The organism is Mesobacterium hydrothermale (assembly GCF_035818635.1).
In the GTDB taxonomy this organism is placed as follows: domain Bacteria; phylum Pseudomonadota; class Alphaproteobacteria; order Rhodobacterales; family Rhodobacteraceae; genus Mesobacterium_A; species Mesobacterium_A hydrothermale.
This window is the reverse complement of the sequence record NZ_JAYLLH010000016.1, coordinates 57520-99902: the sequence shown is the minus strand read 5'-3', so window position 1 is coordinate 99902 and position 42383 is coordinate 57520. Positions and strand designations below refer to the sequence as shown.

The 42383-nt window shown below is 62.6% G+C and carries 44 protein-coding genes and 1 tRNA gene (1 of these 45 running past the window's edge); 22 read left to right on the top strand and 23 right to left on the bottom strand.

The features are described from left to right. Positions 1 to 80 precede the first annotated feature (80 nt). Both VK792_RS12300 and VK792_RS12295 read right to left on the bottom strand, forming a co-directional pair. Positions 81 to 479: a c-type cytochrome gene (locus VK792_RS12300; RefSeq protein WP_326297803.1), complete on the bottom strand. Its 399-nt coding sequence runs from the start codon at positions 477 to 479 to the stop codon at positions 81 to 83. A gap of 177 nt (positions 480 to 656) precedes the next feature. Then, positions 657 to 2234, bottom strand: a complete 1578-nt coding sequence (locus VK792_RS12295) for a lysine--tRNA ligase (protein ID WP_326297802.1) — start codon at positions 2232 to 2234, stop codon at positions 657 to 659. Between the two features lie 123 nt (positions 2235 to 2357). Here VK792_RS12295 and VK792_RS12290 point away from each other — a divergent pair, with 123 nt between their 5' ends. Beyond that, positions 2358 to 2783 (top strand): tellurite resistance TerB family protein, encoded by a 426-nt coding sequence (locus VK792_RS12290; RefSeq protein ID WP_326297801.1) that lies wholly within the window; start codon positions 2358 to 2360, stop codon positions 2781 to 2783. 176 nt (positions 2784 to 2959) lie between these two features. Next, positions 2960 to 3388 (top strand): L,D-transpeptidase, encoded by a 429-nt coding sequence (locus tag VK792_RS12285; protein WP_326297800.1) that lies wholly within the window; start codon positions 2960 to 2962, stop codon positions 3386 to 3388. An 88-nt stretch (positions 3389 to 3476) separates the two neighbouring features. Here the strand turns inward: VK792_RS12285 and dacB are convergent, their stop codons facing one another. Continuing rightward, positions 3477 to 4967, bottom strand: a complete 1491-nt coding sequence (gene dacB / locus VK792_RS12280; RefSeq protein WP_326297799.1) for a D-alanyl-D-alanine carboxypeptidase/D-alanyl-D-alanine endopeptidase — start codon at positions 4965 to 4967, stop codon at positions 3477 to 3479. Between the two features lie 85 nt (positions 4968 to 5052). Between dacB and VK792_RS12275 the strand changes: the two genes are divergently transcribed. After that, positions 5053 to 5901, top strand: a complete 849-nt coding sequence (locus VK792_RS12275) for a DMT family transporter (RefSeq protein WP_326297798.1) — start codon at positions 5053 to 5055, stop codon at positions 5899 to 5901. Here VK792_RS12275 and VK792_RS12270 read toward each other — a convergent pair. From VK792_RS12270 to VK792_RS12245, 6 genes are all read right to left on the bottom strand, one after another. Further along, entirely contained in the window at positions 5863 to 6432 is a 570-nt protein-coding gene (locus VK792_RS12270) for a nicotinate-nucleotide adenylyltransferase (protein WP_326297797.1), read from the bottom strand. The genes VK792_RS12275 and VK792_RS12270 overlap by 39 nt on opposite strands. Positions 6433 to 6458: 26 nt before the next feature. Next, the gene (locus VK792_RS12265) at positions 6459 to 6653 is read right to left on the bottom strand and encodes a DNA gyrase inhibitor YacG (protein WP_326297796.1); all 195 of its coding nucleotides are present in this window, start codon (positions 6651 to 6653) and stop codon (positions 6459 to 6461) included. Beyond that, positions 6650 to 7675: a ribonuclease E/G gene (locus VK792_RS12260; protein ID WP_326297795.1), complete on the bottom strand. Its 1026-nt coding sequence runs from the start codon at positions 7673 to 7675 to the stop codon at positions 6650 to 6652. Before VK792_RS12260 ends, VK792_RS12265 begins: the two co-directional genes overlap by 4 nt. Further along, positions 7672 to 8262 carry a Maf family protein gene (locus tag VK792_RS12255; protein WP_326297794.1) on the bottom strand — a complete coding sequence of 197 codons (591 nt, stop codon included), beginning with the start codon at positions 8260 to 8262 and terminating at the stop codon, positions 7672 to 7674. Before VK792_RS12255 ends, VK792_RS12260 begins: the two co-directional genes overlap by 4 nt. Before the next feature lie 138 nt (positions 8263 to 8400). Beyond that, entirely contained in the window at positions 8401 to 8619 is a 219-nt protein-coding gene (gene infA / locus VK792_RS12250; protein ID WP_005978431.1) for a translation initiation factor IF-1, read from the bottom strand. 84 nt (positions 8620 to 8703) lie between these two features. Further along, positions 8704 to 9588 (bottom strand): carbon-nitrogen hydrolase family protein, encoded by an 885-nt coding sequence (locus tag VK792_RS12245; RefSeq protein ID WP_326297793.1) that lies wholly within the window; start codon positions 9586 to 9588, stop codon positions 8704 to 8706. Positions 9589 to 9685: 97 nt separating this feature from the next. Between VK792_RS12245 and VK792_RS12240 the strand changes: the two genes are divergently transcribed. Beyond that, positions 9686 to 10036 carry a hypothetical protein gene (locus VK792_RS12240; RefSeq protein WP_326297792.1) on the top strand — a complete coding sequence of 117 codons (351 nt, stop codon included), beginning with the start codon at positions 9686 to 9688 and terminating at the stop codon, positions 10034 to 10036. Next, positions 10033 to 10656: a DedA family protein gene (locus VK792_RS12235; protein WP_326297791.1), complete on the top strand. Its 624-nt coding sequence runs from the start codon at positions 10033 to 10035 to the stop codon at positions 10654 to 10656. Before VK792_RS12240 ends, VK792_RS12235 begins: the two co-directional genes overlap by 4 nt. Positions 10657 to 10658: 2 nt before the next feature. Here the strand turns inward: VK792_RS12235 and VK792_RS12230 are convergent, their stop codons facing one another. The 5 genes from VK792_RS12230 to hisD form a co-directional block, all read right to left on the bottom strand. Continuing rightward, positions 10659 to 11240, bottom strand: a complete 582-nt coding sequence (locus VK792_RS12230; protein WP_326297790.1) for a GNAT family N-acetyltransferase — start codon at positions 11238 to 11240, stop codon at positions 10659 to 10661. Beyond that, entirely contained in the window at positions 11240 to 11635 is a 396-nt protein-coding gene (locus VK792_RS12225) for a ketosteroid isomerase-related protein (RefSeq protein WP_326297789.1), read from the bottom strand. Before VK792_RS12225 ends, VK792_RS12230 begins: the two co-directional genes overlap by 1 nt. After that, complete coding sequence (locus VK792_RS12220; RefSeq protein WP_435404851.1) at positions 11632 to 12018, bottom strand: arsenate-mycothiol transferase ArsC; 387 nt, start codon at positions 12016 to 12018, stop codon at positions 11632 to 11634. The genes VK792_RS12225 and VK792_RS12220 overlap by 4 nt, the downstream gene beginning before the upstream one ends. Positions 12019 to 12086: 68 nt before the next feature. Then, the gene (locus tag VK792_RS12215) at positions 12087 to 12566 is read right to left on the bottom strand and encodes a UPF0262 family protein (protein ID WP_326297787.1); all 480 of its coding nucleotides are present in this window, start codon (positions 12564 to 12566) and stop codon (positions 12087 to 12089) included. A gap of 71 nt (positions 12567 to 12637) precedes the next feature. Then, positions 12638 to 13942, bottom strand: coding sequence for a histidinol dehydrogenase (hisD, locus tag VK792_RS12210; RefSeq protein ID WP_326297786.1), 1305 nt, complete (start codon positions 13940 to 13942; stop codon positions 12638 to 12640). Between the two features lie 249 nt (positions 13943 to 14191). Between hisD and VK792_RS12205 the strand changes: the two genes are divergently transcribed. Then, entirely contained in the window at positions 14192 to 17404 is a 3213-nt protein-coding gene (locus VK792_RS12205; RefSeq protein WP_326297785.1) for a 4Fe-4S dicluster domain-containing protein, read from the top strand. Between the two features lie 85 nt (positions 17405 to 17489). Here VK792_RS12205 and VK792_RS12200 read toward each other — a convergent pair whose 3' ends face one another. Both VK792_RS12200 and murA read right to left on the bottom strand, forming a co-directional pair. Continuing rightward, positions 17490 to 17972 (bottom strand): DUF2948 family protein, encoded by a 483-nt coding sequence (locus tag VK792_RS12200; protein WP_326297784.1) that lies wholly within the window; start codon positions 17970 to 17972, stop codon positions 17490 to 17492. After that, complete coding sequence (gene murA / locus VK792_RS12195; protein ID WP_326297783.1) at positions 17969 to 19237, bottom strand: UDP-N-acetylglucosamine 1-carboxyvinyltransferase; 1269 nt, start codon at positions 19235 to 19237, stop codon at positions 17969 to 17971. Before murA ends, VK792_RS12200 begins: the two co-directional genes overlap by 4 nt. A 265-nt stretch (positions 19238 to 19502) precedes the next feature. Between murA and VK792_RS12190 the strand changes: the two genes are divergently transcribed. The 7 genes from VK792_RS12190 (at position 19503) to ptsP (ending at position 26538) form a co-directional block, all read left to right on the top strand. Further along, positions 19503 to 19577: transfer RNA gene (locus tag VK792_RS12190), tRNA-Thr, on the top strand. An 83-nt stretch (positions 19578 to 19660) separates the two neighbouring features. Next, entirely contained in the window at positions 19661 to 20875 is a 1215-nt protein-coding gene (locus VK792_RS12185) for a 3-deoxy-D-manno-octulosonic acid transferase (RefSeq protein WP_326297782.1), read from the top strand. A 121-nt stretch (positions 20876 to 20996) separates the two neighbouring features. Further along, positions 20997 to 21470 carry an NUDIX hydrolase gene (locus tag VK792_RS12180; protein WP_326297781.1) on the top strand — a complete coding sequence of 158 codons (474 nt, stop codon included), beginning with the start codon at positions 20997 to 20999 and terminating at the stop codon, positions 21468 to 21470. A gap of 62 nt (positions 21471 to 21532) precedes the next feature. Next, positions 21533 to 21961, top strand: a complete 429-nt coding sequence (locus tag VK792_RS12175; protein WP_326297780.1) for a DUF1178 family protein — start codon at positions 21533 to 21535, stop codon at positions 21959 to 21961. Positions 21962 to 21971: 10 nt separating this feature from the next. Then, positions 21972 to 22616 (top strand): SDR family oxidoreductase, encoded by a 645-nt coding sequence (locus VK792_RS12170; protein WP_326297779.1) that lies wholly within the window; start codon positions 21972 to 21974, stop codon positions 22614 to 22616. 128 nt (positions 22617 to 22744) lie between these two features. Continuing rightward, positions 22745 to 23980: an aspartate kinase gene (locus tag VK792_RS12165; RefSeq protein WP_326297778.1), complete on the top strand. Its 1236-nt coding sequence runs from the start codon at positions 22745 to 22747 to the stop codon at positions 23978 to 23980. A gap of 320 nt (positions 23981 to 24300) precedes the next feature. Further along, the gene (ptsP, locus tag VK792_RS12160; protein WP_326297777.1) at positions 24301 to 26538 is read left to right on the top strand and encodes a phosphoenolpyruvate--protein phosphotransferase; all 2238 of its coding nucleotides are present in this window, start codon (positions 24301 to 24303) and stop codon (positions 26536 to 26538) included. A gap of 190 nt (positions 26539 to 26728) precedes the next feature. On the opposite strand, the gene VK792_RS12155 is transcribed toward ptsP, so the two are convergent. Beyond that, positions 26729 to 27535 carry an EcsC family protein gene (locus VK792_RS12155; protein WP_326297776.1) on the bottom strand — a complete coding sequence of 269 codons (807 nt, stop codon included), beginning with the start codon at positions 27533 to 27535 and terminating at the stop codon, positions 26729 to 26731. A gap of 31 nt (positions 27536 to 27566) precedes the next feature. After that, the gene (locus VK792_RS12150) at positions 27567 to 28061 is read right to left on the bottom strand and encodes a GNAT family N-acetyltransferase (protein ID WP_326297775.1); all 495 of its coding nucleotides are present in this window, start codon (positions 28059 to 28061) and stop codon (positions 27567 to 27569) included. 76 nt (positions 28062 to 28137) lie between these two features. Here VK792_RS12150 and VK792_RS12145 point away from each other — a divergent pair, with 76 nt between their 5' ends. Further along, positions 28138 to 28746: a flavin reductase family protein gene (locus tag VK792_RS12145; RefSeq protein WP_326297774.1), complete on the top strand. Its 609-nt coding sequence runs from the start codon at positions 28138 to 28140 to the stop codon at positions 28744 to 28746. Positions 28747 to 28835: 89 nt separating this feature from the next. Here the strand turns inward: VK792_RS12145 and VK792_RS12140 are convergent, their stop codons facing one another. Next, complete coding sequence (locus VK792_RS12140; protein ID WP_326297773.1) at positions 28836 to 30464, bottom strand: SulP family inorganic anion transporter; 1629 nt, start codon at positions 30462 to 30464, stop codon at positions 28836 to 28838. Between the two features lie 267 nt (positions 30465 to 30731). On the opposite strand from VK792_RS12140, the gene VK792_RS12135 reads away from it, so the two are divergent. The 6 genes from VK792_RS12135 to VK792_RS12110 all read left to right on the top strand — a co-directional run bounded on the left by VK792_RS12135 (position 30732) and on the right by VK792_RS12110 (position 37257). Next, complete coding sequence (locus tag VK792_RS12135; protein ID WP_326297772.1) at positions 30732 to 31613, top strand: S-methyl-5'-thioadenosine phosphorylase; 882 nt, start codon at positions 30732 to 30734, stop codon at positions 31611 to 31613. An 11-nt stretch (positions 31614 to 31624) separates the two neighbouring features. Next, positions 31625 to 32248 carry a LysE family translocator gene (locus VK792_RS12130; protein WP_326297771.1) on the top strand — a complete coding sequence of 208 codons (624 nt, stop codon included), beginning with the start codon at positions 31625 to 31627 and terminating at the stop codon, positions 32246 to 32248. Between the two features lie 16 nt (positions 32249 to 32264). Beyond that, positions 32265 to 32804, top strand: a complete 540-nt coding sequence (locus VK792_RS12125) for an adenine phosphoribosyltransferase (protein WP_326297770.1) — start codon at positions 32265 to 32267, stop codon at positions 32802 to 32804. 226 nt (positions 32805 to 33030) lie between these two features. Continuing rightward, entirely contained in the window at positions 33031 to 35607 is a 2577-nt protein-coding gene (gene topA / locus VK792_RS12120; protein ID WP_326297769.1) for a type I DNA topoisomerase, read from the top strand. 316 nt (positions 35608 to 35923) lie between these two features. After that, positions 35924 to 36628, top strand: a complete 705-nt coding sequence (locus tag VK792_RS12115) for a CoA transferase subunit A (protein ID WP_326297806.1) — start codon at positions 35924 to 35926, stop codon at positions 36626 to 36628. After that, positions 36628 to 37257 (top strand): 3-oxoacid CoA-transferase subunit B, encoded by a 630-nt coding sequence (locus VK792_RS12110; protein WP_326297768.1) that lies wholly within the window; start codon positions 36628 to 36630, stop codon positions 37255 to 37257. The genes VK792_RS12115 and VK792_RS12110 overlap by 1 nt, the downstream gene beginning before the upstream one ends. Before the next feature lie 176 nt (positions 37258 to 37433). Here VK792_RS12110 and dprA read toward each other — a convergent pair whose 3' ends face one another. From dprA to tldD, 4 genes are all read right to left on the bottom strand, one after another. Next, positions 37434 to 38585 (bottom strand): DNA-processing protein DprA, encoded by a 1152-nt coding sequence (gene dprA, locus VK792_RS12105; RefSeq protein WP_326297767.1) that lies wholly within the window; start codon positions 38583 to 38585, stop codon positions 37434 to 37436. Positions 38586 to 38719: 134 nt separating this feature from the next. Beyond that, positions 38720 to 39076: a hypothetical protein gene (locus VK792_RS12100; RefSeq protein ID WP_326297766.1), complete on the bottom strand. Its 357-nt coding sequence runs from the start codon at positions 39074 to 39076 to the stop codon at positions 38720 to 38722. Between the two features lie 123 nt (positions 39077 to 39199). After that, positions 39200 to 39604: a hypothetical protein gene (locus VK792_RS12095; protein ID WP_326297765.1), complete on the bottom strand. Its 405-nt coding sequence runs from the start codon at positions 39602 to 39604 to the stop codon at positions 39200 to 39202. Continuing rightward, complete coding sequence (gene tldD, locus VK792_RS12090; protein ID WP_326297764.1) at positions 39601 to 41022, bottom strand: metalloprotease TldD; 1422 nt, start codon at positions 41020 to 41022, stop codon at positions 39601 to 39603. Before tldD ends, VK792_RS12095 begins: the two co-directional genes overlap by 4 nt. Positions 41023 to 41222: 200 nt before the next feature. Between tldD and coxB the strand changes: the two genes are divergently transcribed. Both coxB and cyoE read left to right on the top strand, forming a co-directional pair. After that, positions 41223 to 42065: a cytochrome c oxidase subunit II gene (coxB, locus tag VK792_RS12085; RefSeq protein ID WP_326297763.1), complete on the top strand. Its 843-nt coding sequence runs from the start codon at positions 41223 to 41225 to the stop codon at positions 42063 to 42065. Between the two features lie 63 nt (positions 42066 to 42128). Further along, on the top strand, positions 42129 to 42383 hold the 5' end (the start) of the coding sequence (gene cyoE, locus VK792_RS12080; RefSeq protein WP_326297762.1) for a heme o synthase. 699 nt of this gene lie beyond the right edge of the window; 255 of the gene's 954 nt are visible here — the first part of the coding sequence; its start codon is at positions 42129 to 42131; its stop codon lies beyond the right edge, outside the window.

Here is a 42383-nt window from a genome sequence, read left to right as displayed (position 1 = left end):
TTTGGCGGGCAGACCCCAACGACATCATCGCCGCAAGAAATCGAGGGTTCCAAATGTTGGATTCAATCCACTAGACCCGGTCAGCCGTCGTCTTGCAGGCTTTGCAGGTAAACAACCAGATCGCGCACCGGGCGCGACGTCAGAATCGGCTGGCCACTGGCAGTTTTCATTGGCACGTCGAACATGCCTTCGAAGAAGTCACCGTAAACCGGCATGGGTGACCCGTGGCTGACCAGCGGGTCACGCCCGTCGATCCGCTTCACCACCCGGAACAGGGGAAATTCGCCACCATTCTGCGCAGCCAGTTCCCGCAGGTTCACCGGCTGAACCGTCAGAACCCCGGCCATCGGCCCGTCGCCGCGTGCTTCGATCCCATGGCAGGTGGCGCAGTGCTTGCGGTACAAGGCCGCGCCATCTTCGATATCCTGCGCCAGAACTGGCGAGGCGATGATCAGTGTCAGGGCAAGTGCCAACCGCATGGCGATCCTCCAAGCTTTGCATCCCCCGTTTATTATCGTGGCACGAGGCAACACTTGAGTCCATGACAGGGATCAAGCGGCCCAGAGTGGCGTTAATCCCCGGTAAGGACGGTAAAATAAGGAAAGGCGGGGCAATCGCAGCCCCGCCCATCCTGGCGTCATGATTGGGAACCGGCGTCAGCCCGCCAGATCGCCCGCCAGCGCCTTGTCGATCAGCGCCACGGTTTCCTCGACCCCGTACAATGCGATGAACCCGCCGAACCGCGGGCCCTGGCTGGCACCCAGCAGCACCTCGTAGATTGCCTTGAACCAGTCGCGCAACGGGTCGAAACGGTCGCGGCCACAGGCATAGACCACCGATTGCAGCGCCTCGTCGGTGCGTTCGCCTTCATAAGCGGCCAACTGGTCACGCAGGTCGGTCAGCGCCTCGCGCTCCAGCTCGGTGGGCAGTCGATAGGTCTTGGCTGGCGCCACGAAATCTTCGTAGTATTTGACCGCGAACCCGGCGGCCGCATCCAGATCTTTGTGGGTTTCCGGCGTCGCGTCGGGCGCATATCGGCGGATGAAGCCCCAAAGTGTTTCCTTGTCATGGGCCGAGGCGACAGAAGCCAGGTTCAGCAACATGGCAAAGGGCACCACCATGGTCGACACCGGCACATCGCCAGAATGGATGTGATAGACCGGGTTGTTGACCTGCGCCTTGACGTCTTGGGTGTGATAGGCCTTCAGCTGCTGATGATATTCGTCCACCGCCTTCGGGATCACGTCCCACCACAGCCGCTTGGCGGTCTTGGGCTTCTGGAACATGAAATAGGACAGCGATTCCGTGCTGGCGTAGGTCAGCCATTCGTCGATCGACAGACCATTGCCCTTGGATTTGGAAATCTTCTGGCCCTGATCGTCGAGGAACAGTTCATAGGTAAAATGTTCGGGTGCAGGCGCACCCAGGATCTCGCAGATCCGGTCATAGATCGGCGTATTGGTGGAATGGTCCTTGCCGTACATCTCGAAATCGACACCAAGAGCCGCCCAACGGGCACCGAAATCCGGCTTCCACTGCAATTTCACGTTGCCGCCAGTGACCGGCAGGGTCCATTCACGGCCATCTTCGTCGTCAAAGGTGATGGTGCCGTCGGTGGCGTTCACCTCTTTCATCGGGACATAAAGGACCCGGTCGGTTTCCGGATGGATCGGCAAGAAGATCGAATAGGTCTGCTGGCGTTCTTCGCGCAGGGATTTCAGCATCACCTTCATCAGGTCGTCATAGCGTTCGCAGGCGCGCAGCAACACCTCGTCGAACTGACCCGACTTGTAGAACTCTGTCGCCGAATAGAACTCGTACTCGAACCCGAAAGTATCGAGGAAACGGCGCAACATGGCGTTATTGTGATGGCCGAAGCTTTCGTATTCTTCGAACGGATCCGGCACGCTGGTCAGCGGCTTCTGGATGTTTGCATGCAGCAATTCCTGGTTCGGCACGTTTTCCGGAACCTTCCGCATCCCGTCCAGATCGTCGGAAAAACAGATCAGTCGGGTCGGAATGTCGGAAATCACGTGGAACGCGTGACGGATCATCGTTGTGCGCGCAACCTCGCCAAAGGTTCCGATGTGCGGCAAGCCCGAGGGGCCGTAACCGGTTTCGAACAGGACATAGCCCTTTTCCGGCGGCGCTTTTTCATAGCGTTTCGCGATACGACGTGCTTCTTCGAAAGGCCAGGCTTTAGAAGCGAGGGCGGCATCGCGCAGCTCGGACATCGGGCAAACTCCTATTGATCCCACGGGCCCCTTGCCCGTCGGTCATGTCGGCGCTTCCTATTGCGGGGCGGACGCGGGGTCAATATTCTGCGGTGCAACGAAGCAGACAAAGGACGCCCAGACATGAGCGACGCCAACACCCATCCTCTAAGCCCGCAAGATTGCCTGGTCGGGCTGATGATTGCCGTTTCGGCATCGGATGAGGATATCCGCACCGCTGAACTGGTCAAGATCCAGTCCGCTGTGAACCACCTTCCGGTTTTCGCCACTTATGATGCAGACCGAATGAACGTGGTGGCCCAGGTGATTTTCGATCTTTTCGAACAGGAAGACGGGCTTGACGCCCTGTTTGGCCTGATCCGTGACAACCTGCCAGAGCAGCTTTTCGAAACCGCATACGCGCTGGCCTGCGACGTGGCCGCCGCCGACGGTACCCTGAACGAGGCTGAACTGCGCCTGCTGGAAGAAGTCCGGCACGAGTTGAACATCGACCGCCTGCACGCCGCAGCCATCGAGCGCGGTGCACGGGCGCGACATATGACGCTCTGAGCCCGTTCACAACTTGGAAACAACCCGCGCGGGCGTCAGAACTGTTGCCGCCCGCGAAACAATTCCACGCACGAGGTCAGGAATCCCGGACTGACGCTCCGTTAACGTTTTGGCTTATCTGGAAGACAGGCAACACCTGCCGGATTTTTCAAAACGTGTTTTCGGAGGGTCATTCGATGAACCGCTTTACCTTTACCCTGCTTGGCGCCGCACTGTTGTGCCTGCTGCCCATTCTTGGTGCCGCGGCTCCTTTGGTGGCCAAGGTGGACATTTCCACCCAGACCATGACGGTGTACGAAAACGGCATGGCGACGTATCAGTGGCCGGTCTCCACCGCACGCCGCGGCAAGTATACCCCGCGCGGCCAGTGGACGGCCAAGTGGTTGTCGAAGAACCACAAATCCAGCCGTTACAACAACGCGCCGATGCCCTATTCGATTTTCTTCAACGGCAACTATGCGATCCACGGCACCAACCAGATCAGCCGCCTTGGCACGCCAGCGTCGGCGGGCTGCGTGCGTCTGCACCCTGAACATGCCGCGGTGCTGTTCGCCAAGACCCGTCAGGTCGGGTTGGAAAACATGCGCGTGGTGATCCAGAACTGATCCAGTTCGAAACCCGCGGAACAGGGGCGGCCCACGCGGGTCGCCTTTGCATGCCAGGTCGCTGAACGCCTCACCAAGGGCGGCAGGCTCAGCTGCCGTACAGCACCGACCAGCGGTCGATCAGATCCTGCTGCAACACCTTGGCGCGGGTGTTCCAGCCCTTAGCGCCGTCAGGGCGTTCACGTTCGGCCAGCGTAAGTTTGTTGCGCCGCGGGATGTCAGCGCAAAAAATCGCGAAAGCCATCTCTGTCCCGTCCGTGGCGTCGATGAACCCCGCCAGACCTGAAACGAAATTCAGCGTTCCGGTCTTCGCATGCACCTTGACCGGGTGATCCTTGATCACCTTGCGCTTCGCGTCACGCATCGGGATATCCTTGAGGATCGCCTTGATCCCCATCCTGCGATGCGCCGAAATCAGTGCCGTTGTCATGTCGGTCGCCGTCATGCGTGACGCATCGCCAAGGCCGGAATGATCGACCAACGCGACATCGTGCATGCCCAGCGTTTCTTTCGCCCAGCGATTCATCTCGTTGGCCGAGGCGCGCAGGGTGGCGGGCCGCCCCGTGCGCTTGATCGTTGCGGTCATGCCAACGGCTTCTGCAGTGATATTGGTGGAATATTTCAGCATATCGCGCAGCACGATGCGCAGCGGCTCGCTTTCGTGACGGGCAAGCTCTGCCCCGTCGGGCAGGGATTGGGCCAGTTTCGGCGCGGGCAACCGGAGTCCCTGCGCTCCGGCAAAGGTCTGGAACACTTCGCCTGCGTAAAGTTCGGGCTTGCGCACGGGCAGCCACCGGGCCCCGCCCTTACCCAGTGCGCCACTGGCAACGGTCCAGTCATCGCGCCCACCGGCGTCCTTGTAGGTATAGATCGGCACGTTGCGGCTGACGATTTCCATCCGCGCCATGCGCACGTCCGGTCGATATTTTTCCGACCGCGCGTCCAGTGTCACGTTCCAGCCGCTGCCTGCCTTGCGCCATTCGAAATGCACACGGTTGTAGTTCAGGTTCAGCCCTGACACCGCGGGGTTATAGCCGACGTGATCGGGTTGTTCCCGGTCGATCCCACGAACAAAGGGCAGTGCCCCGCCCCACACCAGGAACCGGCCCTTGACCCCGGTGACACCTGCCGCCTTCAGCCTGGCGGCCAAACCTGCCAGCGCGTCGGTGTCCAGCGTCGGATCGCCACCGCCCGCCAGAACAAGGTCCCCTTGAACAACGCCACCGCTGACGCCTCCGGTCGCGATCAGGCGGGTGACAAAATGATGCCCGGGCCCCAACACCGTGAGGGCATAGCACGCGGTCAGCGCCTTGGCGACAGACGCGGGCGGCAGGCCGGTCTGCGCCTCTCGCTGTTCCAGGACGAGCCCGGATTGCGCGTCCACCACGCTGAAAGCCACCTTGCCGCCAAGTTCTGCCTTTTCGACCAGCGCCTCGGCCCCGTTGACAGCTTTCTTGTGAAATCCCGCTCCCCGGGCTTCGGGCCGAAGCGACCGGTCAGGGGCATTCGCGCAGGCAGGCAGCGCCGCGAAACTGGCGGCAGAGGTCAGGAAAAAACGGCGGGAAATGCGATAGGTCATGAGGTGATGTAACCGCAGGGAACGTGTCCAGACAAGCGCCCGTTTGCCGCTTTTCCACACGCGAGCCGCGTGCTAGGCGCGGGGCATGGGGTTGGCTCTTATCATCATGTTCGTTGCCATGGCGTTTATCCCGGCGGGGGATGCGGCGGGCAAGCTGTTGACCGCGGAATTTGGTGTGGCACCGGTTTTCGTCGCCTGGGCCCGCTTTGCCGTGGGCGCGGCAGTAACGGTTCCGATCGCCCCGCGCGAAACCTGGCGGCTGTTGCGCGATTGGCGGGTCTGGGGGCGCGGACTGGCGCTGGCCGGTGGCATTCTGTCGATCCTGACGGCACTGTCGACCGCACCGCTGGCCAACGTCTTTGCCGCGCTTTTCATCGGCCCGATCATCAGCTTTGTCCTATCGGCGATCTTGCTGAAAGAACCAGTGACTGTGCTGCGATCGATTCTGGTAGCCTTGGGTTTTGCCGGCGTCCTTCTAGTGGTCCGGCCTGGCCTGAACATGGCTCCGGGCATGGGGTTCGCGGTGCTGGCAGGTTTCTTCTATGGTATCTATCTGACTGCATCGCGGGCGCTGTCGGGGCTGGGGCGACCCCGGTCGCTGCTGACCACGCAACTGATAGCCGGCACCGTCGCGCTTGCGCCGCTGGCGCTGGGATATGCCCCACCCGCGTTGACCTGGGGCATGGCGCTGGCGTTCGTGGCGTCTGGCCTGGCATCGATGCTGGGCAACCTGCTGCTGGTCGTCGCCTACAGCCGCGCATCGGCCACCGTTCTGGCACCGATGGTATATTTTCAGTTACTTGCCGCGACAGGCCTGGGCTGGCTGGTGTTCGGGGACCTTCCCGATGCGCTGACCTGGGCCGGTCTGGCGTTGATCGTGGTGGCCGGGGTTGCCTCAGCGCGGCTTGCCCAGCCGCGCACGGATCGCGGATGAACTAAGCCCGGACATCGGGATATTCACAAAGCACCACGCGGGAGGATCGCTCTGCGGCAACAGGTGCGCAGCACTGTCGGAAAGGCGTGCCCGGGACAACACCTGCGCAGCACGCGATAGCCGCGCCTGTGACCGGCTGCCGGGACGGGCCAGCACACCGATGGGCACGCGGGCCGCGATGTCCCGCCAGTCCTGCCAGCGGTGAAACTGGGCAAGATTGTCCCCGCCCATCAACCAGACAAAGCGTACACCGGGATAGAAACGCTGCAAGGCGCGAAGCGTCTGCGCGGTATAGCGTGTTCCGACCTGTGCCTCGAAATCCGAAATTGCAACACGAGGGTGATCCATCAGTGCGCGCGCTGCCGCCATCCGGTCCGCCAGCGGAGCCGGACCATGCGGTTTCAAGGGATTGCCGGGACTGACCAACCACCACACGCGATCCAGCCCAAACCGGCGCAGCGCCTCTTCGGTGATGCGGACATGGCCCGCGTGCGGCGGATCGAACGATCCGCCCAGCAGACCCACGGACATGCCTGGGCGCAGGTGCGCGCGGCGTATCAATTCGGCCGCTCTGGGCGTTCTTGCAAGGCGCGAAGAGTCTGTTCGATCGCCTCTTCGATGTCCTCGGGGTCGGTGGATGGCACAGAATATCCGGCCCCCAGCCACTTGCCCAGGTCGATATCCGCGCAGCGTTTCGAACAGAACGGGCGATAGTTCGTATCGGTCGCTTTTTGGCAGATCGGGCAGCTCATTTCAGCACCTCAGCCAGTGGAAAGCGGTCGCGCTTGCGATGCAATTCATAGTGGCCCAGAGGGGTCCAACCGACCATCGTCGTATCGACCCCATCGGCCTTGAGCGCGGCGCGCAGCGATCCCTCGACGACGCGGCGGTCCTTCTTGGGCATCGGGGCAAAATCGATCACGATCTGCCCGCCAAGCCCGCGCAGCCGCAATTGGCGCGGCAAATCGCGGGCGCAACCGATATTGGCCTTCAATCCTGCGGCGGGCGAAGTGTCGCCGCCGGTGTTCACATCCACTGCCACCAGTGCGCGGGTGGGTTCCACCCAGAACGACGCCCCGCCGTCCAGCGCCACCGCCGGATGCGACAACGCATCGACCGCGTCCAGAACGCCGTGGTTCTCGAACGCCATGTCGCTGCCATCGACCTCTGCCGGACCTGCCCATTCGCGCCAGGCCAGCAAGTGCGGCCCGTCGCCTTCGACCAGCATCTCGGCCTCTGTGCCCTCGGCGTCCTGCATCACCTGCCCGGCGAGTTCGTACATGGCGCCGATATCTTCGGCCAGTTCGTCATCCTCGGCGGCAATCGCAGAGGTGCGCAGGATCAACCCCATGTCATTCCCGCCCATGACCTCATGCGCGATTTCCAGCAGGCGGTCGCGGACGTCGTCATCCTTGACCGAACGCGAGACATTGATGCCGGGTGCGTCTGGGGTGACAATGGCATAGCGGCTCTTGAACAGGACCTTGGTGGTCACCGGGATTGCCTTGCCCGGTTCGGCAAAGCCCGTGACCTGCACCAGCAGCGGCTGGCCCGGCGACAACCCCTTGACCTGCCGCAGAAAGGCGCTGCCGTCAGGGGTGCGCAGGAACATGCCGCCCTGCCCTTTCATCGGGCGTTCTGCAATCGCGCGATAGATCGTGCCCGGGCGTGGTGCGTCGGTATCGACCAGCAGGTCGCTCAACCGTCCGTCCACGATCAGCGCGGCGGCCTCGGCCCCGTTCAACTGGCCCAGCGCAATGGTCCGTCCCTTCATTTTGTCCCCCGATAAAGCGGATAGCACGCCGCCTGCAAAAGGTTCGCCGTTTCCGCCAGCGGCAGGCCGACTACGGCGGTAAAACTGCCCGAGATCCACGGGATCAGCGCCCCCGCCGGCCCCTGAATGCCATAGCCCCCGGCCTTGCCGCGCCAGTCTTCGCTGGCAAGATAGGCTGTGATTTCAACGTCGGACAGGGATTTCATCTTCACCTGGGTGACCACATCACGTTCCCAGACCCGGTCACCCCGACGCACCGCAACCGCGGTAATGACCTTGTGACGACGCCCCGACATCAGGCGCAGGAACGCCTCTGCCTCGCCCGCATCCGCGGGCTTGCCCAGAATGCGGCGGCCCAGCGCGACGGTGGTGTCCGCCGACAGCACGATATCGTCCGGGTCGGACGGGATCGCCAGCGCCTTTTCCCGCGCCAGCCGCACGCAATAGGGGCGCGGCAGTTCGCCCTTGCGGGGGTCTTCGTCGATATCGGGCGGACGAATGTCATCGGCCACCACGCCCAACTGCGCCAACAGCTCTCGGCGGCGCGGGCTGCCAGAACCAAGGATCAGGCGGGGAATGTCTGTCATTGTCAGGTCCATTGCGGGTTTTGACAGGGGGTAGCCGCCCATCGGCCAAGCGCGCAAGGGGTTTGGCACCGAAAAGCGCCCCAAAACAACAACGCCGGGCGATCAGCCCGGCGCGGTCACGTCAAAGACGGTGGTGGGTCACTTGAAGCGATAGTTGATCCGACCCTTGGTCAGGTCATAAGGAGTCATCTCCACCTGAACCTTGTCGCCTGCCAGAACGCGAATACGGTTCTTGCGCATTTTTCCTGCCGTATGTGCAATGATTTCATGGCCGTTTTCCAGCTCGACCCGAAACGTCGCATTGGGCAGGAGTTCCTTCACGACACCGGGAAATTCGAGCGTATCTTCCTTGGCCATGGTCTCTCCTTTGCTACACACCCCGCCCAGTTTTGCGAGGCGCGCAAGTATATGCTCCAAAGGGAGCTGTTTTTCAAGCGGAAATCAGCGGACTTTCTGCACCGCGGCATCACAATTGCGCCCATTCTGGTCGTCCCAGTGACGCCGGTTCAGCACCACGCCGTCGCGGCGGACATGGTCGGTGGCCGCGGGATCGACCTCGGCATAGGTCCAGCCCGGTTGGTTCAAAACGCCTTCGGCCAGCACCCCCGTGGCCGGAAATCCGGTGTCCGGAGGACCGAAAACGCCGCCCATGCCGGTGTTCACGTCAACAGCGGGCGACCATGGGCACTCTCCCACGATGGACGACATGACCGACACGCACTGGTTTTCCAGCGCCCGCGCCATCGCGCCGATGCGCACCCGCCAATAGCCGGCCAAAGCTTCGGTGTTGGACGGCACCAGCAGGGTATCCGCCTGCGACAGGGCACGCCCCAAAAGCGGAAACTCGCTGTCATAGCAGATCAGGATGCCGAAGGTCCCCAACGCGGTGTCGAAGAGGCGGAGCGGACCGCCGGGGACGACATCCCATTCTTCGCGCTCGAAACGGGTCATGATCTGCTTGTCCTGTACCCCGACGCCGCCAGTTGGCGCAAACAACCGGGCACGGTTAACCGGGCGCGGGCCGATGGCGTCGTCGAACACAGGGCCGGACGCCGCAAGGATATGCACACCATATTTCGCTGCCAGATCAGAATGCAGCGCGTCGGCCTGCGGAATATGCTCTGACACAGCGTGCAGGGATCGTTCCAGATCACCCGCCGCCTCTGGCCCTGAAAGCGTCGCCAACTCCATCGCGCCGTATTCGGGAAACACCAACAGCTCGGCGCCCTGCCCGGCGGCCTCGGCCACCCAGTGATCCAGCTTTTCTGCATAGGCGGCCCAGTTCGGCAGGAAGTCCATCTTGTAGGCTGCGGTGGCGATTTTCATGGCACGTATCCTCGTTCCGGGCGAATTCCACGCGGCGCACTTTAGGCAGGGGCACGAACCCTGTATAGAGGCGGAAAGCCCGTCAGGATGCCCCCCCATGTCCTTTGCCTTGCCCGCCTTCTGGAAACGTCACAAGCCGTTGCTTCTGGCCTTTGTCCTTGCCGTCGCGACAACCGGCTTTTTCGCGGTGAAACTGGTGATTGCAACGGTGTATTGGTCCGATCCCGCGCACCGCGATCAACATATCGAGGGCTGGATGACCCCGGGATACATTGCGCATTCCTGGAACGTCCCGCCCGAGGTGATCGGAACCGAACTGGGCCTGCAACCCGGCGGCACCCCCAAACGGATCACCCTTGACGACATCGCACGCGAACGTGGGGTGGCCGTCGATACCTTGATCCAGCAGATCGAGGCCGCAATAGCCGCATCCCGGGGCAGGAATTGACCGATTGGCTGTTCACGCTTGTCCCGATCTATGGGGCGTGGATCATCGCGCTGGCGACATATCTGTCCTGCCTCGCGATCCCGATGCCGTCGTCGTTCCTGATGCTGGCAGGCGGTGCGTTTGTCGCCAGTGGTGACCTGGCCCTATCTTCTGTCGTCCTTGGCGCATTCGGCGGTGCGATACTGGGAGACCAGACGGGCTATGTCCTTGGTCGCAAGGGCGGCAACTTTTTGGCGCGGGGGGCAAAACGGGGCGGCAAGCGGCGGGCGCTGATCGTTCGGGCCCGCGCCTTCCTTGATCGCTGGGGCGTTCTTTCGGTGTTCCTGTCGCGCTGGCTGTTCAGCCCACTGGGGCCCTACATCAACTTTCTTGGCGGTGCTGGCGGGCTGCGCTGGTCAGGCTTCACGCTGGGCAGCCTCACCGGCGAATCGGTTTGGGTCGTGCTTTACGTCGGGCTGGGCTACACGTTTTCTGGGCAGATCGCGCAGGTGGCGGAATTCGCCGGCGACATCGCCGGGCTGTTGGCAGGGCTTGTCGTCACCTTTGGACTTGGCGCCATGTTGCTGCGTGCTGCGCGAAGACATGATCGGCGCGTCAAAGCCAAAAGCGAAACCGCCTGAGGTCAGAGCGCGCGCATCCAGAATTGCAGCGGTTTTTCGGTGCTTTCACCCTGATCTACGTCTTTCCACCGGAAATGCGCCACGACACCCGGCACCGGCGCATAGCCGCGCTTGCGCCAGAACGGGTCGAGCGCTGCATATCCCGCAGGACGCAGCGGGTGATCAACGGGGCGCTGCACGGCGCAAAACGCCGAATGGGTTCGACCCAAGCGGCGGGCATGCGCCTCCCTCAGGTCGAAAAACCGGTGCCCGATCCCCCGCCCGCGATAGTCAGGCAACAACACCGACTCGGCACAATAAAACACTTTGGAAAGGTCGATTTCCGTCCCGGAAAACGCCGCTGCAAAATCGTCGGCGTGATCCTCCATCGGGGTGCCGGTGGCCGCACCGACAAGCCGGTCGCCATCAAAAGCCCCGACCACCACCGCGTCGGCACTGTCGCGGTAGGTTTGCAGATACCCCCGCTCATAGTCGAAACTGCCGTCATAGAGGTAAGGCCAGTCCCGGAAGACCGCGATCCGCAACCTGGCCACCCCGTCAAGCGCCGCATCCAGTGCCGCGCCGGTCAGCACCTCGACCCGCATCAGGAAACCTGCCGGATCCAGTCCGCAAGGTTGTAATAGGTCACGACGCGGGAAATCTTGCCGTCCTTCAACGAAAAGAACGAACCCGCAGGCAGACGATAGGTCTGGCCCGTCGCTTCGGGCAAGCCCGCGTCGGTGGCTTTGTAGATGCCGTTGACGATGTATTCGGCGGCGCCCCGGGTTCCGTCCTCGTTCACGAAGATGACCATGTCGGTCAGTTCCTCGTCATAGCAATGATCCATATGGGCGCAGAAATCGGCGAATTTCACCCGGCCCACGCGGATCTGACCTTCGTTGACGTGGTGTTCGACATCCGAGGTCAGGCATTCGAGCATCCCGTCGATGTGCTTGGAATTGAACGCCTCGAAATAGCGCTGGATCGTGTCGCGGCTCATGCGTTGCCCCATTTTCTTTGAATATGCCCGGCGATCTGGTCGCGGGTCTGGCGATAGGAATTCAACTTGGCCTCACGCGTTTCTCCCAGGCTCGTGGGGTCGAGGATCGGCCAGTATTCGACGGTCAGGTGATAAAACCGCGTCAGTTCCAGCGCGGCACGCTGCGATGCGGGCGACAGTGCCACGATCAGGTCGAACCCTGACAGCGCCTCGCCCATTTCTTCCAGTTCCTCGAAACTGCGCGACCTATGGCGCGACAGTTCGACACCGACCTCGGCGCAGACCGCAATGGCGAACCCGTCGATTTCAAGGTCGTTGCGGACACCCACCGACTGCACATAGGCCTGCATGCCGAACATCTTCTTCATGATGCCCTCGGCCATGGGCGACCGCACCGCGTTGTGATCGCAGCAGAACAGCACCGATTGCGGCAGCTTGTCCGGCACCTTGCTCAGCCTCCGAAATGCAACACGCAGACCAGGGTGAACAGGCGCCGGGCGGTGTCGTCATCGACCTCGGCCTTGCCCTCCAGCCGTTCCTGCAGGATGCGCGCGCCTTCGTTGTGAATGCCACGTCGGGCCATATCTATGGTTTCGATCTGGCTGGGCGGCAGGTTCTTGACTGCATCGAAATAGGATTTGCAGATCATGAAATAGTCTTTGACCACCTGCCGGAACGGCGACAGCGACAGGTGGAATTCCGCGGCCTTTTCATAGTCTTCCGTCGTCACGTCAAAGACCAGCCGTTTTTCACGGATCGACAGGCCGACATTGTAGGGGCCATCCGGCACCTCGCGCCCATCGCGGGCGGGCAGGGAAAAGCTGTTGCTTTCCATCAGGTCGAACATCGCCACCCGGCGTTCCTGTTCGATTTCCGGCGTGGGCGGCGGCAGGTTAGCGTCGTCCAGTTCTATATGCGCAATACGGCTCATCAGGCTCGTCCTTCCCAGGATGCCCCTGCCTAGCCCGTCAGGCGGCACGGTGCAATCACGGATGCCGTCGCTCAATCCCGGTTGAGCCGGTCCAGACGCGCGGTCACGCTCAGCCCATGCGCCTCAAGCGATTCTGAACGCGCCAGAACCTCTGCCGCCGGACCGATCGCACGCAGCGCCTCGGGGGTCATTTTGGACAGCGTCGTGCGCTTGAGGAAATCCAGCACGTTCAGCCCCGACGAAAACCGCGCCGACCGCGCTGTCGGCAGCACGTGGTTCGGCCCCCCGACATAGTCACCGATCGCCTCGGGCGTCCATTGCCCAAGGAAAATCGCGCCCGCATGGGTGCACTTGTCGGCCAGCGCTTCAGGATCGGCCACACACAGTTCCAGGTGCTCGGGCGCGATCCGGTTCGACAGCGCCGCCGCCTCGTCCAGGTCGCGTACGGTGATCACGGCCCCGAAATCGCGCCAACTTGCCCCGGCAATCGCACGGCGTTCCAGCGTCTCAAGCCGCGTCCCGACCGCTTCGGTCACGGCCTGACCAAACCCTGTATCGGTGGTGATCAGCAGCGACTGCGCGCTTTCGTCATGCTCGGCCTGGCTCATCAGGTCCAGCGCGATCCAGTCGGGATCGTTGTCACCATCGGCAATCACCAGGATCTCGGACGGGCCCGCGATCATGTCGATGCCCACCTTGCCAAAAACCCGCCGCTTGGCCGCCGCGACAAAGGCATTGCCCGGCCCGGTGATCTTGTCGACCGGTGCGATTGTCTCGGTCCCATAGGCCAGCGCGGCAATCGCCTGCGCCCCGCCAATGCGATAGATCTCGTCCACACCCGACAGTCTTGCCGCCAGCAGAACCAGCGGGTTGACCACGCCATCAGGCGTCGGACAACAGATTGCCAACCGTTCGACGCCAGCCACCTTGGCCGGGATCGCATTCATCAGGACCGACGATGGATAAGACGCCAGCCCGCCCGGAACATAGAGCCCCGCCGCCGCAACGGCGGTCCAACGCCACCCCAGCGTGGCGCCTTCGGGATCGGTCCACATGTCGTCCGCAGGCATCTGGCGCACGTGATAGGCGCGGATCCGCTCGGCCGCCTGTTCCAGCGCCCGGCGTTCGTCCTCCGGGACGCGGGCGCATTGCGCGGCAATCTCCGCGTCGGAAAACCGCAGGGTTTCGGCGGTCAGTTCCAGCCGGTCGAACCGGGTCGTCAATTCCAGCACTGCCCGATCACCGCGCGCGCGCACATCCGCGATGATGCCGGCAACGATATCGTCAACGTCCGGACTGTCTTCGCGCTTGGCCCCCAGCAGCGCCCGGAACCGAGCCTCGAAATCCGCATCCTGCGTCGAAAGAAAGACCGGCATCGGTGCCTCCACTTCATCAAACTTGCCGCGCGACATAAGGCGATCCCGCGTCAAAGTCCACGTATCCCATGTCTTTGGTTTTCCAAATACCTCGGGGGTTTGGGGGCAGAGCCCCCAACCGGTCCTGTCCCGGCACAGCCGGGGCAGGACAAGACCTGCGCGGCCCCGCAGGGGGCGCACAACATGGGAAAACGACTTGCCAACGGGTGCAAGGGCTGGCCCACTGCGTGCGACCACAAAGGACACCCCATGCCCTCGCGCCTTTTTTCCGACCGCAACCGCCCGGTGCATCTCGGCCCCTATCCGCTGGAAAAACTCCGCCGCGTGGACCGGGCCGATCTGTCCGGCAGTCCGCCCTTCCGCCCGCTTGTCTTTTCCCGACCCGACAGACCGGAAAGCCTGGTCAACGCCATGGCCGATCACCAGGCGATGATGGACGCAATCCGTGACGGGCTGGTCAACCGGGCACGCTCTGCCATCCCCTCGCTGTCCCAGGCCCGCGCCCACCACCTGAAAGGTTTCGGCTATTTCTCAGACGCGACGATGATCGGAATCACCCGCCTGCCAGCGTCCGCGCGGCTGGCGGCTCCGGTGCGCAACCCCGGGATCGACCGGCTGGCCGAGGACCTGCGGACCAAGCAGACCAAGACGCTCGCGTCAGGCATCGACCTGATCATGGCCGACCTGAAAGAGTCGATGGAGGCCCCGCCAAGCTCCATCGACGGCCACAGCCACGCGATTGTCTTCCTCTATGAATTTCCCCGCGATCCCAAACCGGGGGAACCCGGGTTTGACTGGATCGAAGGGGCGCAGGCCCATCGCGCCTGTCTGCGCGCAACCGAAACCGCCGTGGTCATCGCCAATTACATCCGCCTGCTTGGCTGGGACGCCAAGGCGCATACAGCCACCTCGACCGATGTGGAGCTCAATCGCCTGACGGTGGCGGCGGGACTCGCGACCGTGGAAAGTGGTGTCTTGACCGCGCCTTGGGTCGGCAGCAGGTTCGGTGTCGCGGCGATTTCCACAACGCTCGACATGGCCTGCGACGCGCCGCTGGCGCCGCTGTCGGACCAACCGTGGAACCTGCTGCACGGCCCGGCGTGGTGGTTGGGCACCAACAGCGCCAAATCGGCCCGGACACAAGACCCGTTCGCCAACCGCCGCTACGTCGACGGGCCGCACCCGTTCGAAACCCTGAAACGGGTCGATACGCCCACCACCTTCATCGACGAACCCCGCGTGCCGCGCATTCCCAAGCGCACCGACATGTTCGCCCGCGCGCAATTCGGCGACATGGGCAAGCCGCTGCAAGAGGGGGCGAAGGGCGGCTATTACGTACGCAAGGCCCCAGCCTCTGCCGCGCAGCGGCGGGCGCTCGGGGCCTTCGTGCTGTTGCAGGACGGTTTGCCCGACAACGTCCCGCGCCCGACCGACGCCACGAAAAATGCCGCGAACATAAAGGCCGCCAGCTACTTCCTTGGGCTTGACGCGGTCGGAACGTCGCGCTGCCCGGCTTGGGCGTGGTACAGCCACGATGCCACCGGCGCGCCGATCGACCCGCCGCACGATCAGGCGATCAGCATGATCGTCGATCAGGGCTTTGAGACGATGGAAGGCGCAAGCGGCGACGACTGGATCAGCGTCGCGCAATCCATGCGCGCCTACCTGCGGTTTTCCCTGCTGGGCGGTGTCATCGCGAAACAGATCCGCAACCTTGGGTATTCCGCCAAAGCGCATTCCGTAATGGACGGCGAAGTGCTGCAACCTCCGCTTTTGCTGCTGTCGGGGTTGGGAGAGGTCAGTCGCATCGGCGAAGTCATCCTGAACCCGTTTCTCGGGCCTCGCCTGAAATCCGGCGTGGTGACCACCGACATGCCGCTTGCGCATGACAAGCCCATCGATTTCGGCCTGCAGGCGTTTTGCGAGGCATGCAACAAATGCGCGCGCGAATGCCCTTCGGGCGCGATCACCGCCGGGCCAAAACTGATGTTCAACGGCTACGAGATCTGGAAATCCGACAGTCAGAAATGCGCCACCTACCGGATCACCACCCCCGGCGGTGCCATGTGCGGGCGCTGCATGAAGACCTGTCCCTGGAACCTTGAAGGCCTGTTTGCCGAAGCGCCGTTCCGCTGGGCCGCGATGAACATGCCCGCCGCCGCGCCGCTCTTGGCGCGGCTTGACGATGCCGCCGGTCGTGGCGGTCTGAACCCGGTCAAGAAATGGTGGTGGGACATCGAACTGCAGGAAGATGGCAGTTACATCCCCACCGACAAACCGATCAACGCCCGCGGCCTGCAGCGTGATCTGGACCTGAAGTACGAGGATCAGACGCTCGCCGTCTATCCCGCCAACCTTGCGCCGCACCCGCACCCCTACCCTTTCCCGATGGACCGCGAGGCCGGGATCGAAGCCTACCAAGCAATGATTACGGCCGAGGAATATCAGCGCAGGCTGGCGGCGGGGGAAACCGACGGTCTGGCGCATCGCTATACCGCCGATGCCGAAAGCCCGGTGATCCGTCTGCGGTTGAACCGGGTCGAGGTCATGGCCGAAGGTGTGACCAAGTACGAATTCACCGATCCAGACGGGCGCGACCTGCCGGAATGGCAGGCCGGCGCACATCTGGACATCGTCGTGGCGCCGGAATACCTGCGGCAATACTCGATGTCAGGCGACCCCGCCGACCGGTCAAAATACCAGATCGCGGTACTGCGAGAAGACACGGGCCGTGGTGGCTCGGCCCTGCTGCACCGGATCTTTGCCGAGGGGCGTCGAGTTTTCGTGTCGCGGCCGATCAACCATTTCCCGTTGATCGAAGACGCACCCTTTTCCCTGCTGATGGGCGGGGGAATCGGCATCACCCCGATGATTGCCATGGCACATCGTCTGCACGCGCTGGGGCGCCCCTTTGCCTTGCACTATTCCGTACCCAGCCGCGCCAAGGCCGGTTTCCTGCACGACCTGCCCTCGATGCCGTGGGCCAATCGGGTCACCTTGCATGTCAGCGACGAAGGGACCCGCTGCGATCTGGCCCACGTGACGGGCGCGGCCCCGGACGGGACCCATGTCTATACCTGTGGTCCAGAGCGCTACATGCAATCCGTTCTGGACGCGGCAGAGGCCGCGGGCGTACCGGACGAGGCGCGGCATTTCGAGTATTTCTCAGTCCCCGAGATTCCGGACTATGAAAACCACCCGTTCACGCTGAACCTGGCCCGGTCCGGACGCGAGGTGGCCGTGGCCGCGGACGAATCCCCGACAGAGGCCCTGGCGCGCGCGGGGATTCATGTGGATGTGAAATGTTCCGACGGGATTTGCGGCGTGTGCCAGTGCGGGCTGATCTCGGGCGCCGTCGAACACCGCGATTTCGTCTTGTCCAGGGCCCAGCGCGAAAGCCGGATCATCCTGTGCCAATCGCGCGCGGCGGACCCGGGCGGGGTCGTGGAAATCGATCTTTGACACCCATCAGCCCGCAGAACGGCAGCGCGCGCTTCCGCCAGTCAGCGCCGTCAGCGCTGCACCGGGACCAGGTCGATGCATGCGCTCAGGTCCGGTCGTGATCTGGCAATTTGCCCGACGGTGCGACATAAGGCCGGGTCACGTCGCGCAACGAGACATCCAACGCCTCGACCGAGGCTCGGATGGCCCCATCGCCCGCCAGTGTCAGCACGATATGCCCGGTTCCGTCTTCGCCCGGCTCGAAATCGACCGACAACAGTGACAGCACCGTGTCACGATCGCGGCGATCGATTCCCTGGCTGGCCACCGACAGAACCTCGGACACAACTAACAGTGCTTGGACCCGCTCAACCGGACGCCCACGGCGCTGCGCGGCATCGACATCTTCCCAACGCAGCCGGTTGATCAACAGCGCCAGCCGTCGCTGGCTTCGTTGCCACCTGATCTCTGTCACAGGCAGAACCGCATCCTGCACCAATGCCGAAATCACCTGAAGATCTTCGGTGTCTTCGGCCCCCAGGTTCAAGGGACGATCGCCGCCGTCTTCGAAACGCGCGTCTTCGGTCACTGTTCCTTTACCCGCTCGATCTTGGCGCCGACCCCGCGCAGCTTTGTCACAACATGTTCATAGCCACGATCAAGGTGATACACCCGGCTGACCAGGGTCTCGCCCTCGGCCGCCAGACCTGCAAGGATCAGTGACACGCTGGCGCGCAGGTCGGTGGCCATCACCGGTGCGCCTTTCAGCTTTTCGACGCCGTGTACGGTCGCGGTGCCGCCATGCACCTCGACCCGGGCCCCCATGCGCATCAGTTCAGGCGCGTGCATGAAGCGGTTTTCGAAAATCTTTTCTTCCAGAACGCTGGTCCCGTCGGCGGTACACAACAGCGCCATCATCTGTGCCTGCAAGTCCGTCGGGAAACCGGGGAACGGTTCAGTGGTGACATCGACTGCTTTGACCCGCCCGTTCTTGCGCGACACTTTCAGGCCTTGTTCGGTTGCCTCGACTGCGATGCCTGCTGCGTCCAGCTTTTCGCAGAAGGCACCGACAAGGCTCATCCGTCCCCCCAACAGTTCGACCTCGCCACCGCAGATTGCGGGGACCAGCATGTAGGTGCCCAGTTCGATCCGGTCGGTGACGACCGGGTGGGTTGCGCCGGACAGCCGGTCAACCCCCTGCACCTCGATGCGAGAGGTCCCGTCGCCTTCGATCTGTGCGCCCATCTTGCGCAGACAGTCTGCCAGATCGACGATTTCCGGTTCGCGCGCAGCATTGTTGATGACCGTCGTGCCCTTGGCCAGCGTCGCCGCCATCAGCACGTTCTCGGTAGCGCCAACCGATGCAAAGGGGAAATCGATCACCGCCCCTTTCAGCCCGCCCGGCGCCTTGGCGTGAAGGTACCCGTCCTTCAGTTCAATCTCGGCGCCCAGCGCCTCGAGCCCGGTGATGTGAATGTCCATCGGGCGCGCACCGATGGCACAGCCGCCCGGCAACGACACCACCGCGTGGCCCAACCGCGCCAGCATCGGGCCCAGCACAAGGTTCGACGCCCGCATCTTGCGCACGATGTCGTAGTCGGCCACGTGGCTGGTCAGATCATGGCTCGACATGGTCAAGACCTGTCCACCCTGAAGCGACTGCACCTCGGCCCCAAGCGACTGCAGCAACTGGGTCATGGTCTTGATGTCCGACAGGCGCGGTGCATTCGACAGCGTCAGCGGTTCTTCGCTCAGCAAAGTTGCTGGCATGAGGGTAAGACAGGCGTTTTTTGCACCTGCGATGGGAATCGTCCCGCTGAGGGGTCCGTTTCCAGTGACGACGATCGAATCCATGCCTGCCTAGTCCTTTTCCGTGTCCGACCCGGTTTCACCCGGTTCCATGGCGCTGCGCGCCTTCGCTTGTGCTTTACGCCGGGCCAGATTGGCCTTCAACGCTGCTTTCAGCCGATCCTCGCGCGCGGCGGGGGGCTTTTTCCCAGGGTCTTTTTTCCGCTCCATAGGGCCTGTCTACAGTGGATGAAAAAAACCGTCCAGATTGCCCTTGCAACGCATTTCAATTGCCTCTAAAGACCCGCCCACGCCATGACGGCGCACCGGCGCTGCTGTAGCTCAGTGGTAGAGCACTCCCTTGGTAAGGGAGAGGTCGACAGTTCAATCCTGTCCAGCAGCACCATCTTTCTTTCGCATTCTGACGGCTTGCACGAAATGGGCTCAGCGCCTATCGCTGCCCGTGTTTTCTGCCAAACCGGTGTGCCCGTGCTGCTCTATCGTCTGCTGATTTCCATCCTCGCCGCGGTCGTTCTGACCCGCGCCGCCCTGCGTGCTGACGGGCGCGCGCTGCGGGACAGACTGGGGCGCAATGCACCACAAAGCGAAGGGGCCCATATCTGGCTGCATGCGGCCTCGAATGGTGAACTGGCTTCTGCCCGGCCGGTAATTGCGGCGTTGCGGGCCGCATATGCGCAAACACCGCTGCTGATCACCTGCAACAGCGAAAGCGGCGTGGCCCTGGCGCGCAGCTGGGGAATTGACCGGGTGTCCGCACATCTTGCGCCGCTTGATCTGTCCCGCGTATCGCGGCGAATGATGAAGCGTTGGAAGGTTCGCGCCTTCATTGCGATGGAATCAGAGCTTTGGCCGCATCGCATCCTGTCCTGCCAAGGCCCGGTTATCGTCCTGGGCGCACGAATGAGCGCGGGCACAGCGAAAAGCTGGGTTCGGCTTGACCGGCTGGCCCGCCGCGTTTTGGGGCGGGTTGTTTATGCCTCTGCACAGGATGCCGGATCGCGCCAACGGCTTGTCTCACTTGGGCTGCCCGAGGACCGGTTTGGACCTGACCTGAATCTCAAGGCGCTGTATCTGCCAAGCCCGATGCACGATCCGGCACTTGCCGCGGCCTTTGATCGCGCCGAAACCTGGCTGGCCGCCTCGACCCACGAAGGCGAAGAGGACATCCTCGCAAAGGCACATCAGCTGGCATTGCAAAAACGCCCGAATTTGCGCCTGATTCTGGCACCCCGCCACCCTGGGCGCGGCGACGAGGTTGCGGCCATCTTGACCCGTGCCGGCCTGTCCTTTTCCCGCCGCAGCAAGGGACAAAGCCCTGAGGGAGTATCCGTCTATCTGGCTGACACGCTTGGGGAAATGCCACTTTGGTACGATCTCGCCGGGGTCTGCTTCATAGCCGGGTCGCTGACGGATCGGGGCGGGCACACGCCGTTTGAACCCGCTGCCCACGGTCAGGCCATCCTGCATGGGCCGGACGTTGCCAATTTCGCTGACAGCTATGCCGCATTGCAGGCTGCCGGTGTCACGCGCCTGACACCAAGCGCCGATACGATCGCTCGGGCTCTGAACGATCTGGCCGATCCGGCGGTGCAAGCCAGCCTTGGCGCACAGGCCCGCGCTGTTCTGGCCGCGGACGTACCCGCTGAACAAGTGCTGCAAGAGATAATCGCGGCCCTGCGCTGACGCTCCGAGCGTTTATTTGGGGAAATGGGCGGAAATATCCGGTTTCGATTGGAAATCTTCGCTGCGCGCGGTATAAAAGACTCACCGAGCTGATATTTACAAAAAGACCGCATAAGAACCGATGAAAAGCGCCCCTCACCTTCTGCATGACCTGGACGGTTCCAATACCGAAATCGCGACGCAATACGCCGCGCTTTGCCTGCGTGTGCGCAAGAAGAAACTGCAGGTGCTGATGATCACCAGCCGCCGCAACAGGCGCTGGGTGCTGCCCAAAGGCTGGCCGATGGACGGCAAATCCGGCGCTGAAACCGCCGCGCAAGAAGCCTGGGAAGAGGCCGGTGTACGCGGCAAGTGCAGCAACGATAGCATCGGGATGTACACTTACATCAAGGAAGCCGAGAAAAAAGAAGAGGTCGACCAGCCCTGCGCGGTCATGGTCTATCCTCTCAAGGTCAAATCGCTGGCCGGCAAGCACCCGGAAAAGGGCCAGCGCGTCCGAAAATGGATGAGTTGCAAGAAAGCAGCCCGCAAGGTGTGGGAACCGGAGCTGGCTGAATTGCTGCGTGGTTTGAAACAGGACGTGCTAAAGCTTTGAATCAGCTTGATCCGGCTACCGGCGCGCATACATAATGCACCGCCGACGAGCGGAACGGATGAATGATTCAATACGCGCTGAAATGCACAGATGGACACCGGTTCGACAGCTGGTTCAAGTCCGCTGACGCCTTTGACAAGCTGCTTTCGGCCGGAATGGTCAACTGCGCAGTCTGTGGCACGACTCATGTCAGCAAGGCAATCATGGCGCCCCGCGTCAGCACCGGCGGCGCAGAAACCGCGCAGCCACAGACGCCCACCCCGGCGCCCGAGTTGCACAAACAGGTTTTGGCCGAGCTCAAGGCACATATAGAAAAAACATCGGATTATGTCGGTGACCGTTTTGTCCGCGAAGCGCGCGACATGCACGACGGGCTGATCCCAGAACGGCCCATCTATGGCGAGGCGCGGGTCGACGAGGCCCGCAAGCTGTTCGAGGACGGCGTGCCCGTGGCCCCCCTGCCCTTCGTGCCGGGCCGCAAAACAAACTGAGGAGAGTTCAATGCAGGTTCTGATCACCGGCGCAAACCGAGGCATTGGTGCGGCCATGGATGCCGGCTACCGCGCGCGCGGCGCGTCCGTTCTGGCGACCGCCCGGTCTGGAGCGGAATACTTGCCGCTGGATGTAACCGACCCGGCGTCGGTCACGGCGCTGGCGGAACGGCTGGAAAGCCAGCCGCTTGACCTCCTAGTCTGCAATGCCGGGGTCTATCTCGACAAGGGGCACACCCTTGCCGATGGCTATCCGCCCGAGATGTGGGCGCAAAGTTTTGCGGTCAACGTGACCGGCGTTTTCCTGACAATCCAGGCGCTTCTGCCCAACCTGCAAATGACCGCGGCACCCAAGATCGCGATCATCAGTTCGCAGATGGCCTCGGACGAGCGCGCGCCGGGCGGCAGCTATATCTACCGATCTTCAAAAGCAGCGGTCCTGAACCTGGGGCGCAACCTGGCTGTCGATCTCAAGGGGCTGGGAATCGCAGTTGGCATCTATCATCCCGGCTGGGTGCAGACCGATATGGGCGGCTCGGCCGCCGATATCACGGTGGACGAGGCCGCAAGCGGACTGATTGCCCGGTTCGACGATTTGTCTTTGGACACCACCGGCTGCTTCAAGACCTGGGACGGACGCGACCACCCGTTCTGATCCACAAAAACAGCACGCAAAAGCGACCGCAAGACCGCAGGCATTCCCCAACGCCTGCGGACAAAGTACTCTTGCGTGGCGGCCCGGCCCGGCGTATGTCCCGCGCGATCTGACAGGAAGGCTGGCCCATGCCCATTCTCGTGATGAAATTCGGCGGAACCTCGGTTGCCACGCTGGACCGTATCAAGCGGGCCGCGAAACGTGTCGGCGTCGAAGTGGCCAAGGGCTATGACGTCATTGTCATCGTGTCCGCCATGGCAGGCGAAACCAACAAGCTGGTCGGCTTTGTCGAAGAAACCTCTCCGCTTTACGATGCGCGCGAATACGATGCCATCGTCAGCTCGGGCGAAAACGTCACCGCTGGCCTGATGGCCCTGATGCTGCAGGAAATGGACGTGCCCGCGCGCAGTTGGCAGGGCTGGCAAGTGCCGGTCATGACCACCGATGCGCATGCCAGCGCCCGGATCGAGGACATTCCGCCCGCCAATATCCTGAAGAAATTCGAGGAAGGCATGAAGGTGGCCGTGGTCGCAGGCTTCCAGGGTGTCAGCCCCGAAGGCCGGATCACCACGCTGGGCCGGGGTGGCAGCGACACCACCGCCGTGGCTTTCGCCGCGGCCTTCAACGCCGAGCGTTGCGATATCTACACCGACGTGGACGGGGTCTATACCACCGACCCGCGGATCACCGACAAGGCCCGCAAGCTGGACAAGATCGCGTTCGAGGAAATGCTGGAACTGGCCAGCCTCGGCGCTAAGGTCCTGCAAACCCGGTCGGTCGAACTGGCCATGCGTTACAAGGTGAAGCTGCGCGTGCTCAGCAGTTTCGAGGAACAATCCGACGAAGCCGGAACGCTCGTCTGCGATGAGGAGGAAGTCATGGAAAACCGTCCCGTTTCGGGCATTGCCTACAGCCGCGACGAAGCCAAGATGACGCTGGTCAGCGTGGCCGACCGCCCGGGCATCGCCGCCGCCATCTTCGGACCGCTGTCCGAGGCCGGTGTGAATGTCGACATGATCATCCAGAACATCGCCGAAGAAGGTCGCACCGACATGACCTTTTCCTGCCCGATCAACCAGGTGATGCGCGCGGAAAAAGCGCTGAACGACGCCAAGGATCGTGGCGAGATCAACTTTCACGACCTGATCGCAGATACCAATGTCGCCAAGGTTTCAGCGGTCGGCATTGGCATGCGCAGCCAGTCGGGCGTTGCCGCAAAGATGTTCAAGACGTTGTCGGATGAAGGCGTCAACATCAAGGTCATCGCCACCTCTGAAATCAAGATCTCTGTCCTGATTGACCGCAAGTATATGGAACTTGCGGTTCAGGCACTGCACGATGCGTTCGAGCTGGAAAAAGCCTAATCTTCCCAATCGCCTGACCGGAGAGACCGGGCACCTGCTCTGCCCGATTTGGTCCCGGTACACTGCGACCCGATGCCGGCGGCCGCTTTGGTCTGCCCGCATTTTCATTTTTTCAGGCCGAGCAGTTTCTGCCCGGAAAAGTCGCAAATTCACAACACCTTTACGCACGAAACGTGCGTTTCAGAAACTAAATTCGCAATATTCTTGCCTTAATTTCTCGTCCACCTTGTGTTCAACCTTGCCGTGACCGGCCAGCGTGATAGACGAGAACGGCAGACAGCGGCACTTCCGCCGCACAGGTCAGCAGATGAAGGATCGCAATGGCGGATCGCACCGAATCGGAAAGCCGCAAGCTGCTTGGCCGCTTGCGCGACACCATGGCCGAAGACGCGGCAGGCCAGGCGCGCCTGGACAAGATCACCCACCTAACCGCCGATTCCATGGGCACCGAAGTGTGTTCGATCTACCTGTTTCGCGATCCCGAAACGCTGGAACTATGCGCCACGGAAGGCTTGAACAAGGACGCTGTGCACCAGACCCGGATGCGGCTGGGCGAAGGGCTTGTCGGCCGCGTCGCGCGCACCGGCACCATCGTGAACACCGCCGACGCACCGTCTGAACCCGGTTTCCGCTACATGCCCGAAACCGGGGAAGAGATCTTTTCCAGCTTCCTTGGCGTCCCGATTCAGCGGCTGGGCGAAAAGCTGGGCGTGCTCGTGGTCCAAACCAAGGCAAAGCGAGAATTTACCGCCGACGAACTATATGCGCTTGAAGTGGTCGCAATGGTACTGGCGGAAATGACAGAGCTTGGTGCCTTCGTTGGTGAAGGGGCGGCGCTCAAGGCACGCCATACCCAGCCTGCCCTGTTCCGCGGTGGCAGCGGGCAGGAAGGCTCTGCCGAAGGGCACGTCTGGCTGCACGAACCGCGCGTTATGGTGACCAACCTTGTCACTGACGACCCCGGGCGCGAACGCGAACGCCTGCAAAAGGCAGTCGATGAACTGCGGGTCAGCGTCGACCAACTGCTTGTGGGCACGAAGGATTCTGAACAGATCGAGGTGCTGGAAGCATATCGTATGTTCGCCAATTCCAAGGGTTGGATGCGGCGAATGACCGAAGACATAGACCGCGGCCTGTCGGCCGAGGCCGCTGTGGAAAAGGAACAGTCCGCCGCCCGCGCCCGGCTGAGCCAGGCCGCGGACGCCTACCTGCGCGACCGGCTGCACGATCTGGACGACTTGTCGAACCGGCTGCTCCGCATCCTGACCGGCCAGGGCGCAGAAACCGGCGCCACCATGCCCGAGGACCCGGTGCTGATTGCCCGCAACATCGGCCCAGGCGAGTTGCTGGAATATGGTCGCAAGCTAAAGGGCATCGTCCTGGAAGAAGGCTCTGTCGGGTCACATGCCGCGATCGTTGCCCGCGCGCTGGCGATTCCGCTGGTGATCCACGCCGACCGGATCACAAACGAGGCGCTGAACGGCGATCACATCATGGTTGATGGCGATCAGGGTGTTGTGCACCTGCGCCCCGATGACACCATCGTGTCTGCCTTTCGCGACAAGATGGCGATGCAGGCGCAGGCGCAGGAACGCTATGCCTCGATCCGTGACAAGGACTGCGTCACCAGATGCGGCAAGCGCATCACCCTGACGATGAACGCGGGGCTGATGGCCGACCTGCCGTCGCTGGCCAGTTCCGGGGCCGAGGGCGTGGGCCTGTTCCGCACCGAATTGCAGTTTCTGGTACGGAACCAGATGCCAAGCCGTACGGAACTGGCACAGCTCTATTCCCGGGTTCTGGACGCTGCGCAGGGCAAGCGCGTGGTGTTCCGCACGCTCGACATCGGGTCGGACAAGGTGCTGCCCTACATGAAGCCGCAGGAAGAGCCGAACCCGGCACTTGGTTGGCGCGCGATCCGCGTCGGGCTCGACAAGCCGGGCGTGTTGCGCATGCAATTGCAGGCCCTGCTGCGCGCGGCCAAGGGGCGCCCCTTGTCGATCATGTTCCCCTTCGTCGCCCAGTACGACGAATTCCGCGCCGCCCGGGACGAAATGGACAAGGCCATCGCCCGCGAAACCCGGCTTGGCCACGTGTTGCCCGAACGGATCGAGGTTGGCACCATGCTGGAAACCCCGTCATTGGCCTACGCCTCGCGCAGGTTCTTTGCCGAGGTGGAATTCCTGTCCATCGGCGGCAACGATCTGAAGCAGTTCTTCTTTGCTGCAGATCGCGAAAACGAACGGGTCCGGCGCCGGTATGACACCTTGAACGTTTCGTTCCTGACCTTCATCCAGGGTATCGTGGATCGTTGCGCGGAAACCGGGACCGATCTGTCCTTCTGCGGTGAAGACGCGGGGCGCCCGATCGAGGCCTTGTGCCTTGCCGCCATTGGCTTGCGGTCGCTGTCAATGCGCCCGGCGTCGATCGGCCCGGTCAAATCCTTGCTGATGAACACCGATCTGGACGCCCTGCGCGCTGTCATCGAAAACGCCCGCGATCGGGGGGAGCAGTCGGTTCGTCCGGCCGTGATGGATTTCCTTCACAACCGGACGTAGGCAACGTTTCGCACCAAAGGACCATTCTGGCCCGCCTTGCCCACACCTTTTTGCGCGGCCCCCGGAAACACCCTGCCCTTCGGCGAACCTGGAACCCGATACCCGGAGTGGTGCGATGGCCACCCGCGTTGCGCGGCGGCACGCCTGCGACTTTGCCGCATTAACCTTAAGCAAAGGTTAACCGTCGCGTTCAGGACACCCGTGCATGGTTGACCGGCAGATCGGTACGGTGCCGCAGGTCATCGACCAGCACAACAAAGGGCGTGCCGGTTTCTTCCGACAGGCGTCGCAGGCCAAAGACCACATGCGCCATCTGCTGATAGTAATCGCAATAGGCAAAGTTGGTGGCGACAGCCGTAACCGCCCCCAGCACCGGAACGGTCTGCACCGCAAGCTTGCGGCCCAGGACAGCGGCCAGTTTCGGCGCCACAAGACCGATGCCGATTAACACGTTGGCCCCGTTCAGCGTGGCCCGCGACGCCAGAAAATTCAGGTCAAGGTTGGTCGCCGCCCCTGCCAGCGGCCCCTGCGCAGCAAAAACCAGCAGCGCATCCTTTCGGGTTTGATCGTCGTCCGGGTCAAAGCCATAGTCTACTGCCACGGCCTGGATCGACCGCATCAGCAGGGTCACGGTGACGGGCAGTTCGGCCAGCGCCGTTGGCAAGCCACCCACCCCCCCGGCCAGTCCGGCCGCAGCGGTCGTGGCAGTATTGACCCATCCCTTTTGATCCTTGACCAACCCGCGCGTCCCGGAGGCTGCTGTCATTGCCGCCTCCAGCCCCCGGATGGTCAGCCCTTCCAGCCGCACCCGCGCAGCCGGCGGCAACCGGTCCAGCAGCGCATCGGTCGGTCCATTCAGCGAATTCAACAGCTGCACCCCAAGGTTCCCCGCCCGGCGATAGCGCCTTGCAAGTGTCTCCATCACCTCGTCCCGGTCCAGCGGACGCGGGATCAAATCGGTGACCTGAGGGGCCGGTTGGGTGTCGCGACGTGCCATTGCCAAAGGATGGGGCGCGCGCCGCGTTTTTTCAAGCGCCGCTGTCGATGCGGGTCACCTCTCCGGTCACGTCCTGCCACGCACCGTCCACCACCTCATACCCCAGAACCCGGTCCGGGTTGGTGGGGGGCGGCATCTCGACCCCGTGCAACTTGGTGAATCCGAAACGCCGATAATAGGGCTCATCCCCGACCAGAAGCACCCGCTCATGACCCAGTTCCGCAGCCCGTGCCAACGTATCCCGGATCAGCGCAGCCCCCAGCCCTTCGCCCTGCGCTGTCGGGTGCACCGCCACCGGCCCCAACAGCAGCACAGGCACGCGCCCGACGAGCACCGGCCAGTACCGGATCGCCCCCCCAAGGATGCCGGTTTCATCACGCGCGATCCGGCACAACGCCACGACCGGCGACACGTCTTCCCGCAGCCGATAGGACGACAGCGCCGTGCGTCCGGGCGCAAAGCAGGTGTCGTAAAGCGCCTCGACCTCCCACCAGTCCTCGGCTGTTTCGTTTTTGAGCACAAACACGCCCGGCCCCCCGTGCATTCGGTCCGGCTTCGGCCTATCACGGGGGAAAGCACTGTTCAAACAAGAGGAAACCGCGATGTTCTATCGCCCCGAAGACGGCCATGGCCTGCCACACAACCCGTTCAACGCCATCGTGACGCCCCGTCCCATCGGCTGGATCGCCACCCGCGGCGCGGACGGTCAGGACAACCTCGCGCCCTATTCCTTTTTCAACGCTGTGGCTTATGTGCCTCCTCAGGTCATGTTCGCTTCGACCGCCGCGAAAGAAGACCGCGGCGACACCAAGGACAGCGTCGCCAACATCCGGGAAACTGGCGTCTTCTGCGTCAACATCGTATCCTTCGACATGAAGGACATGATGAATCGCACCTCCGGCCCCTGGGGGCGGGACGTGGACGAATTCGCGGATGCGGGGATCGAAAAGGCAACATGTGAAACCATCGCCTGCTCACGCGTGGCTCAGGCGCCCGCCTCCCTCGAATGTAAGCTGACCGAGATCGTGAAACTGCCGGGCGCCGCCAACTTCGCCGTTTTCGGAGAAGTGACCGGCATCCACATGCGCGACGACTGCATGACCGACGGCATGTTCGACGTTACCCGTTTCAACCCTCTGACCCGCCTCGGGTACAAGGACTACTCGGTCATTCGGGATGTATTCAGCCTGACCAGACCCGGCGAGAGCTGACACTTTGCTTTCATCTTTCCGGCAAATACTCCGGGGTCCGGGGCAGCGCCCCGGACAGTCGCCAGACAGGACACGGCGCGTGTCGGCGTTCAATGCCCGCCCAGGATCCCGGTGCGCACTCCGTAGTTGACAGCGATTTCGTAGTCCGGGTCGTCGTCGCTGTCGACCATCACGTGGCCGGCCTTGGTCAACAGCTTGTGGCAATCACGGCTCAGGTGGCGCAACTCGATCCGCTTGCCGGCGGCCTCGTATTTGCCGGCAATTGCCTCGATCGCCTGCAAGGCGGACTGGTCCACGACGCGGCTGTCGGCGAAATCGACGATCACCAGCGACGGGTCACCGCCCACATCGAACATTTCGATGAACCCGTCGGATGACCCGAAGAACAGCGGCCCCTGAACCTGATAGACCTTGGCGCCTTCGGGCGTGGCATAGGTTTTCGCATGGATCCGCTTGGCATTGTTCCAGGCATAGGCCAGCGCCGACACGATCACGCCGACGACCACGGCCACCGCGAGGTCCTTGTAGACCGTCACCACCGTCACCAGCAGGATCACGAACGCATCGGTCAGCGGCACCCGCGTCAGGATCTTCAGCGAGTTCCACGCGAAGGTGCCAATCACCACCATGAACATCACACCGACCAGCGCCGCCAGAGGGATCAGTTCGATCAGCGGCGCGGCAAACAGGATGAAGGTCAGCAGAAACAGCGCCGCGGCGATGCCCGCGATCCGAGTGCGTGCGCCCGATTTAACATTGATCATCGACTGGCCGATCATCGCGCAGCCGCCCATGCCGCCGAAAAAGCCGGTCAACAAGTTGGCGGCCCCCTGCGCGATACATTCCTGGCTGGCCCCTCCGCGCTGGCCGGTCATTTCGCCCACAAGGTTCAACGTCAGCAGCGATTCAATCAGTCCGATGGCCGCCAGGATCACCGCGTAAGGCAGGATGATTTCAAGCGTATCCCAGGTCAATGGCACAGCGGGAACGTGGAAATCCGGCAGTCCGCCCTGGATCGCGGCCATGTCACCCACCCGCGGCACATCCAGACCCAGCCCGATCACCAGCGCCGCGACAACCGCAATGCCCGCCAGCGGCGCCGGGATCACCTTGGTGACTTTCGGCATGACCCAGATGATCGCCATGGTCAGCACGACAAGCCCCAACATCATGTAAAGCGGCATCCCCGACAGCCAGGCGCCACCGATCATGCCATGCCCGGTGTTTTCCATGCTGCCCGGCACCTTGAACTGGCTCATCTGGGCCAGGAAAATCACGATCGCCAAGCCGTTCACGAACCCCAGCATGACCGGATGCGGCACAAGCCGGATAAAACGACCCCAGCCCATTGCCCCGGCAAAAACCTGCAAGATGCCCATCAGGACAACAGTCGCGAACAGGTATTCAACGCCATGCTGCGCCACCAACGCCACCATGACCACCGCCAGCGCGCCTGTCGCACCGGAAATCATCCCCGGCCGCCCGCCGATCAGCGCTGTGACCAGCCCGACCAGAAACGCCGCGTAGAGCCCCACCAGAGGGTGCACGCCGGCGACGAAAGCAAAGGCCACCGCTTCGGGCACCAGCGCAAGCGCCACGGTCAGACCCGCCAACAGTTCGATCCGCAACCGCCCCGGCGTCAGCTTCTCGGTCGGGGAAAGGCTGAAATCGGGCATGTTCATTCGGTTGGCAAAACTTGCCAGTAGGGCACGGCGCATGGGGCAATCCTGTTCATCTGTTCGCGCGAGCGGCATAGGCCATGCACGCGCAAAGGGCCACCCGTCGCGGCGACAGGGGCGGCAATTCGTGCCATGTCTAGGGCTCTGACCCGTTTTTTGCACGGTATTCTTTCGTATGCGCCGACGCGGTGCCCGTCCTGTTGCCGCAAGGCGGCGGCGTGCGTCCGTTTGGCAGCCATTCCGGGCCTTTTCATTGCGCAGGCCCCGGTGCAGTCTGGCGCCAAGGCAACGCAAGCGGAGTGGCAGATGACGGACACGATGATCGGGGTGATCGGCGGATCGGGTATTTACGAGATCGACGGTCTGGAAGGCGCCGAGTGGGTCACGGTCGATACGCCCTGGGGGCCGCCGTCTGACGCGATCCTGACCGGCACGCTGGCGGGCGTGAAGATGGCCTTTTTGCCCCGCCACGGGCGCGGGCATGTGCACACGCCCACCTCTGTCCCCTATCGCGCCAATATCGACGCGCTGAAACGGCTGGGCGTGACCGACGTGGTGTCGGTCTCGGCCGTCGGATCGTTTCGTGAAGAATACGCGCCGGGCGACTTCGTGGTCATCGACCAGTATATCGACCGCAGCTTTGCCCGGGAAAAATCGTTCTTCGGCCCTGGCTGCGTGGCCCATGTCAGCGTGGCGCATCCCACCTGTTCGCGCCTGTCCGCTGCCTGTTTCGCGGCGGCGAAAGATGCGGGCATCACCGTGCATGCAGGTGGTACCTATCTGGTGATGGAAGGGCCGCAATTCAGCACGCTCGCAGAATCGAAGATGTACCGCGAAAGCTGGGGCTGTGACGTGATCGGCATGACCAACATGCCCGAGGCGAAATTGGCCCGCGAGGCCGAGCTGTGTTACACCTCGGTCGCGATGGTCACCGACTATGACAGCTGGCACCCCGACCATGGCGAAGTTGACATCAACGAGATCATCCAGACGCTTCTGGGCAACGCCGACAAGGGCCGAAAGCTGGTCGCGGGCCTGCCTGCCCTGCTGGGCGCTGCACGCAGCGATTGTCCGCACGGCTGCGATCACGCGCTGGATTTCGCCATCCTGACCGCCCCGGAAAAACGCGACCCTGCGCTTGTGGCCAAGCTTGACGCGGTGGCAGGCCGGGTGTTGGGCAATTCGTAAAGGAGCGCAGGATGGCATTTGACCTGTGGCTGACCTTCGTCGCGGCTTCGTTCGTTTTGCTGATCATACCCGGTCCAACGATCCTGCTGGTACTGGCCTATGCGCTGTCCAAGGGACGCAGCGTGGCCGTTTCGTCGGCGCTTGGCGTGGCAACCGGCGATTTCGTGGCGATGAGCCTTTCGCTGGCGGGGTTGGGCGCATTGGTGGCGACCTCTGCCGCGCTGTTCACCGCGCTGAAATGGATTGGGGCGGTTTACCTTGTCTGGCTGGGAGTAAAGCTGATCCGATCGGCACCGACAAGGGGCCTGTCGATCCCCCAGACCGAAATCAGCGCGCGCGGGATCTATTGGCATAACGCCGCCGTGACCGCGCTGAACCCGAAATCCATTGCCTTTTTCATCGCGTTCGTGCCGCAGTTCATCCGGACCGAACAGCCGCTGCTTCCGCAATTCGCGGTGCTCGTCGCGACTTTTGTGACGCTTGCGGCATTCAACGCGTTGGCCTATGCGCTGGCCGCTGACCGGCTGCGACAGGTGATAGGACGGGCGTCCGTCATCGCCTGGATCACCCGTGCGGGCGGGGCGACGCTGATCGCCATGGGCGTACTGACCGCCACGCTACGCCGCGCAACCTGACCCAAGGAGACACAAGATGCCCCCCGTCAAGACCGTCAAGGACTACATCCGCACCATCGTCGATTTCCCGCATGAGGGGATCATGTTCCGCGATGTGACCACACTGTTTGCCGACCCGCGCGGGTTTCGCATGGCGGTCGACCAGCTGCTTCACCCCTATTCCGGCCTGCATTTTGACAAGGTCGTGGGACTGGAAGCGCGCGGCTTTATCCTGGGCGGTGCGGTGGCGCACCAGTTGTCGGCGGGCTTTGTCCCGATCCGCAAGAAAGGCAAGCTGCCCGGCGCGGTGATTTCCGAGGACTACACGCTGGAGTACGGTGAAGCGGTGGTGGAAATCCACGACGACGCGATCCAGCCGGGCGAACGCGTTCTGGTGGTGGATGACCTGCTGGCCACCGGCGGCACCGCCGAAGCCGGGATAAAGCTGGTGGAACGACTTGGCGGCGAAATCGTCGGCTGCGCCTTTATCATCGACCTGCCCGATCTGGGCGGGCGGAAAAAGCTGCAAGACATGGGCATGGATGTGCATGCCCTTTGTGCGTTCGACGGGCTGTAGTCGGCGCGAGGGGGCGCTGCCCCCTCTGCCGCCTTCGGCGGCATTCACCCCCGGGATATTTGGCGCAAGATGATGTGGAGGACCGGAGCTTTGGGGATGCAAGCCGTTTGTGCAACGGTTCCGCGACTTCCGGTCCGGAACGCGCCGCATTGACAATTTGCGCTTGCACGACACATGTAGGGCCGCCATATCCGCAGCCAGTCCGTTTCAAGAGGTGCCCGTAGAAATGCCCGTTGTTGTCGTCGAATCCCCGGCTAAAGCCAAGACCATCAACAAGTATCTGGGCCCAAACTACACCGTTCTGGCGTCTTACGGACACGTTCGGGACCTGCCGCCGAAGGATGGGTCGGTCGATACCGAACATGATTTCGAGATGAAATGGGAGATCGCCAACGACAGCCGAAAGCATGTCGCGGCGATTGCCGAGGCGCTGAAGACAGATGACGAACTGATTCTTGCCACCGACCCCGATCGCGAGGGCGAGGCGATTTCGTGGCATCTGAAAGAGGCGCTGACGAAACGCCGGTCGATCAAGAAGACCACCAAGGTCGAGCGTGTCACCTTCAACGCGATCACCAAGACTGCGGTGACCGAGGCGATGGCCAATCCGCGTGACATCGACGCGCCGCTTGTCGAGGCCTATCTTGCGCGTCGGGCGCTGGATTACCTGGTGGGTTTCAACCTGTCGCCGGTATTGTGGCGAAAGCTTCCCGGCGCGCGGTCTGCAGGTCGGGTGCAATCCGTCTGCCTGCGGCTGATCGTCGAACGCGAGATGGAGATCGAGGCGTTCAGACCGCGCGAATACTGGTCGGTCAAGGCGGTGCTTGGCACGCCGCGCGGGCAGGAATACGAGGCCCGGCTGACGGTGCTGGCGGGCGAGAAGCTGGGCAAATACGACATTGCCAATGAAACCCAGGCCGAAATCGCGGTACAGGCGATCCGGAGCCGCGATCTGACCGTGCAATCTGTCGAGGCGAAGCCCGCGAGCCGCAATCCTTCGGCGCCATTCATGACCTCGACCCTTCAACAAGAAGCCAGCCGCAAGTTCGGTATGGGCGCGCGGCAGACAATGAACGCGGCGCAGCGGCTGTATGAGGCCGGACACATCACCTATATGCGGACCGACGGCATCGACATGGCGCGCGAAGCGGTTGACGCCTGCCGCGCCGCGATCAAGGACCGCTACGGCGCGGAATATGTTCCGGGCAAGCCCCGTATCTACAAGAACAAGGCCAAGAACGCGCAGGAAGCGCATGAATGCATCCGCCCGACCGAGATGGCGGCGGATGTCGAAAGACTGCGCCTGTCCGACCCCGATCAGCGCAAGCTGTACGACCTGATCTGGAAACGCACCCTCGCCTGCCAGATGGAAAGCGCGCGGCTCGAACGCACCACGGTCGACATCGGCAGCGCCGACGGGCAAGTTGGCCTGCGCGCCACCGGCCAGGTGGTGCTGTTCGACGGTTTCCTTCGGGTGTACGAGGAAGGCCGCGACGACCAGGTTGTCGATGAAGATGACAAGCGCCTGCCACAAGTGATGCAGGGCGAAAAGGCCGACAAGCGCGGCGTTACCCCCGACCAGCATTTCACCCAGCCGCCGCCACGCTATACCGAGGCGACGCTGGTCAAGCAGATGGAAGAGCTGGGCATTGGTCGTCCCTCGACCTATGCCAGCATCGTGACCACGATCCAGGACCGCGAATACGTCCGCAAGGAACAGAATCGCCTGATTCCCGAAGACAAGGGCCGGATCGTCACGATCTTTCTGCTCAACTTTTTCAAGCGCTACGTGGAATACGATTTCACCGCGGGTCTTGAAAATGAACTCGACCTCGTTTCGGCCGGGGAAGAGGACTACAAGGACCTGCTGGCAAAGTTCTGGCGCGATTTTTCAGTCGCAATTTCGGAGACGTCCGAGTTGCGCATCACAGAAGTTCTGGACGTTCTGGACGAGGCATTGGCGCCGCAGCTTTATCCGCCGCGCGATGACGGGTCAGACCCCCGCATTTGCCCGAAATGCGGGGTTGGCAAGCTGCACTTGAAGACGTCACGAACCGGCGGTTTTGTCGGGTGCGGCAACTATCCCGAATGCACCTATACCCGCCCGATCGCGGGCGAAGGCGCCGAGGGGGACGAGCGCCTTCTGGGGACCGATCAGGGTGACGAAATCTGGCTCAAGGCCGGGCGTTTCGGTCCCTATGTTCAGCGCGGCGAACCGACCCCGGAAAACAAGAAGCCGCCGCGCGCAAGCCTGCCCAAGAAGGGTGGCGCTTTCTTGCCCGGTTGGGATCCGGCGGACATGACGCTTGAAAAAGCGCTGACGCTGCTGACCATGCCGCGCATCGTGGGCATGCATCCTGATGGCGGGGAAGTCAGCGCCAACCTGGGCCGGTTTGGGCCCTATATCATGCACCAACTGCCGGACGAGCCGAAGCCCGTCTACGTCAACCTCAAGGAATTCCAGGAGGTTTTCGAAATCGGCATGAACCATGCGGTGGAATTGTTGGCCCAGAAACGTGCCAATCCCGGTCGCGGGCGCACCGCGGCTAAGGCTTTGCAGGGCTTGGGCGAACATCCGCAAAGCGGTGGCGCCGTGCAGATCATGGAAGGGCGTTATGGGCCTTATGTGAAATGGGACAAGGTCAACGCGACGCTGCCCAAGGACGTAAAGCCCGAGGACGTGACGATGGACATGGCTTTGGCGCTGATCGCTGAAAAGGCAGGCAAGAAACCCGAGAAGAAAGCCGTGGCGAAAAAGTCGACCGCCAAGAAACCGGCCGCCAAAAAGAAACCGACCAAGTAAGTTACCCTGACGGCCACCGTGTGTCTGAAGGGACGGGTAGCGCGCCGTTCCGGCGTCCGAAGGGCAGTGCCGACCCGATGCCGGCGCCTGGCCACCCCGAGGTTGCGCCCGACCGGAAAGACACGCTCCCAGGGCCGTCCCCCGATTGGGCACGCAGTGCCTTGCGTTCGGCTCGCCTGCCCCGATTGGCGCGCGGGTCGGGCTGACCTGACGTTTCGGCACAAAGGGCCTTGGAGGTGTCCATAAAGGGCAGCCTTCGTTGACTCTGGCGCTGCGGCGCGGCACAACCTCTGCGACCACTCGAGGGGAGACTTCCATGAACAAGGTTTACGGATCGGCGGCCGAGGCGCTGGACGGGGTACTGCGGGATGGCATGCTGATTGCCTCCGGCGGCTTCGGCCTGTGCGGCATTCCCGAGCTGCTGCTTGAAGCGATCAAGCAATCCGGCGTGAAGGACCTGACCTTTGCGTCCAACAACGCTGGCGTCGACGATTTCGGCATCGGCATCCTGCTGCAGACGCGGCAGGTGAAGAAGATGATCAGCTCGTATGTCGGTGAAAACGCGGAATTCATGCGCCAGTACCTGTCGGGCGAACTGGAGCTGGAGTTCAACCCCCAGGGAACCTTGGCCGAGCGCATGCGCGCTGGCGGCGCTGGCATCCCGGGTTTCTACACCAAGACCGGTGTAGGGACCGTGATTGCCGAGGGCAAGGAGCACAAGGAGTTCGACGGCCAGACCTATATCATGGAAAAGGGCATCTTTGCTGATCTTTCGATCGTCAAGGCGTGGAAGGCCGACACCACCGGCAACGCGATTTTCCGCAAGACCGCGCGCAACTTCAACCCGCCCGCCGCAATGTGCGGCAAAGTCTGTGTGATGGAAGTCGAGGAAATCGTGCAGCCGGGCGAGCTTGACCCTGATCACATCCACCTGCCGGGGATCTATGTGCATCGCATCGTGCAGGGCACCCACGAAAAACGCATCGAACAGCGCACCGTTCGCAAGCGGGAGAACGCATAATGGCCTGGGATCGTAATCAGATGGCGGCGCGCGCCGCACAGGAACTGCAGGACGGCTGGTACGTGAACCTTGGCATCGGGATTCCGACGCTGGTGTCGAACTACATCCCCGAGGGGGTGACGGTCACGCTGCAATCGGAAAACGGCATGCTGGGCATGGGCCCGTTCCCGTTTGAGGGCGACGAGGATGCCGACCTGATCAACGCGGGCAAGCAGACCATCACCGAGCTGCCGCACACCTCCTATTTCGATTCTGCGACGTCCTTCGGGATGATCCGCGGCGGCAAGATCGCCATGGCGATCCTGGGCGCGATGGAAGTGGCCGAGAACGGCGACCTGGCAAACTGGATGATCCCGGGAAAGCTGGTGAAAGGCATGGGCGGCGCGATGGACCTGGTGGCCGGTGTCGGCCGCGTGGTCGTTGTTATGGACCACACCAACAAGCACGGTGAGTCGAAGGTGCTGAAAGCGTGCACCCTGCCACTGACAGGTGCGGGTGTTGTCGACCGGATCATCACCAACCTGGGCGTTCTCGACGTGGTCGATGGCGGTTTGAAGATCGTGGAACTGGCCGAGGGCGTCAGCGAAGACGACATGCGCGCCGCCACACAGGCGACGCTTGTCGACTAACACCCCGAGGGGTTCAAATAAGGTGCGCGGCAGTACCGCGCAAAGGATCAGCTTGCGCCTAAGGGCGCAAGCCAGTTCAAGGGGGCGCTGCCCCCTTTGCCGCCCATGGCGGCATTCACCCCCGGGGTAAGTTGGCGACGAAAGACTTGGCTGGGCTATGCCCGAAGACCGACCCTTCAGGGCACCAGCGACAGCAGCCCGCCGGGTTGACGTTGGATTCGACCGTCAAGTTCCAGATCGGTCAGCGCCGGACTGACGGTTTTCGTTGGCATTCCCAAATCGCGGATCAACTGATCCTCTGCCACCGGGCTGGGGCCGAGGCGATCAAGGATCTGACTGTGCAGTGCGGCTGTTTCCTTGAGGCTGCGTTTGTCGGAACGCGGGACCGGAAGCGGTGGATCAAGGGGCAAGGCTGTCTGTGCGGGCGCATTCAGCGTCGGCAACGCCTCGATCACGTCATCTGCTGACCTCACCAATCGGGCGCCATCGCGAATCAGCATGTTGCAGCCTCCGGAACGGGCATCGAAGGGATGGCCGGGCACGGCCAACACCTCTCTGCCCTGATCGAGCGCGGCCCGGGCGGTGATCAATGAGCCGGAGCGGGCCGCCGCCTCGACCACCACAACTGCGCGGGACAGACCCGAGATGATGCGGTTTCGGGCGGGAAAGTGCCGCGCCTGGGGGTGCAGACCAAGCGGTTGTTCCGACAGACGGACCCCGCCCTTCTGTGCAATCTGGTCGGCCAGAAGGGCGTTTTCCCTGGGGTAGATCACATCAACCCCGCCGCCCATGACGGCGATCGTGCCCGTGGGCAGACTGGCCAGGTGCGCCGCAGTGTCTATGCCGCGGGCCAGACCTGAAACGACGACGAACCCGGCCTGCCCCAATCCTTCGGCCAAAGCCCGGGTCATGCGGGTGCCAAGCGATGAACAATTCCGCGCGCCCACCAACGCAATCATCGGGCGCGACAGCAACGAAAGGTCCCCGAGAGCCCAGAACATGGGGGGGGCATCGGAAATGTTTGCCAGTTGATCGGGATAGCCGTCATCGCCCCGGCAAATCAGGCACGCGCCCATTGCCCGACCAGCGCGCAATTCGGCTGCGGCGACGCGTTTCGGGCAAGTCGTGTAGTTCTCGACGCCGGCGGCACGCGCGACATCCGGCAAGGCCGAAAGCGCGGCCCCGGCATCGCCATGTTCGCCCATCAGCCGGTAAAATGTTGACGGACCGACGCGCCGCGAGCGCAAGAGGCAGAGCCAATCCAACCGAGCATCTTCCGTGGTGGGTGGGAGTAGGGGGTGTGTGGAAGAGATGTGGTCTTCGGTCATGCTGGCCCTGCCGTCTTGCAGGATCATCATTGCGCGCAGAGTGGTTAACCGCTGGTAAACACTGACAAACCTTTGCGGGAACTTCTCATAAAACACTGATTAGTATGTGCTTTTTCAGACAAACTGTCACCAAGTCACCCAAGTGCCCGACGTCGACGAGCAAAGACTCGTGCCAGGCAGCGCAGTGCGATCAGTTGCAGCAGGGCAAGGACCGGCCCGATCCAGGTTGCGATCGCACTGCCCAAGAGAACGGCCATCCCCCCGCCAACGATCCCGCCGCAGAGCATTACGATTGCCCATCCCCCGAGCCCGCGCCTTAGCAGCGCCTCCAGTAGCGGGGCGCCGACGATGTGGCCAACCCAACTGAACATGACAGATAGCGCAAAGAACAGGCCCGTCGCGGCCAGTATGCCACCGGTGACCTGGTCCATTTCCTGCCATGCCGCGCCGACCAATCCTATCATCAGCCCGATGATCACAGTCATAACCATCGCGGCGGGAATTGCCAGAACGGCTGGCACGATCCCCAACCCGGAAGCGAGCGCGGGATCGGATTGGATCGGGTGCCACCAGGGCGGAACAGACCCGCTGCGCATTGGCCCGTACCCGTCTGGTCAGCCGACCGCGAAGCAGGCCGGAGAGAGCCGCCTGAGGATCCCGGCATAGAGCAGCGCCAGCACTGGACCAAGCCGGATCAGCATGAAGCCCCCAAGCACGGAGGCTGTCAGAGCCCCAACCGCAAGACCCAGCAGCGACATCGACTTTCCGTCAAAAAGTCCGCGCTGCAAAAGCACGATCGTGACCGGGATGCCCACGACAAACCCGGCTGTTGCGAAGATGAAGGCGGAGACCATGGCCGCGCCAATGGCGGCGATCCAAATGGCCAGAAGCGGTGCTGTTTCGCCAATGGCGGGCGCAGTTTGCCCCAGCAGATACCCGATACCTGTCGCACTTGCCATGCACATTATGGCAGCGATGATGTGGCACCCCAGACTGGGCGTGCCGATGACTGACGTCATGCTTGCGCACCTCCTACTGTCAGCCCACCGATCATGACCGTCGGCTGGCCGACGCCCACAGGCACCCATTGCCCTTGTTTACCACAGTTGCCCATGCCCGGGTCAAGCGCCATGTCATTGCCCAGGGCGCGGATCTGTTGCAGGGCGGTTGCGCCATCCCCGATCAAGGTGGCCCCCTTCACCGGAGCACCGACCTTGCCGTTCTTGACACGGTAGGCTTCGGTGCAGCTGAACACGAACTTGCCATTGGTGATATCGACCTGACCGCCGCCAAAGCCCACAGCCCAGATGCCGTCTTTCAGATCGGCCACAATATCGCCCGGATCGGCATCGCCGCCCAGCATGTAGGTATTGGTCATCCGCGGCATCGGGATATGCGCATAGGATTCGCGGCGCCCGTTTCCGGTGGGTTCCACCCCCATCAGGCGGGCGTTTTGCCGGTCCTGCATAAAGCCGACAAGCACACCATCCTCGATCAGAACGTTCTTGCCGGCAGGGGTGCCTTCGTCATCGACTGTGATCGAGCCGCGACGGTCCGGTATGGTGCCATCGTCCAGAACGGTGACCCCTCTGGCCGCCACTTGCTGTCCCATCAGCCCAGCGAAGGCGGAACTGCCCTTGCGGTTGAAGTCGCCTTCCAGCCCGTGGCCCACGGCTTCGTGCAGCAGAATGCCGGGCCAGCCCGGTCCCAGCACGATATCCATCACCCCGGCCGGCGCAGGTTCCGCAGACAGGTTGACCAACGCAATCCGAAGCGCCTCGCGTGCCTTGGCCTGCCAATCGGCTGGGTCCAGCAACCCATCGAGCAGCACCCGGCCCCCGCCCCCGGCGGTGCCGGACTCGCGGCGGCCGTTTTCCTCGACGATCACGCTTACATTGACGCGGGTCATCGGACGCGTGTCGCTGACCTGAATGCCATCGGGGCGCAGGATCACCACCTCTTGCAACGAAGCGGCGATTGACGCGCTGACCTGCACCACGCGGGGCTCCAGATCCCGCAGGAACGCGTCAATCTCTCTTAAGGTTTCGACCTTGACCGGAAAGCTGTGCCCGGAAATCGGATCGGCGTCGGTGTACAGTTTGCGGTTGGTTCCCGCCGGCGCCTCGGCCCATGTACCACCACCATCGCCCACCGCCAGACGCGCGGTTTCTGCCGCGCGCTTGATCGCGGATTCGCTGATCTCGGTGGAATGGGCATAGCCTGCGACTTCGCCCTTGACCGCACGCAGCCCGAATCCTTCAGAGGCGTCGTAGCTGGCTGTCTTGATCCGGCCATCGTCAAACACCACCATTTCGCCCCGGCGACGTTCCAGAAACAGCTCTCCATCTTCGGCCCCATCCAACGCCTCGCGCAGAATCGCCCGGGTTTTCACCGGATCCAGCGTGGTTTCGAACGGGCGGAAAGCGGTTTCGGCCATGGACATTCCCCTTATGTTTGATCTAGATCAAAAAAAGCGCCGTTTTGCCGCAAGCAAAAATCTTCCGGTGGCAGGCAGAATATGGTTTCTAAACACAGACAACTCAATGGGGAGAGAGCGAGTTGTGGAACGTCGAATCGCAGATTCGCCGCTCTCACGGCTTTTTCCTATGACAGACACGCAACCGATCAGGGTGAACTATGCGACTGACTTCCTTGTCCCTGGGCCTCTTCAGTGCCTTTTCCGCCGTTCCCGCCTTTGCGCAGGACGGGCTTGAGATCATCGGCAAACCGCATCAGGGCGGGCTTGGCTTCCAGCCGGCGGCGACCGAACTCGCGCACGATCTTCAGTGGCTGGACGGCCTGATCCTGGTGATCATCACTGCCATCGTCCTGTTCGTGGTCGGGCTGATGGTCTATTCGTTCATCCGCTTCAACCGTCGTGCGAACCCAAACCCGTCGACCTTTACCCACAACACCCCGATTGAAATCGCCTGGACGGTGATCCCGATCGTGATCCTGGTGTTCATCGGTGCGTTCTCGCTGCCGGTTCTGTTCAAGCAGCAGGAAATCCCCGAAGCCGACCTGACCATCAAGGTGACCGGGTACCAGTGGTACTGGGGCTATGAATACGTCGACCACGAATTCGCGTTCGACAGTTTCATGCTGGCGAAGGACGAACTGGCTGACTACGGCTATGACAACAGCCTGTACCTTCTGGCCACCGACACCGCGGTTGTCGTGCCCGTCAACAAGACCGTCGTGATGCAGGTGACCGGCGCCGACGTGATCCACTCCTGGACCATTCCGGCCTTCGGCGTGAAGCAGGACGCAGTTCCCGGCCGTCTGGCGGAACTTTGGTTCAAGGCCGACAAGGAAGGCGTGTACTTTGGCCAGTGCTCGGAGCTTTGCGGCAAGGACCACGCCTACATGCCGATCACCGTCAAGGTCGTCAGCCAGGAAACCTATGACAACTGGCTGCGCGGTGCGATCGACGAATACGCCGGCAAGCCGCTCGACTTTGACGTGGCCGCCGCCAACTAAGACGTGACGGGCGGGGCCAGCCCCCGCCCGTTTCCGAAATGCCCCCCCCACAGAGGTTCAGAAATGAGCGATACCAGCATCAACACCGGCGCAAAGACCGATGCCTATGGCCCCGAGGCGCAGCTGGGTGATTATTTCGCCCTTCTGAAGCCCCGCGTCATGACGCTGGTGGTGTTCACTGCGCTGGTCGGATTGCTGGCAGCACCCGTACCCGTTCACCCCTATATTGCCTTCTGCGCCATCCTGTTCATCGCCATCGGTGGCGGCGCATCCGGTGCTTTGAACATGTGGTGGGATGCCGATATTGACGCCGTGATG

What these genes read in the sequence shown, in the direction of transcription:
- VK792_RS12300 (WP_326297803.1), bottom strand. Translation starts at nt 479, where the DNA reads ATGCGGTTGGCACTTGCCCTGACACTGATCATCGCCTCGCCAGTTCTG.
- VK792_RS12295 (WP_326297802.1), bottom strand. Translation starts at nt 2,234, where the DNA reads ATGTCCGAGCTGCGCGATGCCGCCCTCGCTTCTAAAGCCTGGCCTTTC.
- VK792_RS12290 (WP_326297801.1), top strand. Translation starts at nt 2,358, where the DNA reads ATGAGCGACGCCAACACCCATCCTCTAAGCCCGCAAGATTGCCTGGTC.
- VK792_RS12285 (WP_326297800.1), top strand. Translation starts at nt 2,960, where the DNA reads ATGAACCGCTTTACCTTTACCCTGCTTGGCGCCGCACTGTTGTGCCTG.
- dacB (WP_326297799.1), bottom strand. Translation starts at nt 4,967, where the DNA reads ATGACCTATCGCATTTCCCGCCGTTTTTTCCTGACCTCTGCCGCCAGT.
- VK792_RS12275 (WP_326297798.1), top strand. Translation starts at nt 5,053, where the DNA reads ATGGGGTTGGCTCTTATCATCATGTTCGTTGCCATGGCGTTTATCCCG.
- VK792_RS12270 (WP_326297797.1), bottom strand. Translation starts at nt 6,432, where the DNA reads ATGTCCGTGGGTCTGCTGGGCGGATCGTTCGATCCGCCGCACGCGGGC.
- VK792_RS12265 (WP_326297796.1), bottom strand. Translation starts at nt 6,653, where the DNA reads ATGAGCTGCCCGATCTGCCAAAAAGCGACCGATACGAACTATCGCCCG.
- VK792_RS12260 (WP_326297795.1), bottom strand. Translation starts at nt 7,675, where the DNA reads ATGAAGGGACGGACCATTGCGCTGGGCCAGTTGAACGGGGCCGAGGCC.
- VK792_RS12255 (WP_326297794.1), bottom strand. Translation starts at nt 8,262, where the DNA reads ATGACAGACATTCCCCGCCTGATCCTTGGTTCTGGCAGCCCGCGCCGC.
- infA (WP_005978431.1), bottom strand. Translation starts at nt 8,619, where the DNA reads ATGGCCAAGGAAGATACGCTCGAATTTCCCGGTGTCGTGAAGGAACTC.
- VK792_RS12245 (WP_326297793.1), bottom strand. Translation starts at nt 9,588, where the DNA reads ATGAAAATCGCCACCGCAGCCTACAAGATGGACTTCCTGCCGAACTGG.
- VK792_RS12240 (WP_326297792.1), top strand. Translation starts at nt 9,686, where the DNA reads ATGTCCTTTGCCTTGCCCGCCTTCTGGAAACGTCACAAGCCGTTGCTT.
- VK792_RS12230 (WP_326297790.1), bottom strand. Translation starts at nt 11,240, where the DNA reads ATGCGGGTCGAGGTGCTGACCGGCGCGGCACTGGATGCGGCGCTTGAC.
- VK792_RS12225 (WP_326297789.1), bottom strand. Translation starts at nt 11,635, where the DNA reads ATGAGCCGCGACACGATCCAGCGCTATTTCGAGGCGTTCAATTCCAAG.
- VK792_RS12220 (WP_435404851.1), bottom strand. Translation starts at nt 12,018, where the DNA reads ATGGCCGAGGGCATCATGAAGAAGATGTTCGGCATGCAGGCCTATGTG.
- VK792_RS12215 (WP_326297787.1), bottom strand. Translation starts at nt 12,566, where the DNA reads ATGAGCCGTATTGCGCATATAGAACTGGACGACGCTAACCTGCCGCCG.
- hisD (WP_326297786.1), bottom strand. Translation starts at nt 13,942, where the DNA reads ATGCCGGTCTTTCTTTCGACGCAGGATGCGGATTTCGAGGCTCGGTTC.
- VK792_RS12205 (WP_326297785.1), top strand. Translation starts at nt 14,192, where the DNA reads ATGCCCTCGCGCCTTTTTTCCGACCGCAACCGCCCGGTGCATCTCGGC.
- murA (WP_326297783.1), bottom strand. Translation starts at nt 19,237, where the DNA reads ATGGATTCGATCGTCGTCACTGGAAACGGACCCCTCAGCGGGACGATT.
- VK792_RS12180 (WP_326297781.1), top strand. Translation starts at nt 20,997, where the DNA reads ATGAAAAGCGCCCCTCACCTTCTGCATGACCTGGACGGTTCCAATACC.
- VK792_RS12175 (WP_326297780.1), top strand. Translation starts at nt 21,533, where the DNA reads ATGATTCAATACGCGCTGAAATGCACAGATGGACACCGGTTCGACAGC.
- VK792_RS12170 (WP_326297779.1), top strand. Translation starts at nt 21,972, where the DNA reads ATGCAGGTTCTGATCACCGGCGCAAACCGAGGCATTGGTGCGGCCATG.
- VK792_RS12165 (WP_326297778.1), top strand. Translation starts at nt 22,745, where the DNA reads ATGCCCATTCTCGTGATGAAATTCGGCGGAACCTCGGTTGCCACGCTG.
- ptsP (WP_326297777.1), top strand. Translation starts at nt 24,301, where the DNA reads ATGGCGGATCGCACCGAATCGGAAAGCCGCAAGCTGCTTGGCCGCTTG.
- VK792_RS12155 (WP_326297776.1), bottom strand. Translation starts at nt 27,535, where the DNA reads ATGGCACGTCGCGACACCCAACCGGCCCCTCAGGTCACCGATTTGATC.
- VK792_RS12145 (WP_326297774.1), top strand. Translation starts at nt 28,138, where the DNA reads ATGTTCTATCGCCCCGAAGACGGCCATGGCCTGCCACACAACCCGTTC.
- VK792_RS12140 (WP_326297773.1), bottom strand. Translation starts at nt 30,464, where the DNA reads ATGCGCCGTGCCCTACTGGCAAGTTTTGCCAACCGAATGAACATGCCC.
- VK792_RS12135 (WP_326297772.1), top strand. Translation starts at nt 30,732, where the DNA reads ATGACGGACACGATGATCGGGGTGATCGGCGGATCGGGTATTTACGAG.
- VK792_RS12130 (WP_326297771.1), top strand. Translation starts at nt 31,625, where the DNA reads ATGGCATTTGACCTGTGGCTGACCTTCGTCGCGGCTTCGTTCGTTTTG.
- VK792_RS12125 (WP_326297770.1), top strand. Translation starts at nt 32,265, where the DNA reads ATGCCCCCCGTCAAGACCGTCAAGGACTACATCCGCACCATCGTCGAT.
- topA (WP_326297769.1), top strand. Translation starts at nt 33,031, where the DNA reads ATGCCCGTTGTTGTCGTCGAATCCCCGGCTAAAGCCAAGACCATCAAC.
- VK792_RS12115 (WP_326297806.1), top strand. Translation starts at nt 35,924, where the DNA reads ATGAACAAGGTTTACGGATCGGCGGCCGAGGCGCTGGACGGGGTACTG.
- VK792_RS12110 (WP_326297768.1), top strand. Translation starts at nt 36,628, where the DNA reads ATGGCCTGGGATCGTAATCAGATGGCGGCGCGCGCCGCACAGGAACTG.
- dprA (WP_326297767.1), bottom strand. Translation starts at nt 38,585, where the DNA reads ATGACCGAAGACCACATCTCTTCCACACACCCCCTACTCCCACCCACC.
- VK792_RS12100 (WP_326297766.1), bottom strand. Translation starts at nt 39,076, where the DNA reads ATGGTTATGACTGTGATCATCGGGCTGATGATAGGATTGGTCGGCGCG.
- VK792_RS12095 (WP_326297765.1), bottom strand. Translation starts at nt 39,604, where the DNA reads ATGACGTCAGTCATCGGCACGCCCAGTCTGGGGTGCCACATCATCGCT.
- tldD (WP_326297764.1), bottom strand. Translation starts at nt 41,022, where the DNA reads ATGGCCGAAACCGCTTTCCGCCCGTTCGAAACCACGCTGGATCCGGTG.
- coxB (WP_326297763.1), top strand. Translation starts at nt 41,223, where the DNA reads ATGCGACTGACTTCCTTGTCCCTGGGCCTCTTCAGTGCCTTTTCCGCC.